Raw genomic sequence first — 56,898 nt, 5'->3', positions numbered from 1 at the left:
CGCGATGCGCTGGAACGTGCCAATATCTCAGCCATCGTGATGTCGGCCATTTCCATGGTTGGCGTGACTGATCACTACGATCGTCGCAAAGCAATGCGCCATTTGAACGCCAAGGAAGTGGTGATTTTTGCGGCCGGTACCGGTAATCCTTTCTTCACCACGGATTCGGCAGCCTGCCTGCGTGCAATCGAAATCGACGCCGATGTTGTGCTCAAGGCGACCAAGGTCGATGGCGTCTACACCGCTGACCCGTTCAAAGACCCGCATGCCGAGAAGTTCGATCATCTGACTTATGATGAAGTGCTGGATCGCAAGCTGGGCGTGATGGATCTGACGGCCATTTGCCTGTGCCGCGACCACAAGATGCCATTGCGCGTATTTAACATGAACAAGCCCGGCGCCCTGCTGAACATCGTACATGGCGGCGCTGAAGGGACCCTGATCGAGGAAGGCCAACAATGATCAACGACATCAAGAAAGACGCTCAAGAGCGCATGCAAAAATCCCTGGAATCTCTGTCCCACGCGTTTGGTCAGATTCGTACCGGCAAGGCTCACCCAAGCATCCTGGGCAGCGTAATGGTGCCTTACTATGGCGCCGACACCCCGTTGAGCGGCGTTGCCAACGTCACTGTAAAAGACTCCCGCACTCTCCAGGTCGTGGCATTCGAGCGCAATATGCTGGCTGCCGTCGACAAGGCGATCCAGAGCGCCGGTTTGAACCTCAACCCGACCAACCTGGGTGAGTTGCTGCTGATCTCCATGCCTGCTCTGACCGAAGAAACCCGCAAGGGCTTCACCAAGCAGGCTCGCAGCGCTGCCGAGGACGCCCGTGTTGCCGTGCGCAACATTCGTCGCGATGCATTGGGTGAATTGAAAAAACTGGTCAAGGACAAGGAAATCAGCGAAGACGAAGAGCGTCGTGCTGCTACCGATATCCAGAAGCTCACCGATAAGGCTGAGGCCGATATCGACGCAGCGACCAAGCAAAAAGAAGCGGACCTGATGGCCGTATAAGGGTCGCGTTTTCATGGAAAAGACCAAGCAGGCTGCGCCGTCCGCGGTGCCGCGCCATGTCGCGATCATCATGGATGGTAACAATCGCTGGGCGAAAAAACGCTTTATGCCGGGTGTCGCCGGGCATAAAGCCGGCGTAGATGCCGTTCGTGCAGTGATCGAGGTGTGTGCCGAGGCCAAGGTCGAGGTGTTGACCCTGTTTGCCTTCTCCAGCGAGAACTGGCAGCGTCCGGCGGATGAAGTCAGCGCCTTGATGGACCTGTTTTTCAAGGCGTTGCGTCGCGAGGCCAAGCGTCTCAACGACAACAACATCAGCCTGCGCATCATTGGCGACCGCTCGCGCTTCCATCCGGAACTGCAAGTCGCCATGCGCGAGGCCGAGGCCATGACGGCGGGCTCCAACCGCTTTGTCCTGCAAATCGCCGCCAACTACGGTGGTCAGTGGGACATCGCGCAGGCTGCGCAGCGTCTGGCGCGCGAAGTCCAGGCCGGGCATCTGCGTCCGGAAGACATCACCCCGGAACTGCTGCAAACCTGTCTGGCAACCGGCGATCTGCCGTTGCCGGACCTGTGCATCCGTACCGGTGGCGAACATCGCATCAGTAATTTTCTGCTGTGGCAGCTGGCTTACGCCGAGTTGTACTTCTCCGACCTGTTCTGGCCGGACTTCAAACACGACGCCATGCGCACCGCGCTGGCCGATTTCGCTTCTCGCCAGCGTCGCTTCGGTAAAACGAGCGAGCAGGTCGAGGCTGGAGCCCGGGTTTAATGCTTAAACAACGAATCATCACTGCACTGATCCTGCTGCCGATTGCCTTGTGCGGCTTTTTCCTGCTTGAGGGTACCGGGTTTGCCCTGTTTATCGGGCTGGTCGTGACGCTCGGCGCGTGGGAGTGGGCCCGCCTGGCAGGTTTTGCCGCGCAGTCGGCCCGCGTTGGATACGCTGCGCTTGTCGCGGTGATGTTGTTTTTCATGCACATCCTGCCAGGCCTTGCACCTTGGGTGCTGGGGGCTGCCGTGCTGTGGTGGGCGGTGGCTACATATCTGGTGCTGACTTATCCAGGTTCGGCTGCGCATTGGTCGAGTGCCGCCTGCAAGCTGGTGATCGGTCTGCTGGTCCTGCTGCCTGCCTGGCAAGGTCTGGTCCAGATCAAGCAGGCGCCATTGGGCAACTGGCTGATCATGGCGGTGATGGTGCTGGTCTGGGGTGCCGACATCGGCGCGTACTTCTCCGGGCGCAAATTTGGCAAACGCAAACTGGCTCCGCACGTCAGTCCCGGCAAAAGCTGGGAAGGTGTCTACGGCGGTCTCGCGCTGAGCCTGGTACTGACCGCTATCGTCGGTGTGTTTCGTGACTGGAGCTTCGGCCAGATCCTCACCGGTCTGATCGGCGCCGCGATTATCGTGTTCATCTCGGTGGTTGGCGATTTGACTGAAAGCATGTTCAAGCGTCAGTCCGGCATCAAGGACAGCAGTAATCTGCTGCCCGGTCACGGCGGCGTACTGGATCGCATTGATAGCCTGACGGCTGCGATTCCGGTCTTCGCTGTGTTGTTGTGGATGGCGGCGCCGTGAGTCGCCCTCAGCAGGTTACGGTTCTTGGCGCCACCGGTTCGATTGGTCTGAACACGCTCGATGTCATTGCCAGGCATCCCGATCGTTACCAAGTGTTTGCTGTGAGTGGCTTCACTCGCCTCAGTGAGTTGCTGGCATTGTGCGTGCGCCATGCGCCGCGCTTTGCGGTGGTGCCGGAGTTGGCTGCTGCTCGTACTCTTCAAGACGATTTGCGCGTTGCCGGCCTCCCCACCCGGGTGTTGGTTGGAGAGGCAGGTCTGTGTCAGGTGGCGTCTGATCCTGAAGTCGATACGGTAATGGCGGCCATCGTCGGTGCGGCGGGTTTGCGTCCGACATTGGCTGCGGTCGAGGCCGGAAAGAAAATCCTGCTGGCCAATAAAGAAGCACTGGTCATGTCCGGTGCCTTGTTCATGCAGGCCGTGCGCAAAAGCGGCTCGGTATTGCTGCCGATCGACAGCGAGCACAACGCAATTTTTCAATGCATGCCGCCGGACTTTTCCCGCGGTCTTGGCGCGGTGGGTGTCCGGCGGATTTTGCTGACAGCCTCGGGCGGTCCGTTCCGGCAGACGCCCTTGGCCGACCTGGAGCATGTTTCCCCCGAGCAGGCCTGCGCGCACCCGACCTGGTCGATGGGCCGCAAGATTTCGGTCGATTCGGCGAGCATGATGAACAAGGGCCTGGAACTCATCGAAGCCTGCTGGCTGTTCGATGCAAAACCGTCGCAGGTCGAGGTTGTGATTCATCCGCAGAGCGTGATTCATTCGCTGGTCGACTATATCGACGGCTCGGTTCTGGCGCAGTTGGGTAACCCCGACATGCGCACACCTATATCAAATGCGCTGGCCTGGCCGGAGCGTATTGATTCGGGGGTGGCGCCGCTGGATCTGTTTGCCATCGCCCGTCTGGATTTTCAGGCGCCGGACGAGCAGCGTTTTCCTTGCTTGCGCCTGGCGCGGCAAGCAGCCGAGGCGGGCGACAGTGCCCCGGCAATGCTCAATGCCGCCAATGAAGTGGCGGTCGCCGCGTTTCTCGACGGGCGGGTTCGCTACCTGGAAATCGCGAGTATCATCGAAGAAGTCTTGAATCTCGAGCCGGTGGTTGCGGTGGATGACCTCGAGGCAGTGTTTACGGCCGACGCGAAAGCGCGGGTTCTTGCCGGACAATGGTTGAGTCGCCACGGGCGATAGCATGCAGCACTCGACAAGAATGCGGAGAAAGTAAATGAGCGCGCTCTATATGATTGTCGGCACCCTGATAGCCTTGGGTGTGCTGGTTACCTTCCACGAGTTCGGCCATTTTTGGGTCGCGCGTCGCTGCGGGGTCAAGGTGTTGCGTTTCTCCGTAGGTTTCGGCATGCCGTTGCTGCGCTGGCACGACAAGCAAGGCACCGAGTTCGTGGTCGCCGCCATCCCGCTGGGCGGCTACGTGAAGATGCTCGACGAGCGCGAGGGTGAAGTCCCGCTCGATCAGCTCGACCAGTCTTTCAATCGCAAGTCGGTGCGCCAACGCATCGCCATTGTCGCGGCCGGCCCGATTGCCAACTTTTTACTGGCACTGATTTTTTTCTGGGTTTTGGCGATGCTCGGCAGCGAGCAGGTGCGTCCTGTCATTGGTGCCGTCGAGTCCGGCAGCATTGCCGCCAAGGCCGGTTTGAATGCCGGCCAGGAAATCGTTGCCATCGACGGCGAAGCGACCACTGGCTGGAGTGCGGTCAACCTGCAGTTGGTTCGTCGGCTTGGTGAGAGTGGTTCGCTGCAAGTGTTGGTGCGCGAACAAGGCTCCACGGCAGACACGCCTCGAGAGCTGGTGTTGAATGAATGGCTCAAAGGCGCCGACGAGCCGGATCCGATTCGCTCGCTGGGGATTCGCCCGTGGCGTCCGGCATTGCCGCCGGTGCTTGCAGAGCTCGACCCGAAAGGTCCGGCCCAGGCTGCTGGCCTGAAAACCGGTGATCGCTTGCTCGCGCTCGACGGCAAGGCCGTGGATGATTGGCAGCAAGTGGTCGACACGGTGCGGATGCATCCCGATACCAAAATCATGCTGCGAGTCGAGCGCGACAGTGCTCAAATCGACGTCCCTGTGATGTTGGCTGCTCGTGGCGAGAGCAAAGCGCCGAGCGGTTACCTGGGCGCTGGCGTAAAAGCGATCGACTGGCCGCCGGAGATGATTCGCGAGGTCAGTTACGGTCCGTTGGCTGCAATTGGCGAAGGGGCTCGACGCACTTGGACCATGAGCATCCTGACCCTCGATTCGCTCAAGAAAATGTTGTTCGGCGAGCTCTCGGTAAAAAACTTGAGTGGACCGATAACCATTGCTAAAGTGGCGGGCGCTTCTGCCCAGTCGGGTGTCGCTGATTTCCTGAATTTCCTTGCTTATCTGAGTATTAGCCTGGGTGTTCTGAATTTGCTGCCCATTCCAGTACTGGATGGGGGGCATTTGTTGTTTTATCTGATCGAATGGGCGCGTGGTCGTCCCTTGTCGGATCGGGTGCAGGGTTGGGGGATACAGATCGGTATCAGTTTGGTGGTCGGGGTGATGTTGCTTGCTCTGGTCAATGATCTGGGTCGACTGTAACGCTTCGCCGAATTGCGAATCTGCCGCATTTTGCGGCAGTTTGTTTATTGCCAGTTGGAATAAGAAAGGACTTCATGAAACGTCTGCTGCTAACTGCGGTTCTCACCGTATTGATGATCGCCGAAGTTCACGCCGAGTCCTTCACTATCTCTGATATTCGCGTCAATGGCCTCCAGCGGGTCTCCGCGGGTAGCGTCTTTGGTGCCTTGCCGTTGAACGTCGGTGAACAGGCGGATGATCGTCGCCTGGTGGAATCCACTCGTGCGTTGTTCAAAACCGGTTTCTTTCAAGATATCCAGCTGGGCCGTGATGGCAACGTCCTGGTCATCACGGTGGTCGAGCGCCCATCCGTTGCCAGTATCGAGATCGAGGGTAACAAGGCGATCTCTACTGAAGACTTGATGAAGGGTCTCAAACAATCCGGTCTTGCCGAAGGCGAGATCTTCCAGCGCGCCACGCTCGAAGGCGTGCGTAACGAACTGCAGCGTCAGTACGTCGCTCAGGGCCGTTACTCGGCGACCGTCGATACCGAAGTGGTATCGCAGCCGCGTAACCGCGTGGCGCTCAAGGTCAACATCAACGAAGGCACGGTTGCCGCTATCCAGCACATCAACGTGGTGGGCAACACGGTTTTCCCGGATGACGACCTGATCGATCTGTTCGAACTGAAAACCACCAACTGGTTGTCGTTCTTCAAGAACGATGACAAGTATGCGCGTGAAAAGCTGTCCGGTGACCTGGAGCGTCTGCGCTCCTACTACCTGGACCGTGGCTATATCAACATGGATATCGCTTCGACCCAGGTCTCAATCACCCCGGACAAGAAACACGTCTATATCACTGTCAACGTCAACGAAGGCGAGAAGTACACCGTTCGCGACGTCAAACTCAGTGGTGACCTGAAAGTCCCTGAGGACCAGGTCAAATCGTTGCTGCTGGTGCAGAAAGGCCAGGTGTTCTCGCGCAAGCTGATGACGACTACGTCCGAACTGATCACCCGTCGTCTGGGTAACGAAGGCTACACCTTTGCCAACGTCAACGGCGTGCCTCAGCCTCATGATGAAGACAACACCGTCGATATCACGTTCGCTGTCGATCCGGGCAAACGTGCTTACGTAAACCGTATCAACTTCCGTGGCAACACCAAGTCGGAAGACGAAGTGCTGCGCCGTGAAATGCGTCAGATGGAAGGGGGTTGGGCGTCGACCTACTTGATCGACCAGTCCAAGACCCGTCTTGAGCGTTTGGGCTTCTTCAAGGAAGTCAACGTCGAAACGCCAGCAGTGCCGGGTGTCGACGACCAGGTTGATGTGAACTACAGCGTAGAAGAGCAGGCGTCCGGCTCGATCACTGCGAGTGTCGGTTTTGCCCAGAGCGCCGGTCTGATTCTTGGTGGCTCGATCACTCAGAACAACTTCCTCGGTACCGGTAACAAGGTCAGCATCGGCCTGACCCGCAGTGAATACCAGACTCGGTATAACTTCGGTTATGTGGACCCGTATTGGACTGCTGATGGCGTCAGCCTCGGTTACAACGCGTTCTATCGCACCACTGACTATGACGAGCTTGAAACCGATCTCGCCAGCTATGCAGTGGACAGTCTGGGTGCCGGCGTCAACGTGGGTTATCCGATCAGCGAAACGTCGCGCCTGACCTTCGGCCTGACAGCGCAACAGGACACGATCAAGACGGGCGTTTACACCGTCGACGAGATTTTCGATTTCGTGAACAAGGAAGGCGACAAGTACCTGAACTTCAAGGCCTCGGCCGGTTGGTCCGAGTCGACATTGAACAAAGGCGTGCTGGCCACTCGCGGTCGCTCTCAGAGCCTGGTGCTGGAAACCACGACGCCGGGCAGCGACCTGTCGTTCTTCAAGCTTGATTACCGTGGCCAGTTGTTCCAGCCATTGTCCGAAAACTACACCATGCGCCTGCACACCGAGCTGGGTTACGGTGACGGATACGGTTCGACCGACGGCTTGCCGTTCTACGAGAACTACTACGCAGGTGGTTTCAACTCGGTACGTGGCTTCAAGGACAGCACGCTGGGTCCACGCAGTACGCCGAGTACCGGTCGTAACCCGGGTACATCGGTTGACCCGGACCAGGATCCACTGCCATTCGGTGGTAACGTCCTGATCCAGGGTGGTGTAGAGCTGCTGTTCCCTCTGCCGTTCGTGAAAGATCAACGTTCCCTGCGCACTTCGGTCTTCTGGGATGTGGGTAACGTGTTCGACTCGTCTTGCTCGGATACCACCAACGCCGATGGCACGAAGTCCAACACCAAGTGCAACGAAATCAGCCTGAGCAACATGGCAAGCTCCGTCGGTGTCGGTGTGACATGGGTCACCGCCCTGGGTCCATTGAGTTTCGCGTTGGCCATGCCAATCAAAAAACCGGATGAGGCTGAAACACAAGTGTTCCAATTCTCCCTCGGCCAGACGTTCTAAGCGTCTGACCCAAGATAACGACAATGGATTTTGTAGGAGTGCATCGTGCGTAAGTTGACTCAATTGGTTCTCCTGGCAACCGTACTGGTAGCAGGTCCGGCTTTTGCCGACATGAAAATCGCCGTTCTGAACTATCAAATGGCCCTGCTGGAATCTGACGCGGCGAAGAAATACGCCGTGGATGCCGAGAAAAAGTTCGGCCCTCAGCTGAGCAAGCTCAAAACACTGGAAAGCAGTGCCAAAGGCATTCAGGATCGTCTGATGGCCGGCGGTGACAAAATGCAGCAAGGCGAGCGCGAGCGTCTGGAGCTTGAATTCAAGCAAAAGGCTCGTGACTTTCAGTTTCAGTCCAAGGAACTGAACGAAGCAAAAGCCGTTGCCGACCGTGAAATGCTGAAGCAGCTGAAGCCGAAACTGGACAGCGCTGTGGAAGAAGTCATCAAGAAAGGTGCTTTTGACCTGGTCTTCGAGCGTGGCGCAGTGATTGATGTCAAACCTCAGTACGACATCACCCGCCAGGTCATCGAGCGCATGAATCAGCTGAAGTAATCCATGACAGCGACCATGAAACTCGGCCAGTTGGCCGAGTTCCTCGGCGCCACCCTACGTGGCGACGCGGAGAAAGAAATTACTGGGCTAGCCACTTTGCAAGAGGCTGGCCCAGCTCAGTTGAGCTTCCTGGCAAATCCCCAATACCGTAAATACCTGGTGGACTGCCGGGCCGCTGCCTTGTTGCTGAAGGCCGCCGATGCCGACGGGTGTAAGAGTGATGTGCTGATCGTTCCCGATCCGTACCTTGCGTACGCACGCATCTCCCATCTGTTCGATCCCAAACCCAAGGCAGCTCCCGGCATCCACCCGACTGCGGTGGTGGCGGACAACGCCGTGATTGATCCTGCGGCGAGTATCGGTGCCTTTGCGGTTATTGAATGCGGAGCGCGTATCGGCGCAGGCGTGACAATTGGCGCGCACTGCTTTATTGGTGCGCGCAGCGAGATCGGCGAGGGCGGGTGGCTGGCCCCGAGAGTCACGTTGTATCACGATGTGCGCATCGGCAAGCGGGTGGTGATCCAATCCGGTGCAGTGCTCGGTGGTGAAGGCTTCGGCTTTGCCAACGAGAAAGGCATCTGGCAGAAAATCGCCCAGATCGGCGGTGTGCTGGTCGGCGACGATGTGGAGATTGGCGTCAATACCGCCATCGACCGCGGTGCGCTGGCGGATACCGTCATCGGTAATGGCGTCAAGCTCGACAATCAGATCCAGATTGCCCATAACGTGCAGATCGGTGATCACACCGCCATGGCTGCTTGTGTGGGTATCTCTGGCAGCACCAAAATCGGCAAGCATTGCATGCTCGCCGGTGGTGTCGGGCTGGTGGGGCACATCGAGATTTGCGACAAGGTTTTCATCACCGGGATGACCATGGTTACCCACTCGATTACCGAGCCAGGTTCCTATTCTTCCGGCACGGCCATGCAGCCGGCTGCCGAATGGCGCAAAAGCGCGGCACGTCTGCGTCAGCTCGATGACATTGCTCGACGGTTACGACAGCTGGAAAAGCGAGTAGGGGAAGTGACCCCTGACGGTAATGCTTCATCAGATGGCTGATACCATTTCCATATCAAGTGTGCACAGCCGTTAGACTGCCCCCTTGATTTGCTAGAGGGGCGCGCGTCAGTCGCGCGCTCCCAATCTTTACATAGGCTTCCCCCCGAAATGATGGACATCAACGAGATTCGCGAATACCTGCCTCACCGTTACCCGTTCCTGCTGGTGGATCGGGTCGTGGATCTGGATGTGGAAGGCAAGCGCATTCGCGCGTACAAGAATGTCAGCATCAACGAGCCGTTCTTCAATGGTCACTTCCCTGCGCATCCAATCATGCCGGGCGTATTGATCATCGAAGCGATGGCTCAGGCTGCCGGGATCCTTGGTTTCAAAATGCTCGACGTGAAGCCCGCCGATGGCACGCTTTACTATTTCGTCGGCTCCGACAAGCTGCGCTTCCGCCAGCCGGTCCTCCCGGGCGATCAGTTGATCCTTGAAGCCAAGTTCCTGAGCTGCAAGCGTCAGATCTGGAAATTCGAATGCCAGGCTTCGGTCGACGGCAAGCCAGTCTGCTCGGCTGAAATCATCTGCGCGGAACGCAAACTATGAGTTTGATTGACCCTCGCGCAATCATCGATCCGACGGCCGTTCTGGCCGCCGACGTCGAGGTCGGCCCATGGTCGATCGTCGGCGCAGGTGTGGAAATCGGCGAGGGAACAGTGATCGGGCCGCATGTAATTCTCAAGGGCCCGACACGGATTGGTAAGCACAATCGCATCTACCAGTTTTCTTCGATCGGCGAAGATACGCCGGACCTCAAATACAAAGGCGAAGAAACCCGGCTGGTCATTGGTGACCACAACGTCATTCGCGAAGGCGTGACGATTCATCGTGGGACTGTTCAGGACCGTTCGGAAACGACCCTGGGGGATCACAACCTCATTATGGCGTACGCGCACATCGGGCACGACAGCGTCATCGGCGACCACTGCATCCTGGTCAACAACACTGCGTTGGCCGGGCATGTGCACGTTGCCGACTGGGCGATCCTGTCGGGTTTCACTCTGGTTCATCAGTATTGCCATATAGGCGCCCACAGCTTTTCCGGCATGGGCACAGCCATTGGCAAGGACGTCCCAGCGTACGTTACGGTATTCGGCAACCCGGCCGAAGCGCGCAGCATGAACTTCGAAGGCATGCGCCGCCGGGGTTTCAGCGAAGAAGCAATCCATGCGTTACGTCGAGCTTATAAGGTGGTTTACCGCCACGGACTGACGGTTGAACAAGCGCTCGGCGAGCTGGCCGAGTCGTCGGCGCAGTTCCCGGAAGTTGCGATATTTCGCGACTCCATCCAGTCTTCGACCCGCGGCATCACGCGTTAATCATGGCTAATCTGCGTATTGCGCTGGTGGCGGGTGAGGCTTCCGGTGACATTCTGGGCGCCGGTCTCATGCGCGCGCTCAAGACACGGCATCCGGCTGTCGACTTCATCGGGGTAGGTGGCCCATTGATGCAGGCCGAAGGCCTGACCTCGTATTTCCCGATGGAGCGTCTTTCGGTCATGGGCCTGGTCGAAGTGCTCGGTCGGCTGCGCGAGTTGCTCAAGCGCCGCAAGACGCTCATTGCAGACCTGATCGCCGAGAAACCGGACGTGTTCATCGGCATCGATGCACCGGACTTCACCCTCAACATCGAACTCAAACTGCGTCAGGCCGGTATCAAGACCGTGCATTACGTCAGCCCGTCCGTCTGGGCATGGCGGCAGAAGCGAGTGCTGAAGATCCGCGAAGGCTGCGACCTGATGCTGACGCTGTTTCCGTTTGAAGCCAAATTTTATGAAGACAAGGGCGTGCCGGTGCGGTTTGTCGGGCACTCCCTCGCGGACGCGATTCCACTGCAGGCTGATCGCGCCGCCGCGCGCGCTGAACTCGGTTTGCCTGACGGGCCGCTGGTCGCCCTGATGCCCGGCAGTCGCGGCGGTGAAGTCGGGCGTCTCGGTGCTCTGTTCCTCGATACCGCCCAACGTTTGCGCGCCATGCGTCCCGGGGTCCGGTTCGTCATGCCGTGCGCCAGTCCCGAGCGTCGTAAACAGCTTGAAGAATTGCTCGCCGGTCGCGATCTGCCACTGACCCTGCTGGATGGCAAATCGCATCTGGCGCTCGCCGCGTGCGATGCGGTGCTGATTGCTTCCGGAACAGCTACGCTTGAAGCGTTGTTGTACAAGCGGCCGATGGTAGTGGCCTATCGTCTGGCGCCGCTGACGTTCTGGATTCTCAAGCGCATGGTCAAGAGCCCATACGTGTCGCTGCCGAACCTGCTGGCCCAGCGTCTGTTGGTACCGGAATTGTTGCAGGACGATGCGACGGTCGAGGCGCTGGCACAGACGTTGTCCCCCCTGATCGAAGGCGGCGAGGAACAGACTCGCGGCTTCGATGAAATTCACCGGACCTTGCGTCTGGATGCCTCCAATCAGGCGGCGGACGCGGTGTTGAAGTTGATTGGCGAAACAAAATGATAAAAAACAGCGTTCAGATGGGGCTGGATTTCACCTTGGTCGCCGAGCTCGAAGACATGGTTGCCGGTGTCGACGAAGTCGGCCGCGGCCCGCTCTGTGGTGCAGTGGTCACGGCGGCGGTCATTCTCGATCCGAAGCGGCCTATTTTAGGCCTGAATGATTCGAAGAAGCTCACCGAAGCCCGCCGTGAAAAGCTTTATGACGAAATTTGCGAAAAAGCGCTGAGCTGGAGCATTGCTCGTGCGGAAGTCGATGAAATCGATCAACTGAATATCCTGCACGCCACCATGCTGGCCATGCAGCGCGCGATCGAAGGCCTGCATATTCAGCCGAAACTGGCGATGATCGACGGCAATCGTTGTCCGAAATTATCCATGCGCGCCGAGGCGGTGATTCAGGGCGATGGCAAGGTTCCAGCCATCGCCGCGGCGTCGATTCTGGCCAAGGTCAGTCGCGACCGCGAGATGGCTGCCTTCGAACTGATTTACCCGGGCTACGGCATCGGTGGCCACAAGGGTTACCCGACCCCCGCGCATCTCGAGGCATTGGCTCGGCTGGGCCCGACCCCGATTCACCGGCGTTCGTTTGCGCCTGTTCGCATGGCGTATGAAGCGCGGGAAATCCTGATCGAGGGTTAGTCGCAAGGCTGATGTTTTCGCCAAGGCCCGGTACAATCCGGGCCTTGTTGTTTTCATGCTCACAGACAGGATCACCATGCCGGCTTCATTCGTTCATCTACGCCTGCACTCTGAATACTCCCTGGTCGACGGTCTGGTGCGGATCAAGCCGCTGGTCAAGACCCTGGTCGGCATGAACATGCCTGCCGTGGCGGTCACTGACCAGAACAACATGTGTTCTCTGGTCAAATTTTATAAAGCGGCGATGGGCGCGGGGATCAAACCGATCTGCGGCGCCGACCTGTGGCTGTCGAACAAAGACCCGGACAATGCGCTGAGCCGGATCAGCCTGCTGGCGATGAACGCCGTGGGTTATCGCAACCTGACCGAACTGATATCCCGCGGTTTCATCGACGGCCAACGCAATGGCTCGATCATCATCGAGCGCGAGTGGGTAGCCGAGGCCAGTGAAGGCCTGATCATGTTGTCGGCGGCGAAGGAAGGCGAAGTCGGCCAGGCCCTGCTTGGCGGCAATCCTGCCGAAGCGGAAACCCTCGCCCGCGAATGGATGGCCGTGTTCCCGGACCGCTTCTATCTGGAAATCCAGCGTACCAGCCGCCCGAATGATGAAGAACAACTGCACGCTGCCGTGGCCTTGGCCGATAAAATCGGCGCGCCGCTGGTGGCGACCAACGATGTGCGCTTCATCAAACAGGAAGATTTCGAGGCGCACGAGACCCGCGTCTGCATCGGTGAAGGCCGCGCCCTCGACGATCCGCGGCGCTCGAAGAATTACAGCGATCAGCAATACCTCAAGAGCGCTGAGGAAATGGCCGAGCTGTTCAGCGACATTCCCGAGGCGCTGCAGAACACCGTCGAAATCGCCAAGCGATGCAATATCGAAGTGAAGTTGGGCAAGCACTTTCTGCCTAACTTCCCGATTCCGGATGGCATGACCATCGACGAGTATTTCCGCAAGGTGTCGTTCGACGGTCTGGAAGATCGCCTCAGCGTCCTGCTGCCCAAGGACACGACCGAAGACTACGAAGCCAAGCGACAGGTGTACGTCGATCGACTGAATTTCGAGCTGGACATCATTATCCAGATGGGCTTCCCGGGTTACTTCCTGATCGTGATGGACTTTATCCAGTGGGCCAAGAGCAATGGCGTACCAGTTGGTCCTGGCCGGGGGTCGGGTGCCGGTTCGTTGGTAGCCTATGTGCAGAAGATCACCGACCTCGATCCGCTGGAATATGACCTGCTGTTCGAACGTTTCCTCAACCCGGAACGGGTCTCCATGCCCGACTTCGACGTCGACTTTTGCATGGACGGCCGCGACCGGGTGATCGACTACGTGGCCGAGAAATACGGCCGTAACGCGGTGAGCCAGATCATCACCTTCGGTTCCATGGCGGCCAAAGCTGTGGTGCGTGACGTGGCGCGGGTGCAGGGCAAGTCTTACGGTTTGGCCGATCGTCTGTCGAAGATGATTCCGTTCGAAGTCGGCATGACCCTGGAAAAGGCTTACGAGCAGGAAGAAATCCTGCGTGACTTCATCAAGGTCGATGAAGAAGCTGCGGAAATCTGGGAAATGGCGCGCAAGCTCGAAGGCGTGGTGCGTAACGTCGGCAAGCACGCCGGTGGCGTGGTAATCGCCCCGACCAAACTGACCGACTTTTCGCCGATCTATTGCGATGAAGCCGGCGATGGCCTGGTCACCCAGTTCGACAAGGATGACGTTGAAGCCGCGGGTCTGGTGAAGTTCGACTTCCTCGGTCTGCGCACCCTGACGGTCATTGACTGGGCGCTGAAAACCATCAACCGCGACCGCGCCAAGGTCGATGAGCCGCCGCTCGACATCGCCTTTATTCCGCTCGACGACAAACCGACCTATCAGCTGCTGCAGAAAGCCGAAACCACGGCGGTGTTCCAGCTCGAGTCCCGGGGCATGAAGGAGCTGATCAAAAAGCTCAAGCCCGACTGTCTGGAAGACCTGATCGCACTGGTAGCACTGTTCCGTCCCGGCCCGCTGCAGTCGGGCATGGTTGACGACTTTATCAATCGCAAGCACGGGCGTGCCGAACTGGCGTACCCGCACTCGGACTATCAATACGAAGGCCTCAAGCCAGTATTGGCACCGACCTACGGCATCATCCTGTATCAGGAACAGGTGATGCAGATTGCCCAGGTCATGGCCGGCTACACCCTTGGCGGTGCGGACATGCTGCGTCGAGCCATGGGCAAGAAAAAACCCGAAGAAATGGCCAAGCAGCGCGGGGGGTTCATTGAAGGTTGCGCGACCAATAATATTGATGCCGACCTGGCCGGTAACATTTTCGACCTGGTGGAAAAATTCGCCGGCTACGGCTTCAACAAGTCTCACTCCGCCGCTTACGGACTGGTGTCGTACCAGACTGCATGGCTGAAGACACACTACCCGGCGCCGTTCATGGCGGCGGTGTTGTCGGCGGACATGCACAACACCGACAAGGTCGTGACCTTGATCGAAGAAATTCGCACCATGAAGCTGCGTCTCGACGCACCGGATGTGAATACCTCCGAATTCAAGTTCACGGTGAACGACGAAGGCCGGATCATCTACGGCCTCGGCGCGATCAAGGGTGTCGGTGAAGGGCCGGTCGAAGCCATTACCGAAGCGCGCCAGGACGGACCGTTCAAGGACCTGTTCGACTTCTGCGCGCGGGTCGACCTCAAACGGATCAACAAGCGCACCCTCGACGGTTTGATCCGCAGCGGCGCTCTGGATCGTCTGGGACCTTGTTTCCATGACGAACCGAAAGCCTATCAAGCGAGTATCGACCAGAATCGCGCGATCCTGCTCAATGCGATGGAAGGGGCGATCAAGGCCGCCGAGCAAACCGCGCGCACCCACGACAGTGGGCATGCCGACCTGTTTGGCGGACTGTTCGTCGAGGAAGACGCGGACGTCTACGCCAACCACCGCAAGGCGAAAGAGCTGACGCTCAAGGAACGCCTGAAAGGCGAGAAAGACACGCTGGGTCTGTACCTGACCGGGCACCCGATTGACGAATACGAAGGCGAAATTCGCCGCTTTGCCCGTCAGCGCATCATTGATCTCAAGCCCGCTCGCGATACACAGACCGTCGCCGGCATGATCATCGCGCTGCGGGTGATGAAGAATAAAAAGGGCGACAAGATGGGGTTCATCACCCTGGACGATCGCTCCGGCCGCATCGAAGCTTCGCTGTTCGCCGAGGCGTTCCATTCGGCGCAGTCGCTGCTGCAGACCGACGCGATGGTGGTGGTCGAAGGCGAGGTCAGCAACGACGATTTTTCCGGCGGTTTGCGCTTGCGGGTCAAGCGCGTCATGAGCATGGAAGATGCGCGCACCAATCTTGCCGAGAGCCTGCGTCTGAAATTGCAGACCAAAGACCTCAAGGGCGATCAGCTACGCTGGCTGGGTGAGTTGTTCAAACGCCACCGCGGCGCGTGCCCGATTACCATGGAGTACACGAGCCCCGATGCGAAAGCCTTGCTGCAGTTCGGCGAGACCTGGCGGATCGACCCGGCGGATGCGTTGATTCAAGCCCTGCGTGACCAGTTCGGGCGAGACAACGTCTTCCTCCAATACCGTTGACGGTCAGGCTTCATTCTTTGCCATGAAGAGCGGAAGCTGATCTCGACCACATTTTTTAATCTCGACCTGAACGCGCCTGTCCCTTAAGGTAGGGCGCGAATAGACAACCGGCCGGCCCAAGCTCTCTTGGACGTCGACCCTAGACGGACGCCTATGAACCCGAATTTTCTAGATTTCGAACAGCCGATCGCCGACCTGCAAGCCAAGATCGAAGAGTTGCGCTTGGTCGGTAATGACAATTCGCTGAATATCGGCGAAGAGATCTCCCGCCTGCAGGAAAAAAGCAGCACGCTGACCGAAGACATCTTCGGCAAGCTGACCAGCTGGCAGATCGCGCGTCTGGCGCGTCATCCGAAACGTCCTTATACCCTGGACTACATCGAACACATCTTCACCGAGTTCGACGAGTTGCACGGTGACCGTCACTTCTCCGACGACGCTGCGATCGTCGGTGGCGTCGCCCGTCTCGACGACCAGCCGGTGATGATCATCGGTCACCAGAAAGGCCGCGAAGTACGCGAGAAAGTTCGTCGCAACTTTGGCATGCCACGTCCTGAAGGCTACCGCAAAGCGTGCCGCCTCATGGAAATGGCCGAACGCTTCAAGATGCCGATCCTGACCTTCATTGATACCCCGGGCGCTTACCCTGGTATCGATGCCGAAGAACGCAACCAGAGCGAAGCCATCGCCTGGAACCTGCGCGTCATGGCTCGCCTGAAAACGCCAATCATCGCCACCGTGATTGGTGAGGGTGGTTCTGGCGGCGCACTGGCGATTGGCGTGTGCGATCAGCTGAACATGCTCCAGTACTCGACGTACGCGGTGATTTCGCCGGAAGGCTGTGCCTCGATTCTGTGGAAGACCGCCGAGAAAGCGCCGGATGCCGCTGAAGCCATGGGCATCACCGCCGAGCGCCTGAAAGGCCTGGGTATCGTTGACAAGGTGATCGGCGAACCACTGGGCGGCGCTCATCGCAATCCGGCCGTTGCCGCCGCTTCGATCCGCGCGGAATTGAGTTCGCAATTGGCGATGCTCAAGGAATTCGATACCGAAGCGCTGTTGACCCGTCGTTACGAGCGCCTGATGAGCTACGGTCTCTGATCTGACCTCGGCTTCAATGTGGGAGCGAGCCTGCTCGCGATGGCGGTTCAACATTCAACTGATCGGTTGAGTGTGTGACTGCAATCGCGAGCAAGCCCGCTCCCACATTTGATTTGTGCAAAGGGAAAGATATGGATCGGGCCACGATTGATTTGCCTTCCCGGCTTTTGATGAGTCTGAAGCTATGGCGCAACGTCAAAACCTGGCGCGTCGCGTTCTCCGGTGGCCTTGATTCCACCGTCCTGTTGCATCTGCTTGTACACCTCGCAAAAACCACATCCCTCCCAGAACTCAGAGCCATCCACGTTCACCATGGTCTTCAGGCGGCGGCGGATGCGTGGCCGCAACACTGTCTGTCGGTCTGTGACGCATGGGGCGTACCGTTGCAGGTAATCCGCGTGCAGGTTCGGCCTGGCGCCAGCCTCGAACGGGCAGCACGGGATGCGCGGTATGACGCCTTCGATGCAGCAACTCAGGCCGGTGACGTACTGCTCACCGGTCAACACCGGGACGATCAGGCGGAAACCTTGTTGTTCCGGTTGCTGCGCGGGGCAGGGGTGCGTGGGATGGCAGGCATGCCGGGTCAGCGCTCGTTGGGCCGCGGGCATTTGCTGCGTCCGTTGCTGGATGTCACACGCGCGGAGCTGGAAGCCTACGCCGCGGAGCACGGGTTGAGCTGGATCGAAGACCCGACAAATGAAGATCGGCGCTTCTCGCGCAATTACCTAAGGCATCAAATCTTTCCTGAACTGACCGAGCGCTGGCCGCAAGCCACCGCCAACATGGCTCGCAGTGCGGCGCATTTGCGGGAGGCACAAGGGTTGCTCGATGAATTGGCGCTGATCGACCTGAGCGCTGCACAGACCGTCAGTGATCTCCCTTGGCTCGGCGTGCCGTCCCTCGAACTGGCGCCGCTCGCACTATTGTCCGCCGCTCGACAGCGCAATGCGCTCAGTCACTGGCTCTCGCCAGTGACCAGCCTGCCCGACAGCGACCATTGGTCGGGGTGGGATGATCTGCGTGATGCCTCGGGCGACGCCCGGCCAATCTGGCGTCTGGCCGATGGCGAACTGCATCGGGCCGGGGGGCGAATCTGGTGGTTGTCCGGCGCCTGGTTGCGCGATCCGCTGGCATCGAACGAATGGCTGGAGCAAGCGAAAGCTCTGACGTTGCCGGATAATGGCGTGCTGACGATCAGCGGCAGCGTCCCAAATGGACCGCTGCAGGTGCGCTATCGTGAAGGTGGCGAAGTCATGTATCTGCCTGGGCGTGGGCATCGCGATCTCAAGCGCCTGCTCAATGAAAGTGCCGTTCCCGCGTTCGTCCGTGGCAGATTGCCGCTGCTGTATCAGGGCGAGCAATTGCTGGCGGTCGCCAATCTGCGGGGCTTGAATGGCAGTGATCCGCATGGCTGGCATTTGCATTGGCAGCCGCCAACCGAAGATCAAGGTTTGAGCTGATAGGGGCTTTCCGGTAGACTACGCTCCCTTCTTGATACAACTTCTGTGGATTCGCCTGAATTGCAGCAGTTGCCGATTACCAAGCAGTCTTTGCTGGGCGATTCCAAAAAATGTGTAGCGAGCAACGTACCGGTGTTTCATTTCCCGGTCTGTCCCAACGCGGCGGTTTTTTCGAAGGTTGCACTGTGATTAATGCAGGTGATCGGGGGCTTCGGCCTTCCTTCGCTTTCCCCGGCGGCTCGTACCGCTTTAACGCAGACTTCTAGGGTTTTTCATGACGCGCTACATATTCGTCACGGGCGGTGTTGTTTCTTCATTGGGGAAAGGCATTGCCTCGGCTTCATTGGCGGCCATCCTGGAGGCGCGGGGACTTAAGGTCACCATGCTGAAGCTGGACCCGTACATCAACGTCGATCCGGGCACCATGAGCCCGTTCCAGCACGGTGAAGTGTTCGTCACCCACGACGGCGCCGAGACCGACCTGGACCTGGGTCACTACGAGCGGTTCATCCGCACGACCATGACCCAGAACAACAACTTCACCACCGGCCGTGTCTACGAGCACGTGCTGCGCAAAGAGCGCCGTGGTGATTACCTGGGCGCGACCATTCAGGTCATTCCGCACATCACCGACGAGATCAAGCGCCGGATCATCAAGGGCGCCGGCGATGCCGACGTGGCCATGGTCGAGATCGGTGGCACGGTAGGCGACATCGAGTCGCAACCGTTCCTCGAAGCGATTCGTCAATTGCGTTTCGAAGTCGGCGCCAAGCGCGCGATGCTGATGCACCTGACCCTGGTGCCATACATCGCCACCGCCGGCGAAACCAAGACCAAGCCAACCCAGCACTCGGTCAAGGAACTGCGTTCCATCGGCCTGCAGCCTGACGTGCTGGTGTGCCGCTCTGATCACCCGATCGACATTTCCTCGCGTCGCAAAATCGCGCAATTCACCAACGTTGAAGAACGTGCGGTGATTGCGCTGGAAGACGCCGACACCATCTACAAGATCCCGGGCATCCTGCATTCGCAGGGTCTGGACGATTTTGTCGTCGAGCGTTTCGGCCTGCAATGCGGCGGCGCCGATCTCTCCGAGTGGGAAGCCGTGGTGGACGCCAAGCTCAACCCTGAGCACGAAGTCACCATCGCCATGGTCGGCAAGTACATGGAGCTGCTGGACGCTTACAAGTCGCTGATCGAAGCGATGAGTCACGCCGGCATCAGCAACCGCACCAAGGTCAACCTGCGCTACATCGATTCCGAAGACATCGAAAACCAGGGCACTGCGCTGCTGGAAGGCGTCGATGCGATTCTGGTGCCGGGCGGCTTCGGTCTGCGTGGCGTGGAAGGCAAGATTACTGCCGTGCAGTACGCTCGCGAAAACAAGGTGCCGTACCTCGGTATCTGCCTGGGCATGCAAGTGGCCGTGATCGAGTTCGCTCGTAACGTCATGGGCTGGAAAGACGCCAACTCCACCGAGTTCGATCGTGCAAGCGGTCACCCGGTCGTGGGCCTGATTACCGAGTGGGAAGATGCCACCGGCGCGGTCGAAACCCGTACCGAAACCTCCGACCTCGGCGGCACCATGCGCCTCGGCGCGCAGGATTGTCTGCTGGAGCCGGGTTCGCTGGTTCACGACTGCTACGGCAAGGACGTGATCGTCGAGCGTCACCGTCATCGCTACGAAGTGAACAACAACCTGCTGCCGCAGATCATGGAAGCCGGCCTGAAAATCTCCGGTCGGTCCGGCGATGGCGCGCTGGTTGAAGTGGTCGAAGCGCCGGATCATCCATGGTTCGTCGCGTGCCAGTTCCACCCTGAGTTCACTTCGACGCCGCGCGACGGTCACCCGTTGTTCAGCGGTTTCGTTAAAGCAGCTTTGGTCCAACACCAGAAGAAGGCGTAATTCCAATGGCGCAGAAGATCATCCGCGTAGGCGACATCGAGATTGCCAACGACAAGCCGATGGTGCTGTTCGGTGGCATGAACGTGCTGGAAAGCCGCGACATGGCGATGCAGGTCTGCGAAGAGTACGTCAAGGTGACCGCGAAGCTCGGCATCCCTTACGTGTTCAAGGCCAGCTTCGACAAGGCCAATCGTTCCTCCGTGACCTCTTACCGTGGCCCTGGCCTGGAAGAAGGCATGCGGATTTTCCAGGACATCAAGCAAGCCTTTGGCGTGCCGATCATTACTGACGTCCACGAGCCGGATCAGGCTGCGGTCGTTGCTGAAGTCTGCGACATCATCCAGCTGCCTGCTTTCCTGTCGCGCCAGACCGACCTCGTGGTCGCGATGGCCAAGACCGGCGCGGTCATCAACATCAAGAAAGCCCAGTTTCTCGCTCCTCAGGAAATGAAGCACATCCTGAGCAAATGCGTTGAAGCGGGTAACGATCAGTTGATCCTCTGCGAGCGCGGTTCAAGCTTTGGCTACAACAACCTGGTCGTCGACATGCTCGGCTTCGGCATCATGAAGCAGTTCGAATACCCGGTGTTTTTCGACGTGACCCACGCCCTGCAAATGCCCGGAGGTCGTGCCGATTCCGCTGGCGGTCGTCGCGCCCAGGTCCTCGATCTGGCCAAGGCCGGCATGAGCCAGTCGCTGGCCGGCCTGTTCCTTGAAGCGCACCCGGATCCGGACAATGCCAAATGCGATGGTCCTTGCGCGCTGCGTCTGGACAAACTGGAGCCATTCCTGGCCCAGCTCAAAGCCCTGGACGAGTTGGTGAAAAGTTTTCCTGCCGTGGAAACCGCGTAACTGCGGATTTCCACCGTAGGAGCCGGCTTGCTGGCGATAGCGATCCTGAACACGCTACCGCCAGCAAGGCGGCTCCTACAGGATTTGATCCAAAAGTATAAATCGATCGGTAAAGCGTCTTCGTCAACTTTGGAGTGTTTACAACAATGGCAAAAATAGTCGACATCAAAGGTCGTGAAGTTCTCGACTCCCGGGGCAATCCCACCGTGGAAGCGGACGTGCTTCTCGATAACGGCATCATCGGCAGTGCTTGCGCGCCGTCCGGTGCTTCCACTGGCTCGCGTGAAGCACTCGAGCTGCGTGATGGCGACAAGAGCCGTTACCTGGGCAAGGGCGTTCTGAAAGCGGTCGCCAACATCAACGGTCCGATCCGCGACCTGCTGTTGGGCACTGACCCAAGCGACCAGAAAGCGCTCGATCACGCGATGATCAAGCTGGACGGCACTGAAAACAAAGCCACCCTGGGTGCCAACGCCATCCTCGCCGTTTCCCTCGCCGCCGCCAAGGCAGCTGCTCAGGATCAGGATCTGCCGCTGTACGCGCACATCGCCAACCTGAACGGTACGCCGGGTGTCTACTCGATGCCGGTGCCGATGATGAACATCATCAACGGTGGCGAGCATGCCGATAACAACGTCGACATCCAGGAATTCATGGTGCAGCCGGTTGGCGCTAAGTCCTTCTCGGAAGGTCTGCGCATGGGCACCGAGATTTTTCATCACCTCAAAGCCGTACTGAAGGCCCGTGGACTGAGCACTGCTGTAGGTGACGAAGGTGGTTTCGCGCCAAACCTGGCTTCCAACGAAGACGCTTTGAAAGTGATCTCCGAAGCCGTGGCCAACGCCGGTTACAAGCTGGGTACTGATGTGACTCTGGCACTGGACTGCGCCGCCAGCGAATTCTACGAAGACGGCAAGTACAACCTCTCCGGCGAAGGCCAGGTGTTCACGGCTGAAGGGTTTGCCGACTACCTGAAAGGCCTGACAGAGCGTTACCCGATCATCTCGATCGAAGACGGTCTGGACGAGTCCGACTGGGCTGGCTGGAAAATCCTCACGGACAAGATCGGCGAGAAAACCCAGCTGGTGGGCGACGACCTGTTCGTAACCAACACCAAGATCCTCAAAGAAGGCATCGATAAAAAGATCGCCAACTCGATCCTGATCAAGTTCAACCAGATCGGCACCCTGACCGAAACCCTGGAAGCCATCCAGATGGCCAAGGCCGCTGGTTACACCGCCGTGATCTCGCACCGCTCCGGCGAAACCGAAGACTCGACCATTGCCGACCTGGCAGTGGGTACGGCGGCTGGCCAGATCAAGACCGGCTCTCTGTGCCGCTCGGATCGCGTGTCCAAGTACAACCAACTGCTGCGTATCGAAGAGCAGTTGAACGGCAAAGCCAAGTACAACGGCCGTAGCGAGTTCCGCGGTTAAGCGTTGACTGTTTAAAAGTCAGCGGATAGTGTCGGCAAAATCGCGACAGCGATGGATTTGCCAAATCTGATGCCTTATCAGCACAAGCCTGGGTCTTCCAGGCTTCGTGCTATCAGATGCTAAGTTTTGGCATGGCTGTCTTTTTTCCACTGGATACCTGATATTCGATGCGCAGTCCCAATTGGTTGTTCCTCGTTCTGCTCCTGTTGCTGGCAGGTCTGCAATACCGCCTCTGGGTCGGTAATGGCAGCCTTGCGCAAGTGGCGGAGTTGAGTCAGCAGATTGCCGATCAGCACGCTGAGAACGAAGGTTTGCTGGAACGCAATCGAGTGATGGGGGCCGAAGTCAGCGAGCTCAAAAAAGGCATGGAGACCGTGGAAGAGCGGGCTCGTCACGAGTTGGGTATGGTCAAGGACGGTGAAACCCTTTACCAGCTTGCACAATGAATTCCTCGATACCGGCCTTTTGGGCCGTGATCCCCGCCGCAGGCGTCGGTGCCCGGATGGCCGCAGACCGTCCCAAGCAGTACTTGCAACTGGGCGGACGCACTATTCTTGAACACAGCCTCGGCTGTTTCCTTGATCATCCTGCCCTGAAGGGTTTGGTGGTCAGTCTTGCGGTTGATGATCCTTACTGGCCGAATCTGGCGTGCGCCGGCGATTCGCGTATTCAACGCGTTGACGGCGGTGAGGAGCGTTCCGGGTCGGTGCTCAATGCCTTGCTGCATCTGCATGCGCTGGGTGCGGACGATGAAGATTGGGTATTGGTGCACGATGCTGCGCGGCCCAATCTGAGCCGTGATGATCTGGACAAGTTGCTGAGTGAGTTGGCGGACGACACGGTCGGTGGACTGCTGGCCGTTCCGGCTCGCGATACGCTTAAACGAGTCGACAAGCACGGTCGCGTACTCGAAACCGTGGATCGCAGCGTGATCTGGCAAGCTTATACGCCGCAGATGTTTCGCCTCGGCGCCTTGCATCGGGCCTTGGCCGATAGCCTGGTGGGTGACGCAGTCATCACCGATGAGGCTTCCGCTATGGAGTGGGCAGGGCTGGCGCCACGTCTGATCGAGGGGCGATCAGATAACCTCAAGGTCACTCGGCCTGAGGATCTTGAATGGCTGCGTCTGCGTTGGGCTAATCGCCGCTAAAGATCGCAGCCTCGTTGCACTCGACAGCTCCTACCTTGTCGGTTTGCACCGTAAGGCACCTGTAGGAGCTGTCGAGTGCAACGAGGCTGCGATCTTTTGATCTTCAAACCTCAAACCCTGTACTCCGGCCTGGACGCCAACCCTTCCTTCAAATAATCCACCAACTTTCTCACCTTCGGTGACAAATGCCGTTGTTGCGGATACAACGCCCATACCGCCGTGTTGGGCGGCTGATGCGCCTCCAGCAAAGAAATCAGTTCCCCGCTTTTCAGATGTCCCAGCACGTAATAATCCGGCAGCTGACACAATCCGACGCCTTGCAACGCCGCATCCAGTACCGCTTGCCCACTGTTGCACCGCCAGTTTCCCTGCACCCGTTGGGAAAATTCCTTGCCGTTCTGTTCCAGCTGCCAAACATCCGTGCTGCCGATCAGGCAATTGTGCTGGCTCAATTCCGACAGACTGTGTGGCCGACCGTACCGCTCAACGTAGGACGGTGACGCGCACAGGTACATCCGTCGTGGTGCCAGGCGTGTCGCGACCAGTCTTGAGTCCTGCAAGCGGCCTAAGCGAATCGCCAGGTCCAGGCCTTCGTGCACCAGATCCAGCTGACGATTGCTCAGTTCGATATCAATGCGAAGCTGCGGGTAAAGCCCCATGAAACGCGTCACCAACGGCACGATAAAGCGTTCGCCATACGCCACGGCACAGGTCATGCGCAGCATGCCTTTCGGTTCGCTCGTCAGGTCACCCACTGCGCGCAATGCTTCTTCACGACCATCCTGTAAACGCTGACAGTGCTGCAGAAATGTTTGCCCTGCTTCCGTGAGCGTGACCCGCCGGGTGCTCCGATAGAGCAATCGTGTCTGAAGACGCTCTTCGAGGCGTACGATCTGACGACTGATGTGCGAGGAAGAAACACCAAGTCGGTCTGCGGCTGCGGTGAACTGGCTGCATTCAGCCACGGCGACGAACTCGTCGATGCCTTCCCAGCGGTTCTCTGACATAAGTGATTATCCCTGTGCAGCAATAATGTTTTGCTTTCCTCCGGATTATTCATCGTTAAGCGCTGTATTACACTCACTGTCTTGTTTATATCCACTGGAGATACCCATGATCAAGTCGCGCGCTGCCGTTGCCTTCGAGGCTAAAAAACCGCTCGAGATCGTTGAAGTCGATGTCGCCATGCCCAAGGCCGGTGAAGTGTTGTTGCGTGTGATCGCCTCCGGTGTCTGCCATACCGATGCCTACACGCTGTCGGGCGCGGATCCGGAAGGCATCTTCCCGTCGATTCTCGGTCACGAAGGTGGCGCGGTGGTTGAGGCGATCGGTGAAGGTGTGACCTCGGTTGCCGTCGGCGATCACGTTATCCCGCTTTACACCCCGGAATGCCGCCAGTGCAAGTTCTGCCTGTCGGGCAAGACCAACCTCTGCCAGGCGATTCGTTCGACCCAGGGTAAAGGCCTGATGCCAGACGGCACTTCGCGCTTTTCCTACAAGGGGCAGCCGATCTTCCACTACATGGGTACTTCGACTTTCTCCGAATACACCGTGCTGCCGGAAATTTCCGTGGCCAGAATTCAGAAAGAGGCGCCACTGGAAAAAGTCTGCCTGCTGGGCTGCGGTGTCACTACCGGTATCGGCGCAGTGCTGAATACCGCCAAGGTGAAACCGGGTGATACCGTGGCCATTTTCGGCCTCGGCGGTATCGGTCTGTCGGCAGTCATCGGTGCAGTCAAAGCCAAGGCTGGACGGATCATCGCCGTGGACATCAATCCGGCGAAATTCGAGATTGCCAAGCAATTGGGTGCAACCGACTGTGTCAACCCGAAAGACTTCGATCGCCCGATCCAGGAAGTGATCGTCGACATGACCGATGGCGGCGTCGACTTTTCCTTTGAATGCATTGGCAACGTCCAGCTGATGCGGGCCGCACTCGAGTGCTGCCACAAAGGTTGGGGCGAATCGGTAATCATCGGCGTCGCCGGTGCCGGTCAGGAAATTGCCACCCGCCCATTCCAGTTGGTCACCGGTCGCGTCTGGCGTGGTTCGGCGTTCGGCGGGGTGCGCGGTCGTACCGAGCTGCCAAGCTACGTCGACATGGCCGAAAGTGGTGAAATCCCGCTCGATACCTTCATCACACACACCATGGGTCTGGAAGACATCAATAGGGCATTCGATCTGATGCACGAAGGCAAGAGCATCCGTTCCGTCATTCATTTCTAAGAGAAAGCTGCAAGCTGCAAGCGACAAGCTGCAAGGGGCACGGTACTTCTCTTGCAGCTTGAAGCTTGGGGCTTGTAGCTGAGGAAGCCCATGATCCTGGAAAATATCTCCTGCCAGAAAAGCTTCGGCGGCTGGCACAAACGCTACAAGCACCGTTCCGACGTGCTCGGATGCGACATGGTGTTCGCCGTGTACCTGCCGCCGCAAGCAGAGCAGGGCGGCAAATTGCCGGTGTTGTACTGGCTGTCCGGTCTGACCTGCACCGACGAAAACTTCATGCACAAGGCTGGCGCGATGCGCATGGCCGCCGAGCTCGGGTTGATTATCGTTGCGCCGGACACCAGCCCGCGCGGGCCTGATGTGCCGGATGATCCGGAGGACGCCTGGGACTTCGGCCTCGGCGCTGGTTTCTATCTGAATGCCACGCAGGAACCGTGGTCGCGGCACTATCGCATGCATGACTATGTGGTGCAGGAATTGCCGGCCTTGGTCGAAGCCCATTTCCCTGCGTCCGACAAACGTGGCATCAGCGGCCATTCCATGGGCGGCCATGGCGCGCTTGTCTGTGCATTGCGCAATCCGGGCCGTTATCAGTCGGTGTCGGCATTCTCGCCGATCAACAATCCGATGGATTGCCCTTGGGGTCAGAAGGCCTTTTCCCGTTACCTGGGTGAAGACCGCTCGAAGTGGCGTGAATGGGATGCCTGCGCGTTGATCGCCGAGGCAGAGGAGAAGTTGCCGCTGCTGGTCGATCAAGGTGATCGCGATGACTTCCTCGCTACCCAGCTCAAGCCCGAAGCCTTGCAGCAAGCCGCGAAACAGGCCGGCCATCCGCTGACGTTGCGCCTGCAACCCGGCTACGACCACAGCTATTTCTTCATCGCCAGTTTCATTGACGAACACTTGCAGCATCACGGACGCGCCCTAGGCCTCTAATGCAGGTAGAATCACGCCCTGACAAAAATCGGGGCGTTTTTTTATGCGTATTGGCCACGGCTATGATGTGCACCGTTTCGCTGAAGGCGATTTCATTACTCTGGGCGGCGTGCGTATCGCACACGGCTTCGGGCTGCTCGCTCACTCCGACGGTGACGTCCTGCTGCACGCCTTGAGCGATGCCTTGCTTGGCGCGGCCGCGCTGGGTGATATCGGCAAACACTTCCCGGACACCGACCCGACATTCAAGGGGGCAGACAGCCGCGTGCTGTTACGCCATGTTGTCGCGCTGATCCACGGCAAAGGCTGGATAATCGGCAACGTCGATAACACCATCGTTGCCCAGGCGCCAAAAATGGCCCCGCATATCGAATCGATGCGCGCTCTGATTGCCGCGGATCTTCAAGTTGAGTTGGATCAAGTGAACGTGAAAGCTACCACCACCGAAAAGCTTGGTTTTGTCGGGCGCGAAGAAGGCATTGCGGTGCACTCCGTTGCCTTGTTGCTGCGCGCATGAATGAGGCGCAACTGCTTGGCCCGCGCGCATACGGTGAGGCACTCGGCACTGCGGTATTAAAAGCGACCGCAGAGGATTTTCAGGTCGACGAAGTACTCGATATTCCCCTCAGTGGTGATGGCGAGCACCTGTGGATCTGGGTGGAAAAACGCGGGCTTAATACTGAGGAAGCGGCCCGGCGGATAGCCAAGGCGGCGGGCGTGCCGCTGCGCACGGTCAGCTACGCCGGGCTGAAGGATCGCCAGGCACTCACGCGGCAGTGGTTCAGTGTGCAACTGCCAGGCAAGGCGGATCCCGATCTGTCGGCGGCGGAAAACGAAACGCTGAAAATCCTCAAGACCGGTCGGCACAGACGCAAGCTGCAGCGCGGGGCTCATTCGGCGAACGGTTTCACCCTGCGGCTGACACAATTTTCGGGCGATACGGCCGCAATCGAAGAACGCCTGCAACTGATCGCTAAACAAGGTATTCCGAATTATTTCGGCGCTCAACGTTTTGGCTTTGACGGCGGGAACGTCGTCGATGCCCGCGGGTGGGCGGCGCGCAAGGCGTTGCCGGAGCAGCGCAATGTGCGCTCGCGGCTGCTGTCCACGGCGCGCAGTTTCCTGTTCAACCAGGTATTGGCGGCGCGGGTTGCCGATGGCACCTGGCAGCGTGCGCAAGTGGGTGACCTGCTGGCTTTCACTGACAGTCGCAGCTTTTTCCCGGCCGGCGAAGCCGAGTGCAGCGATCCGCGCCTGGCGATTCTCGACCTGCACCCGACCGGACCGCAGTGGGGCGAAGGTGACTCGCCGACCACGGGCGCTGTCCATGTACTGGAGCAGGCAATCGCCGCGCGCGAAGCAGACTTGCGCGACTGGTTGATTAACGCCGGTATGAGCCACGAACGTCGCATCCTGCGACTGCCCATTGCCGGGTTGACGTGGCATTATCCCGAGCCTGACATTCTGCAACTGGAATTCGTCCTGCCGGCCGGATGCTTTGCCACCGTACTGGTGCGCGAACTTGTCGATCTGGTGCCGGTGGGGCAGACGGACAGCCCATGCGTATTCTGATTTCGAACGACGATGGGGTAGCCGCACCCGGTCTCGCCGCGCTTCATGCTGCGCTGGCGGATTACACCGAGTGCGTGGTTATCGCCCCTGACCAGGACAAAAGTGGCGCCAGCAGCTCGCTGACGCTTGACCGTCCGTTGCACCCGCAAACTCTTGCCAACGGTTTCATCAGCCTCAATGGCACGCCAACCGATTGCGTGCACCTGGGGCTTAACGGCTTGCTGGAAGTGGTGCCGGACATGGTGGTTTCCGGGATCAACCTGGGCGCCAATCTGGGCGACGACGTGCTGTATTCCGGTACGGTGGCAGCGGCGCTCGAAGGGCGTTTTCTCGAGCGGCCCTCGTTTGCTTTTTCGCTGGTCTCACGGCAGGTCGACAACCTCTCCACGGCCGCCCATTTTGCGCGCAAACTGGTGGAGGCTCACGCCGCCCTCGATCTGCCACCGCGCACGGTGCTGAACGTGAACATTCCCAATTTGCCGCTTGACCATATCCGCGGTATTCAGCTGACCCGCCTGGGGCACCGCGCCCGTGCGGCGGCACCGATGAAGGTGGTCGACCCTCGGGGCAAATCCGGTTACTGGATCGCAGCTGCCGGTGATGCCGAAGACGGCGGCCCGGGCACCGATTTCCATGCTGTGATGCAGGGTTATGTGTCAATCACGGCATTGCAGCTGGACCGCACCTTCAATGATGCTTTCAGAAGTCTCGATGGCTGGCTGGAGGGACTTCGATAATGGCCCGTGAACAAGACCACATGCTGCATCGCGGCATCGGGATGACTTCTCAAAGAACCCGTGAACGACTGATCCAGCGGTTGTACGAGGAAGGCATTTCCAACGCCAAGGTATTGGAAGTGATCCGCCGGACGCCGCGTCATCTGTTCGTCGACGAGGCGCTTGCGCATCGCGCCTACGAAGATACGGCTTTGCCGATCGGCAATAACCAGACGATTTCCCAGCCTTACATGGTGGCCCGCATGAGCGAGCTGCTACTGGAGGCGGGACCGCTGGACAAAGTGATGGAAATTGGCACCGGTTCCGGTTATCAGACCGCAATCCTTTCGCAACTGGTGGAGCGGGTGTTTTCGGTAGAGCGCATCAAGGTCTTGCAGGACCGGGCCAAGGAACGGCTGATCGATCTGAACCTGCGCAACGTGGTGTTTCGCTGGGGAGATGGCTGGGAAGGGTGGCCGGCGCTGGCGCCTTATAACGGCATCATCGTGACCGCAGTAGCGACCGACGTGCCGCAGGCATTACTCGATCAACTGGCGCCAGGCGGGCGCCTGGTGATCCCGGTCGGGTCAGGGGAGGTCCAGCAACTGATGCTGATCATTCGTGAAGAGCACGGTTTTTCCAGGCGCGTACTTGGCTCCGTGCGATTCGTCCCTTTACTGAATGGGCCTCTGGCCTGAGCTTTTGTTGCAACGCGCTGAATTCTCATCGATCAGCTTTGTCTTACAGCGACGTCAGGCAGTTAAACGGATTGTATCGCTGGCGCAAACCTGCGCCCTGCTCGATTAAAAGTAGAGGCTGCACGGCCCGTTATACTTGCGACACTTCATGCCGAATTTCGGCAAGCCAATTTTAGCCACCACAAAGGGAGCGGCGGGTGAGTCTCACAGTCATTGCGCAGCGAATGGGTACAACGAGCTTTCAGCGCCTGGTGACTGGCCTTGTCTTGAGCGCCTTGCTGGTTGGTTGTTCCAGCAACAAATCCAGCGATGTGCGCGTTGTTGACCGCAACAAGGCCGCGGCCCAGCGCCCGGCAGTCACCACGGGGCAATACGTGGTTCGACCAAAAGACACCCTGTTCTCAATTGCTTTCCGTTACGGCTGGGACTACAAAGCCCTGGCGGCAAGAAACAATATCCCGGCGCCTTACACCATCCGTCCGGGTCAGACGATTCGCTTCGACGGGCGCACCGGTTCAACGCCGACTACAGTGACCAGTTCAACGACTTCAACGCCTTCATCTTCGAGTAAAACCACCGTATTTCGTCGCCCGGCATCGGGTGCGAGCGGAGCCACCACGGTGGTTGTACCGTCCGTCGCAAACAAATCCTCTACCGCACCGATGCCTCCCGCCGGGCCAGCCCCGACCGGCTGGGGATGGCCTTCTAATGGCATTCTTATTGGAAAATTCTCTTCAAACGGCAGTTTGAATAAAGGAATTGATATCGCCGGAGATTTGGGACAGCCTGTTTTAGCTGCGTCTGATGGGACGGTGGTATACGCCGGGAGTGGCTTAAGGGGCTACGGCGAGTTAGTCATCATCAAACACAGCGATACCTACGTCAGTGCCTACGGACATAACCGCAGGCTGTTGGTTCGGGAGGGGCAGCAGGTCAAGGTCGGGCAAACAATTGCCGAAATGGGGTCAACGGGTACAGACCGGGTGAAACTGCATTTTGAGATTCGCCGACAAGGTAAACCTGTAGATCCGCTGCAATTCCTGCCGCGTCGTTGATTGCTTTCCAGCCTGTTCCGTCGCGTAGAGGGGACAGGCTCCAGCGTTGCCAAGGATAAAGGCGTCGCTTGAGCTTGAGGTCGAACTCACCAAAGGACTATAACAATGGCTCTCAGTAAAGAAGTGCCGGAGTTTGACATCGACGATGAGGTTCTCCTGATGGAGACCGGTATCGGTACGGATTCGATGTCGAATGATGAAGGGGCTGCTCCACCTTCCGTTCGCGCCAAATCCAAAAACTCCACGTCGTTGAAACAACACAAATACATTGATTACACACGTGCGCTCGACGCTACGCAGTTGTATCTCAATGAAATCGGCTTTTCCCCGCTGCTGTCCCCCGAAGAAGAAGTTCACTTTGCGCGTTTGTCGCAAAGTGGTGATCCGGCCGGGCGCAAACGCATGATTGAAAGCAACCTGCGGCTGGTGGTGAAAATCGCCAGGCGCTATGTCAATCGCGGACTGTCGCTGCTGGATCTGATCGAGGAAGGGAACCTCGGACTGATTCGGGCGGTGGAAAAATTCGATCCTGAACGTGGGTTCCGTTTCTCGACTTACGCGACATGGTGGATTCGTCAGACCATCGAGCGCGCGATCATGAATCAGACCCGGACGATCCGGTTGCCGATCCATGTGGTCAAGGAGCTCAACGTGTACCTGCGCGCCGCGCGCGAGCTCACACAGAAGCTGGATCACGAACCTTCACCGGAAGAAATCGCCAACCTGCTGGAAAAACCGGTAGCCGAGGTCAAGCGCATGCTCGGCCTGAATGAGCGGGTTTCTTCAGTCGACGTCTCGCTGGGGCCGGATTCGGATAAAACCCTGCTGGACACCCTCACTGATGATCGTCCGACCGATCCATGTGAGCTGCTGCAGGACGACGACCTGTCGCAGAGCATCGATCAATGGCTTTCGGAGCTGACCGACAAGCAACGCGAGGTGGTGGTGCGCCGCTTCGGCCTGCGCGGGCACGAGAGCAGCACGCTTGAGGATGTGGGCCTGGAAATCGGCCTGACCCGTGAGCGGGTCAGACAGATCCAGGTTGAGGGGCTTAAACGTCTTCGGGAAATTCTCGAGAAGAATGGCCTGTCGAGCGAGTCATTGTTCCAGTAAGAACACGCGCCAAACAACAAAAAGCCCCGACTGGTTCGGGGCTTTTTGTTGCCGGAAATAGCACCGAGTGAACTTTGTCATTTGGAGTCTGAAGATGTAAGCCTCAGCCTACTCTTGTGTAAGTGTTCGCTATTTCTCCACATCGGAGCACTGCTATTTACCCTCGGCGAATTAGTTCAACCTTCTGATTACACTCTATATTTTCGTGCGGACCCGATTTCATGGACTGCCTGCTGCAGTCTTCGTGATCGATTGCTCTTGCCTGAAAACCCACTAGTATCCGGGGTGTGTCGACGGACAGACACAACCTTCAGGGATGAGGGATAAGGACATGGCAGGAAGCGATTCATCAGGAGGATGAAAAGGAACACAGGGATAGGGAAAAATGTGGGCGGGTCAAACCGCCCCTTTTTTTGTCTGCAGAAAAGTAAAAAGGCCCGCAAGGGGCCTTTTTGGAACGCGGGGAAGATCAGCGTTCGAGGTGCTCGAGCTTGCCGGGTTTACCGTCCCAGGCGGCGGACTCAGGCAACGGGTCTTTACGTTCAGTAATGTTCGGCCAGATTTCAGCCAGCTCGACGTTCAACTGAATGAAATTCTCCATACCGGCAGGCACTTCATCTTCCGAGAAGATAGCCACGGCAGGGCATTCCGGTTCGCACAGTGCGCAGTCGATGCACTCATCCGGGTGAATCACCAGGAAGTTCGGGCCTTCGTAAAAGCAGTCCACCGGACAGACTTCTACGCAGTCGGTGTACTTGCACTTGATGCAGTTGTCGGTGACGACGAAGGTCATTTCTAATTCTCTCCTCAGGCGGCTGCAGCGGAGCCCCTTCACGTTGGGGTCGCCGGGTTTGGGAGCGATAGTCTGCAAGCCAGGCTGTAGCTTGCAGCATCCCAAACCGCGCGAGATTCTAACAGCTTGCAGGCAAGTGCGTTAGATCCGTGTCTTCAGTGTATAGAGCATTTCCAGCGCGCGGCGCGGCGTCATGTCATCCAGGTCGAGTCTGGCCAGGTCATCCAGCACCGGATGGGGCAGGCTGGCAAACATGTCGCTCTGCTGCGGCGCGGCCGGTTTGCCTTTGACTGGCTTTGGCACGTCATGTGGCAGCGCCGTAGCTTCCAGCCGACCGAGGTGCTCTCGGGCACGCACGATCACTTCGCTGGGTACGCCGGCCAGTTGCGCAACCGCCAAGCCATAACTCTGGCTGGCCGGTCCCGGCAATACGTGGTGAAGGAAGACAATGCGCTCGTTGTGCTCCGTAGCGTTGAGGTGCACGTTGGCCACCAACGGCTGGGCTTCCGGCAATACCGTCAGCTCGAAATAATGGGTGGCGAACAACGTATAGGCGCGTAGATGCGCCAGCCGCTCCGCCGCTGCCCATGCCAGGGACAGACCGTCGAATGTGCTGGTACCGCGCCCGACCTCGTCCATCAACACCAGACTGCGCTCGGTAGCATTGTGCAGGATGTTCGCGGTTTCGCTCATCTCGACCATGAACGTCGAGCGCCCGCCCGCCAGATCGTCACTGGAGCCGATCCGGGTGAAAATCCGGTCGACCAGCGACAGTTCGCAACTCGCCGCCGGCACGAAGCTGCCGATGTGCGCGAGCAGCACGATCAACGCGGTCTGCCGCATATAGGTGGATTTACCGCCCATGTTAGGTCCGGTAATGATCAGCATTCGGGTGTTGTCGTCGAGGCTCAGATCATTAGCCACGAACGGTGTGGTCAGCACTTGCTCGACCACCGGGTGGCGACCCTGGCTGATGCGCATGCACGGTTCATCGACAAAGCGTGGGCAGTTCAGGTCGAGGTTCAGTGCGCGCTCGGCGAGGTTACTCAAAACATCCAGTTCGGCAAGTGCAGCCGCGGTGTCCTGTAGCGGAGGCAACTGGGCGATCAGGTCTTCGAGGAGCGCCTCATAGAGCATTTTTTCGCGGGCCAGTGCCCGGCTTTTCGCCGACAGGGCCTTGTCTTCGAACGCTTTCAGCTCCGGCGTAATGAAACGCTCGGCACCTTTAAGCGTTTGCCGACGGATGTAATCGGCCGGCGCCGATTCGGCCTGTTTGCTCGGTAGCTCGATGAAGTAACCGTGAATGCGGTTGTAACCGACTTTCAAATGCGACAGGCCGGTGCGTGCCTTCTCGCGCGCTTCCAGGTCGATGAGGAATTGCCCGGCGTTTTCGCTCAACGATTGCAGATCATCGAGTTCGCTGTCGTAACCGGTTTTCAACACGCCGCCATCGCGGATCACCGCTGGCGGGTTGTCGATGATGGCTTTTGCCAGCAGTGCTGCCAGTTCCGGATAGGTGCTGGTGGTCGCTGCCAGTTGAATGATGTGCGGCGCTTCCAGCTCGGTCATTGCCTGTTGCAACTCGGGCAGTGCGCCCAGGGCATCGCGTAGCCTTGCCAGGTCACGGGGGCGGGCATTGCGCAGACCAATCCGCGCCAGAATCCGCTCGATGTCGCCGATTTCCTTGAGCTGCGGTTGCAGTTTTTCGAACCGATAGCGGTCGAGCAGGCAGGTGATCGACGTCTGTCGTGCCAGCAGCACCGTCAGATCCCGCAGTGGCCGGTTCAGCCAGCGCGTCAACAAGCGGCTGCCCATGGCGGTCTGGCAGCGATCGACCACCGATTGCAAGGTGTTGTCGCGGCCACCGGCGAGGTTGGTGTCCAGCTCCAGGTTGCGACGACTCGCACCGTCCAGAACTACGGTGTCGTCCAGGCGCTCATGGCGCAGACTGCGCAAATGCGGCAGGGCGGTGCGCTGGGTTTCCTTGGCGTAACTGAGCAGGCAACCGGCTGCACCGATGGCCAGCGTCAGATTCTCGCAGCCGAAACCTTTGAGGTCCTGAGTCGAGAATTGCTGGCAGAGACTTTTCAATGCCGAGTCGCGCTCGAAATCCCACGGCGCACGACGCCGAACCCCACGGCGTTTCTCCGCGGGAAGATCTTTTGGCCAGTCATCCGGGATCATGAGCTCCACCGGATTGACCCGCTCCAGTTCCGCCAGCAGGTTTTCCCAGCCCTTGATCTCCAGCACCGTGAAGTTGCCACTGGTGATGTCCAGCACCGCAAGACCGAACAGGCGCTCATCACCCAGGACCGCCGCAATCAGGTTGTCGCGGCGTTCGTCGAGCAATGCCTCGTCACTGACCGTACCCGGGGTGATGATCCGTACCACCTGACGATCGACCGGCCCCTTACTGGTCGCCGGATCGCCGACCTGTTCGCAGATCACCACCGACTCGCCGAGCTTGACCAGTTTCGCCAGATAACCTTCCGCTGCGTGGTAAGGAATCCCACACATCGGAATCGCCTGACCGGCAGATTGCCCACGGGCGGTCAGGGTGATGTCGAGCAACTTGGCGGCTTTCTTCGCATCTTCGTAGAAGATCTCGTAGAAGTCGCCCATGCGATAGAACATGAGCTGGTCGGGGTGCTGGTTCTTCAGGCGCCAATATTGCTGCATCATTGGCGTGTGAGAGGACAGGTCGGAGGAGAGTGCTTTATTCATCGGGTATCAGGCAATTCGTTGAAAGGTGTAGGGCAAAGGAGGGACGTTGGCCCGGCTTTTCCGCGATGGGCGCAAGGTTACCATGGGCAGTCGAAGTGACGCAGGCATCAAAGCCTGCCAAGCGCAAAGGCTTGGCTGAAGTAAGACGTGATGATGCGGCTGGTCGGTCAGAATTCCCGGTTTCTGCGCTTCGTGCACTCTGCGTTTTCCCGCTAACATTTTGATCGACCCTGTGCCTTGCAAGCGCGATTTGCTCGTGTACGGTAGATCGCATTCCGCACGCTCTGGAGATGACCGTGAAAGAAATCACTCAGCTCGCCGCTGAACTTGGCAGACGCCTGCAGGTTCTCAATGCTCATGTCACCGCAGCGGAGTCCTGTACCGGGGGCGGAATCTCGGAGGCGATTACCCGCATCCCGGGGAGCTCGGCGTGGTTTGAGGCTGGCTATGTCACCTATTCCAATCGGCAGAAAACCGAGCAATTGCAGGTCCCGCCCGAATTGTTTGCGACGGTGGGAGCGGTCAGTTGCGAGGTGGTAGAGGCCATGGTTCGAGGCGCCCAGGAGAAAAGCCGTGCACATTTCGCCGTTGCCGTCAGCGGTGTCGCCGGCCCGGATGGAGGCTCGCCGAACAAACCGGTGGGCACCGTATGGCTGGCCTGGGGCGTGGGCGAGCGGGTATTCAGCGAGGTTCAGCATTTCCCCGGTAACCGTGACGAAGTTCGCCGACAAACGGTGAAGGCCGCGCTAGAGGGGCTGCTGCGGCACGCGGCGGGAGAAATCTCAAATCAGGGGTAGGCGATCTTGAAGTGCTGTGGAATAATACTGTCTACTTATACAGGTGTTGGCCGTCAGGCCTTATTGATTACGTGAGGACTTTAATGGACGACAACAAGAAGAAAGCCTTGGCTGCGGCCCTGGGTCAGATCGAACGTCAATTCGGCAAGGGTGCCGTAATGCGTATGGGCGATCAGGACCGTCAGGCGATCCCATCCATTTCTACTGGCTCTCTGGGTCTGGACATTGCGCTGGGCATTGGCGGCCTCCCAAAAGGCCGTATCGTTGAAATCTACGGTCCAGAATCCTCCGGTAAAACCACACTGACATTGTCCGTGATTGCCCAGGCTCAAAAAGCCGGCGCGACCTGCGCATTCGTCGATGCTGAACACGCCCTCGACCCGGAATACGCTCTCAAGCTTGGCGTCAACGTTGATGACTTGCTGGTTTCTCAGCCCGACACTGGCGAGCAAGCCTTGGAAATCACCGACATGCTGGTGCGTTCCAACGCGGTTGACGTGATCATTGTCGACTCCGTAGCAGCGCTGGTGCCAAAGGCTGAAATCGAAGGCGAAATGGGTGACATGCACGTGGGCCTGCAGGCTCGTCTGATGTCTCAGGCGCTGCGTAAAATCACCGGTAACATCAAGAACGCCAACTGCCTGGTTATTTTCATCAACCAGATCCGTATGAAAATCGGCGTGATGTTTGGCAGCCCTGAAACCACCACCGGTGGTAACGCGCTGAAGTTCTATGCATCGGTTCGTCTGGATATTCGCCGTACTGGCGCGGTGAAAGAAGGTGACGAAGTTGTCGGTAGCGAAACCCGCGTCAAGGTTGTAAAGAACAAGGTCGCTTCGCCGTTCCGTCAGGCAGAATTCCAGATTCTTTATGGCAAGGGCATCTACCTCAATGGCGAGATGATCGACCTTGGGGTTCTGCATGGTTTCGTCGAGAAGTCCGGTGCCTGGTATGCCTATGAAGGCACCAAGATCGGTCAGGGCAAGGCCAATTCGGCCAAGTTCCTGGCAGACAATCCGGAAATCGCCACCAAGCTTGAGAAGCAGTTGCGCGACAAGCTTCTGACACCTGCGCCGGACGTTAAAGCCTCGGCAGACCGAGTCAAAGCAGATGATCTGGTTGATGTGGATGTCTGATTGATCCGATGACCGCCGTACTCGATACACCCGTCGCAGTGCGGCGGACCGCAATGGACCTGCTCGCGCGACGCGAGCACGGTCGAGTCGAACTGACGCGTAAACTGCGTCAGCGCGGTGCACTCCCCGAGATGATCGACGCAGCACTCGACCGGTTGACGGAAGAGGGTTTGCTGTCCGAATCCCGTTACCTCGAAAGCTTTGTTTCCTATCGGGCGCGCTCCGGCCACGGCCCTTTGCGTATTCGCGAAGAGTTAAGTCAGCGCGGTCTGCAGCGTGCAGATATCGAACTCGCTATTCGCGAGAGCAGTATCAACTGGCAGGAGCAACTGGAGGATACCTGGCGACGCAAGTTCTCCGGGCATCTACCCATAGACGCACGGGAACGCGCCAAGCAAGGCCGCTTTCTGAGTTATCGGGGTTATTCCATGGAAATGATCAGCCGCTTGTTCAGTGGTCGAGGGATGGATGATTAATCAAAAACGGCCCGCTATTTGAATAGCGGGCCGTTTTTTTCTGCTTCACGAAACGTGTATCGGATCCCGCGAAAGCTGGTGGGCAATGGGTTGGGCCGTCGCCCAGTTCTCGGGCAGATTGATAAAGTCCACCAATTCGCGCAGGCGTCCATGATTACGGGCGTTAAAGGTGAAGGCCAAACGCGCCAAATGACTGAACTGCTGCTCGTCGTGTTCTTCACCGTCGTAGGCATGCTGATGAAAGTGATCGCTCAGGCACAGGTCGGCAAAACTCTCCTGCATCTGCTCAAGCGCATCGTCGCTTAGCTTATGGTTCATCCGGATCACGAATTGATGCTTGAGCCAGCGGCTCGAGTGAAAGTTGCTGTAGAACTGATTGATCTGCTCAACCGCCTCTTCGGCGCTGTAAACCAGGCTGACAAGCTTCATGTCGGTCGGCAGGATGTAGCGGTTTTCTTCCAGTTGATTGCGAATGAAATCCAGCGCGCTTTGCCAGAAATTACCGCCAGGTGAATCCAGCAGCACCACCGGTACCAGCGGACTTTTCCCTGTTTGAATCAGTGTCAGAACTTCCAGCGCTTCATCCAGCGTGCCAAAGCCGCCGGGGCACAGAACCAATGCGTCGGCTTCCTTCACGAAGAACAGCTTACGGGTGAAGAAGAAGTGGAAGGGCAGCAGGTTGCTGGTGCCATTGACGGTCGGATTGGCGTGTTGCTCGAACGGTAGAGTGATATTGAACCCTAGGCTGTGTTCGCGGCCGGCACCTTCGTGGGCCGCAGCCATGATGCCGCCTCCGGCCCCGGTGATGACCATCAGGTCGGAGCGCGCCAGTGCAGCGCCGAGTTCTCGGGCCATTGCATACAGAGGATGCTCGATCGGTGTTCGGGCCGAACCAAAAACCGTGACCTTGCGTCGTCCGCGAAACTTTTCGAGCACGCGGAATGCTTGCTCGAGTTCGCGCAAGGCCTGCAGGGTGATTTTGGCGTTCCAGCGGTTGTGATCTTCCTGGGCCATGCGCAGCACGGTGAGGATCATGTCGCGGTAGATCGGGATGTTCTGGCTGTTGGGTGAAACAAGCTTGAGTTGATCTTCAACCTTGCTGATGAGGTCGTGGCCGCTTTCTTCGAAATGACGGCTGAGGAGGTCATTCGGTTGGTAAGGCATTCAACTTCTCCTTCTGCACAAAGCCCTTGGCTACGACGAGGCAGTCGTCGGCGCCGCAATACCTCGTGTGTCACTGACAGCCCAGGCTGGCGCCTGGACGGTCCAACTGAGTCGTAATCCGGACCCTCATGTGTTGATCGTCGCTGCGATGATCATTGCGCCGCAAAGTCTTTCCTGGCAACTGCTTATTGACGATTTAAGGCGGGTTTCACCGCTCGTCTGAAGGCATACCGCAAGCCCCACACTCTGATTTACTGAATCACAGGCGTTACACCACATATTTGAGTCCCGCGGGACGCACGGACAAGCAGGTAAAGGATTTTTTTTCGCTCAAGCGAGGGCGACGAGCAGGGAGCCGAAGCAATGGCCAGAGTCATTCTGGAGATCGATACGCAACTGTATCGATTGCTCAAATCATCCGCCGAGACCAATAACCTGAGTCTTGAAGAAGAGTGCTGCCGACGTCTCGAGGGTGCCGATCGGCGCTCCAGATATTTGCAGGCTTTGTTGGCAGAGCTGCGCGCCGAGGATGAACAGCGACGCGCGAATGCTCAGTCGCGTTGATTACTTCTTTTTTGCGGGCGTTGCCTTGGGGCAATCCGATTCCTGATAGCTGGCAGAACCGACCGAGCGGTTGGTTTTCACTTCAGTGAAGTCATAACGCATGACTGCTCCCTTGGCCATCAGCTTGCGGAAGGAAGGATTGTTGCAAACAGAGGCGCCAAGCTGGAAATACACGGCTTTGGGATCGGCGCGCATTTTGTCGGCATGACTGCTCTGCACGCTCAGGTGATTGATCAGCACGTTGCCTTCGGCTGTATAGCCTTGATCAAGAATGTCTTCGTTGATGGCCCGTGGAGTGCCAGCGCTGCTTTGTGCGGCGACGTTTCGCAGTTCCCGATTCAGATTCTGCTCACTCAAGGAAGCAGCCTGAGCGCTGAAAGACGATGCGAGCAAAATGGCCGCGGTGGGAACGATAAGGCGCAGCATGAAACTCTCCTGATTCAGTGACGGGTGCTCAGTGACAGGTGGTTCGACCCCTCACATGACTGTGCGTTCAGTGGCGGCAAATTATAGGGGACGGGGCCTGTACGGTACAGGCTTGCGCCGGCTGCTCTGATAAACTGCCGATACTTTCTACCCTACCGAGTGTTGTTCGTGTCGATTTTCCTTCCCCGCAGGATGTGCCTGCGATGAGCCAGTCCTTTGCATCGAACGCCGTCGCCCGCCTGCGCGATCAGCGCGAAGAAGAGGGTATCAAGCCCATTCAGGCCCGTGGCTGGCGTGCACCGCGATGCCGCGCTTGTCGTGTGATCGAGAGCCACTGCCTGTGCGCCTGGCGTCCACAGGTTGAGGCTCGCGCCGGCGTGTGTCTGATCATGACCAACAAGGAAGTGTTCAAACCCAGCAACACCGGTTGGTTGATTGCCGATGTGGTGCGCGATAATCACGCGTTCATCTGGTCGCGCACTGAAACAGATCCGCAACTGTTGGCGTTGCTCGCGGACCCGCAGTGGCAACCTTACCTGGTATTTCCCGGCGAATACGTTGAGCCAGAGCGTGTAACCCACAGCGTTGACACCGCCAGCACCAAGCGGCCGCTGTTTATCCTGCTGGACGCCACCTGGACCGAGGCACGCAAGATTTTTCGCAAGAGTCCTTATCTGGACAAATTGCCGATTCTCAGCCTGCTGCCGGAAAAACTGTCCCGCTATCGATTACGCCGGTCGACCCGCAGCGAGCATCTGTGCACTGCAGAAGTGGCCGCGTTATGCCTCGATCTTGCCGGCGATAGCGCGGCGGCGTCGGCACTGGACGCGTATTTCGATGTGTTCAGCCAGCACTACCTGGACGCCAAACATCAGCTCGATATGAACGTGTCCACTGCGGCGCATGCCGAGCTTGAGCCTTTCCTGCAAAACACGGCTGTCGTCATCTGCTGATTGTCGCCCATACTGCAAAAGTGTCTACCGAGCACGTCGCTTGACCACCCTGACTTCGCTGGGCATGCTTGGCGCCGATTAGGGCGCGGCCGCAGTTTGAAACGCCGTTTTTTGACGTGATTGGCGTTGATCGTGCTCTGTTGGCGCAGTTGCGTGGCTGCACCTCCAGTTGTTTGAAAAACAGGATCAATAGAACAATGGCCACATACGAAATCCTGATTGCCGATGACCATCCGCTGTTTCGTTCCGCTTTGCATCAGGCGCTAACCCTGGGCCTCGGCCCTGACGTTCGTTTGGTGGAAGTGGCGAGCATTGCCGAGCTGGAGACCCGTCTGGATGAGAAGGCCGACTGGGATCTGGTCTTGCTCGATTTGAACATGCCCGGCGCCTACGGCTTTTCCGGGCTGGTGCTGCTACGCGGGCAGTATCCGCAGATTCCGGTGGTGATGATTTCCGCTCAGGAAGAAGCGACGATCATGGTGAAGTCCCGCGAGTTCGGGGCCAGCGGATTCATTCCCAAGTCGAGCGACCTGACTGTCATTCAAAAAGCCGTGCGGGCCGTGCTCGATGGCGATGTGTTCTGGCCGCCTCAGGCGTTCGAAGCCGTCATTGTTTCCGCCGAAGCGAAAGCCGCCAGTGAAGGCCTTGCCAGCCTGACGCCGCAACAGTTTCGAGTACTGACCATGGTCTGTGAGGGCTTGCTGAACAAGCAGATCGCATACGAGCTGAGCGTTTCCGAAGCGACCATCAAAGCTCATGTCACGGCGATATTCCGCAAGCTGAATGTGCGCACCCGTACCCAGGCTGCTTTACTGCTGCAACAGCTTGAGTCAATTTCCAGCCACTAGGGTTTGGCGTCTTCACGCTTTTTTGACTTTGATTGATCTAGCTTTCCCACTTTCTTTTGGTCAGTTGCCCACTCTATGTCTCCTTTCAAAGGCCAGACCGGCCTGAAACGCATCCTCAATGCCTCCGGTTATTCGCTGGATGGTCTGCGCGCCGCCTTCACCGGTGAAGCCGCTTTTCGGCAGTTGGTGTTGCTCAACGTCGTTTTGATTCCGCTGTCGTTTTTTCTGGATGTCAGCCGCGTCGAGCAGGCGCTGCTGATCGCCGTGTGTCTTCTGGCGCTGATTGTGGAGTTGCTCAACTCTGCGGTCGAAGCGGCGATTGACCGTATCTCGCTCGAGTTGCACCCTCTGTCGAAAAACGCCAAGGACATGGGCAGCGCTGCTCAGTTTGTGGCGCTGACCATGATCGGTCTGGTGTGGGCAGTGATTCTGCTTTAAGCAATATTAGGCAATACGATCTCGTCGCTGCGCTGAACCCCAGCGGTAAAAGCGCGGCACAGGTCGAGGAATTCGCGCATCGCCGAGGTCTGATATTTCTGTTTGTGCCAGATGAAGTAGAACTGCCGGGCGAGATCCAGGTCCGGTGTTTCCACCGGCACCAGGCTGCCACGGCGAAACGCGTCGCGTAGCGCCAGGCGCGATATGCAGCCAATCCCCAAACCTGATTCCACCGCGCGTTTGATCGCTTCGGTGTGCTCCAGCTCAAGACGAATGTTCAATCCGCTGCGATGATGACGCATGGCCTGATCAAAGGTCAGCCGAGTACCTGAGCCCTGTTCACGCAAGATCCAGGCTTCCTGACTGAGTTCGTCCATCGTTGCCGCACCGCGGCTGGCCAGCGGATGTTGCGGTGCGCAGAACACTACCAGCTCATCTTCCACCCAGCTCTGCACCTCGATGTCCGGGTGGCTGCAATCGCCTTCAATCAGACCCAGATCAATTTCATAGTGAGCGACTTGTTGCACGATGTTGGCGGTATTTTGCACGTGCAGCTTCACCTGGCTTTCCGGGTGACGTTGCATGAAGCTGCCGATCAGCAAGGTCGCCAGATAATTGCCGATGGTCAAGGTGGCGCCGACCGCCAGCGAGCCGAAACCTGACTTGCCGTTTAGCAAGTCTTCGATCTCCTTGGCCTGATCGAGCAGTGCCACCGCTTGCGGCAGTAACTGTTTACCGAGGGCGTTGAGGCTCAGCCGTTTGCCGGCGCGATCAAACAGCTGGCAGCTGGATTGGCGCTCGAGTTCGGTGATCGAGGTGCTCGCCGCCGATTGTGAGAGGTTGAGCGTCAGCGCGGCACGGGATACGCTTTCCTGCTGGGCGACGGCGACGAATACTTGAAGTTGACGGAGAGTAAATCGCATATCTATATAACCGATAACCCTTATCTTAATAATCCATTTAACAGATATTGTTACTGCTATTAGAATGCGATGCAATTGCGCACAACTGTTTTTTTCAAGCAGCAGGCGCCAAGCACGCGCAGACCAAATTCCCAGGAGTCCCACGTACATGAGCAACATGAACCACGAGCGTGTCCTCAGTGTTCATCACTGGAATGACACTCTGTTCAGCTTCAAGTGCACCCGCGATCCGGGCCTGCGCTTCGAGAACGGTCAGTTCGTGATGATCGGCCTGCAACAACCCAACGGCCGGCCGCTCATGCGGGCTTACTCGATTGCCAGCCCGAACTGGGAAGAGCATCTCGAGTTTTTCAGCATCAAGGTGCCTGACGGTCCGCTGACTTCCCAGTTGCAGCATCTGAAGGAAGGCGACGAGATCATCATCAGCAAGAAGCCTACCGGCACGCTGGTTCTGGATGACTTGAAGCCTGGCAAACATTTGTACCTGCTCAGTACAGGTACCGGTCTGGCGCCGTTCATGAGCGTCATCCAGGACCCGGAAACCTACGAGCGTTTCGAGAAAGTGATCCTTTGCCACGGCGTGCGTTACGTCAACGAAGTCGCTTACCGCGAGTTCATCACCGAGCACCTGCCGCAGAACGAATTTTTCGGCGAGTCCCTGCGTGACAAGTTGATCTACTACCCGACCGTGACCCGCGAACCGTTCGAGAACGAAGGCCGTTTGACCGACCTGATGCGCAGCGGCAAGCTATTCAGCGACATCGGTCTGCCACCGATCAACCCGCAGGACGACCGCGCCATGCTGTGCGGTAGCCCGAGCATGCTCGACGAAACCAGCGAAGTCTTGAACAGCTTCGGCCTGAAGGTTTCGCCGCGTATGCGCGAGCCGGGTGATTACCTGATCGAGCGAGCATTTGTCGAGAAGTAAGAAACCACTGCACTGCTCTACTTGTGGGAGCGAACCTGCTCGCGATAGCGGACTGTCCGTCAACGTCATCGTTGAATGTTACGCCGCCATCGCGAGCAGACTCGCTCCCACATGGGTTTGATGGTGACCATCGAAAAGCCCGCGTTGCCTTCAGAGGTAGCGCGGGCTTTTGCGTTTTTGGCGTTCAACCCTTAACGGTAATAACTTCCAGGACCCGGATCAGACCCACCTCGGGGTAATGCCAACGCACATCCACATCCCACAATTGCGCGCCGTATTCACGCTCCGGGACCGTGGTTTGATACGCCGGGCGCGGATCCTGCGCCAGACATTGCTCAATCAGGGCAACCAAGGGCTCGTCAAGGCGCTGAGCATGCTCGTGAGCCTGGATCAGCGCCGTATCCGTCCACTGCACAGCAATCAGCTGCGGCGCTGCGCTGGCGATGGTGTTGGAGGCCGAGTCGATGATGTCGGCGTACGGCACGTAGGGCTTGATGTCGAGAATGGGTGTGCCATCCAGCAGATCAATGCCGGATATCCACAGGCGATCGGCCTCCACCTTATCCAGCTTGACCACGGATTGACCGATGCCATTCGGCCGGTGCGTGGCTCGGGTGGCAAAAACGCCCATGGATTTGTTGCCACCCAGGCGAGGAGGGCGGACTTTCAAGCGCGGCTTGTCCTCCAGCGCCTGATGAAACAGAAACAGTAGCCAGACGTGGCTGACCTGCTCCAGACCTTGCACGGCTTCGCCCTGATTGAAGGGTGCGACCAGTTCCAGTACACCGCGAGCGGCCGGGGCCAGTTGTGGCTGGCGCGGGATGGCGAACTTCTCCTTGAAGCAGGAGCGCACGAAGCCGATCGGGGAAACGCTGTAGGTCATGGTCTGGGGTCGAGGCGGGAATCTGGGCGGGCATGATAACCCGATCAAACTGAATTCAGGGGTGCTTGTGCCGGCCACTTCGCGAGCAGGCTCGCTCCCACAGGTGATCTATGGTGCACAGGAGATCCAGTGTGGGAGCGAGCCTGCTCGCGATGGCCGCAACGCGGATTACAGACTGAACCCACCATCCAGAGGAATAATATTCCCGGTCATATACGCTCCCGCCGTACTCGCCAGACTGATCGCCAGCGCCGCCATTTCTTCCTCACGCCCCCAACGTTTCATCGGAATCAACGCCGTATCCTCCGCCAGCGCCTGCTCATCGTTCCCGATATGCTGGGTCATCTTGCTCGGAAACCGTCCTGGTGCAATCACGTTGACGTTGATGTGCTGACCCACCAGTTCTCGCGCCAGAATCCGCGACAATTGATGCAGCGCTGCCTTGCTCGGCCCATAGGCGTAAGCCTGTTCGCCGAAGGACGAAAATACCCGCCACTGAGCCGATGTTGATGATGCGCGCCGGATTTGCGGCCGAGCCGGCTTTGCGCAGCAGGGGCAGAAACTGCTGGATGCAGTTGAACACTGAGGTCACGTTGAGCTGCATGACTTTTTCCCAGCCCTTCACCGGATAGCTTTCCAGCGGGGCACCCCATGTGGTGCCCGCGTTGTTGACCAGGATGTCCAGATGCGTGATCTGTTGTCCCAACCGCGTCGCCAGTTGCTGTACGCCCGCTTCAGTGGCGAGGTTTGCTGCGACCCCGTGGCATCGGCCAAGCGCACTGAGTTCGTCAGCCGTTTGCTGGCAGGCTTCGGCATCGCGGGAGCAGACGTAGACGGTGGCGCCGGCCTCGACATAAGCCTTGGCAATCATTTTGCCAATACCACGGGTGCCGCCGGTCACCAGAGCGGTGCGGCCTTGCAGGGAAAAGTATGGGTGCATGGCAAATCCTGAGAGCTGAGGGTGATTACACCCTAGTCGTCAGCCGCATGAAGCGGAGCCACTATTTTTGCGAGGAATGGGGGGCCATTCGGCCCAGATACAAGCTGCAAGCTGCAAGCTGCAAGAGGATCGGGTTCCGCTTCAAGCTTGCAGCTTGCAGCTTGCAGCTTTTTTACGCTCTCACTCGCAGAGTGAGCCCCTTGAGGAAGTTGCGCAGCAACTGGTCGCCGCACGGGCGATAGTTGGTGTGGCCGAACTTGCGGAACAGTGCGCTCAGTTCCGGCTTGGAGACCGGGAACTCGGAAGCTTTGAGAATGGCGTGCATGTCGTCTTCCTTCAGTTCGAAGGCCACACGCAGTTTCTTCAGGATGATGTTGTTGGTCACTGGCGTTTCGATCGGCTGCGGCGGACGGCTTTCGTCCTTGCCGCGTTTGAAGGTCACCAGGCCATCAAGGAAATGCGCCATGACCTCGTCCGGGCAACGTACGAAGCCTTCTTCGTCCTCCTCTTTCTTGTCGAGGTACGTCTGCAAATCCTCGAGGCTCACGTCCATGCCGCCGAGCTTGATGATCTCGATGACTTTCTTGTCGCTGATGTCGAGCATGTAGCGCACGCTGCGCAGTACGTCGTTATGAATCATGGTGTGCAATCCTGATATTCAGCAGTGGGCGCCGCTTACACAGCGACGCCGAAAAAGTGGGGCGGCGTGACAAGTCTTAAAACTTTTCTTTGCCGGACAGGTAGCGCCATTGGCCCAGCGGTACTTTGCCGATGGACACGCCGCCTATGCGGATGCGCCGAATCGCAACGACCTTGAGGCCTACGGCCTGGCAGAACAGGGCGATGACCCCCGGTTGCGGGTTCTTCATCGCAAAGCGCAGACGGTTTTCGTTCTGCCAGCTGGCTTTCACCGCCGGCAGTTCCTTGCCCTTGTACGTCAGGCCGTGATTCAGACGGTTGAGGCCGTGAGCCACCATCTCGCCTTCAACCTCGACCACATACTCCTGCTCGATTTTTGCGGCATCGGCGGTCAGCTTGCGCAGGATCTTCCAGTCCTGAGTGAACACCAACAGACCGCTGGCGTTGGCCTGCAGATCAGTGCTGGCGGTCAGGCGCAGGAAGTGGCCCTTGAGCGGGCGTTTGCTGAAGCGATGTTCTTCGCTCAGGGTTTCGGCGCTGATGGTAGCCATGGCCGTTTCCGCGTCCATGTCAGCAGGAACGTTGAACAGAATAGTCACCGGCTCTGGCGCAGTAGCCTGGGCTTGCGGATCGAGCTCGACCTTCTGCGTGTCGACCTTGAATTGCGGCTCGTCGATGACCTCACCGTCCACGGTGACCCAGCCGCCCTCAATGAACAGCTCAGCCTCCCGACGGGAACAGCCGACGAGTTCGATGAGGCGTTTGGAGAGACGAATCGGGTCAGTCATGACAGGGCCGTAACAAAAAAGGGGTAGGCATTGTACCTGCCTGGCGCCGGTTAATCGCGGGTCCATTTCAGTACGGCTGAATTTCCTGTGGGAGCTGGCCTGCCAGCGATTGCATCACCTCGGTGTATCTGACAAACCGTAGCGTCTGCATCGCTGGCAGGCCAGCTCCCACAGGGGTTCTATGGCGTCAGGCATGTTGTGAACGCTGCTGGTTTTGGCGCAACCGCATGTGCAGCAACGGATAAGGCTGATCCATCCCGTCCACCTCCGAGCGGCCGACCACCTCGAAACCCTGCTTGAGGTAAAACGCCAGCGCCTGGGTATTCTGCTCGTTGACGTCCAGCTGATCGGCGTTGAACTGCTCCATGGCGTAACGCAGCAACTGCTTGCCCAAACCCTGACCCCGATGGGCCGGATCGATGAACAGCATTTCAATCTTGCCCACCGCGACCCCGGCAAAACCGGTGATGCGTTGCCGCGAATCTTTGGTGCAGACCAGCATCACCGCATCCAGGTAGCGGGTCAGTACCAGATTTTTCAGCAGTTCAATGTAGCTGTCGGGCAGAAAATCATGGGTGGCGCGCACCGAGGCTTCCCATACCCGCGTGAGTTCCACGTAGTCGCGCTGTCTCGGCGTGTGAATGACCGAATGTTGGCCCATGGCCGGGGCTCCTTGAGTCGTTGGTGTCATGCGTCCTTTTCACCCTCAAACGATAGACCTAAAAAAGCCCCGCATCTCGCCAGGAGAGCAGGGCTTTCGTATTTTTTGCTTTTAGATCTGTTCAGCCCACAGGTCGTATTCGTCGGCATCGGTCACTTTGCACCAGACTTTATCGCCCGGTTTCAGGTTGCTGCCGTTGTCGATGAACACGTTGCCGTCGATTTCCGGGGCATCGAAGAAGCAGCGGCCGACCGCGCCTTGCTCGTCGACTTCATCGACCAGCACTTCGATTTCACGGCCAACGCGCATTTGCAGACGTGCCGAGCTGATCGCTTGCTGATGCGCCATGAAGCGGTCCCAGCGATCCTGCTTGACGTCGTCCGGCACGATCTCCAGGTCCAGCAGGTTGGCCGGCGCGCCTTCAACCGGCGAGTACTGGAAGCAGCCGACGCGGTCGAGTTGGGCCTCGGTCAGCCAGTTAAGCAAATACTGGAAGTCTTCTTCGGTCTCGCCAGGGAAGCCGACGATGAAGGTCGACCGGATGATCAGGTCCGGGCAGATCTCGCGCCAGTTCTTGATGCGCGCCAGGGTCTTGTCTTCAAACGCCGGGCGTTTCATTGACTTGAGGACTTTCGGGCTGGCGTGCTGGAACGGGATGTCCAGGTACGGCAGGATTTTCCCGGCAGCCATCAGCGGAATCAGCTCGTCGACGTGCGGATACGGGTAAACATAGTGCAAGCGCACCCATACGCCGAGGCTGCTCAGGGCTTCGCAGAGTTCGGTCATGCGGGTTTTCACCGGCGCGCCGTTCCAGAAACCGGTGCGGTATTTCACGTCGACGCCGTAGGCGCTGGTGTCTTGCGAAATCACCAGCAACTCTTTGACGCCGGCCTTGACCAGGCGCTGGGCCTCGTCGAGCACGTCGCCGACCGGACGGCTGACCAGTTTGCCGCGCATCGAGGGGATGATGCAGAAGCTGCAGCTGTGGTTGCAGCCTTCGGAAATCTTCAGGTACGCGTAGTGACGCGGCGTCAGCTTGATCCCTTGCGGTGGCACCAGATCGATCAGCGGGTTGTGATCCTGGCGCGGCGGCACGGCGTCATGCACGGCATTGACCACTTGCTCGTACTGCTGCGGACCGGTCACGGACAGCACGCTTGGGTGAATCTTGCGAATGTTGCCTTCTTCCACGCCCATGCAGCCGGTAACGATGACCTTGCCGTTTTCCTTGATCGCTTCGCCGATCACTTCCAAAGATTCAGCCTTGGCCGAATCGATGAAGCCGCAGGTGTTCACCACCACGACGTCTGCGTCCTGATACGTGGACACCACGTCATAGCCTTCCATGCGCAGCTGGGTAAGGATGCGCTCGGAGTCGACCAGTGCTTTGGGGCAACCCAGGGATACGAAACCAACCTTTGGATTGGCCGGCGCAGGAGCTGTGGACATGTCTAACCTCGGTATTTGTGACGCCTGATGCCGAGGGCGGCAAGGCGGCTGACGGGCACTTGGTATGCCTCTGATCAAAAAGTGCGCAATTCTAGCGATGGGACGCGCACTTGACCAGCTTTATGCGGGGAAATACGACGAGTGCTGCGCTATGCTTCGCGGTTTTGAGCTTTATCGATTTTTCGCAGTCAACAAAACGTCTGTAACAGTTAGTAAAACAGCGCATGCTGCGCAGCTAAGCATAGTGCTTTTTCCGAAGAAGTCCGGTCTGGGTATCAGGAGTGTGGGATGGGTCAGGCAAGTAGTCAGACGGCGGGCGCGGAACATTCGGCGGCGAAGCCGATCGGCATGTTGGTCGCAGCGGTCGGGGTAGTTTATGGCGACATCGGCACAAGCCCTCTGTACACCCTCAAGGAAGTGTTCTCAGGAGGTTACGGCGTGCCCGTCAATCATGACGGCGTGCTGGGGATTCTGGCACTGATCTTCTGGTCGCTGATTTGGGTGGTCTCGATCAAATACATGATGTTCGTGCTGCGGGCCGACAACCAGGGCGAGGGCGGCATCATGGCCTTGACCGCGCTGGCTCGGCGCGCGGCGGCAGGGCATGCGAAGTTGCGTAGCCTGCTGGTGGTTTGCGGTCTGATCGGCGCGGCGCTTTTTTACGGTGACAGCATGATCACCCCGGCGATTTCCGTACTGTCGGCGGTAGAGGGCCTGGGCCTTGCGTTCGATGGCATCGACCATTGGGTGGTGCCATTGTCTTTGATCGTGCTGGTCGCGCTCTTTTTGATTCAACGTCACGGCACTGCGCGAATCGGCATTTTGTTCGGCCCGATCATGGTCACCTGGTTTTTGGTGCTGGGCGCGTTGGGCGTCTACGGCATCCTGCAACACCCCGAAGTGTTGCAAGCGATGAACCCGGCCTGGGCCGTGCGCTTTTTTGTCGTGCATCCGGGCATGGGCGTAGCGATCCTTGGCGCCGTGGTGCTGGCCTTGACCGGCGCCGAGGCACTGTACGCCGACATGGGCCACTTCGGCCGCAAGCCGATTGCCCGCGCTTGGTTCATCCTCGTGTTGCCGGCGCTGATGCTGAATTACTTCGGGCAGGGCGCACTGCTGCTCGGCGACCCGGAAGCAGCACGCAACCCGTTCTATCTGCTGGCGCCAAGCTGGGCGCTGATTCCGCTGGTTGGTTTGTCGACCATGGCCACGGTGATTGCCTCGCAAGCGGTGATCTCCGGTGCGTTTTCCCTGACCCGTCAGGCGATCCAGCTCGGCTATATTCCGCGCATGCACATCCAGCACACCTCCAGCGCCGAACAGGGTCAGATCTACATTGGCGCGGTTAACTGGTCGCTGATGGTCGGCGTGATCCTGCTGGTGCTGGGTTTCGAGTCTTCCGGCGCGCTGGCTTCGGCTTACGGCGTGGCCGTGACCGGCACCATGCTGATGACCACCATCCTGGTGTCGGCGGTGATCCTGCTGCTGTGGAAGTGGCCGCCTATTCTGGCGGTTCCGCTGTTGCTCGGTTTCCTGCTGGTGGACGGTCTGTACTTCGCCGCCAATGTGCCGAAAATCATTCAGGGCGGCGCGTTCCCGGTGATCGCCGGTATCGCACTGTTCGTCCTGATGACCACCTGGAAGCGCGGCAAGCAGCTGCTGGTCGAGCGCATGGACGAGGGCGGGCTGCCGCTGCCGATTTTCATCAGCAGTATTGCCGTGCAACCGCCGCATCGGGTTCAGGGTACCGCCGTGTTCCTCACCGCGCGCCCGGACGCTGTGCCCCACGCGTTGCTGCACAACCTGTTGCATAACCAGGTGTTGCACGAACAAGTGGTGCTGCTGACGGTGGTATACGAAGACATCCCGCGCGTACCTCCGACCCGTCGCTTCGAGGTCGAGTCCCACGGTGAAGGCTTCTTCCGGGTGATCCTGCACTTCGGCTTCGTCGACGAGCCGGATGTGCCGCAAGCGCTGACATTGTGTCACCTGAGCGACCTCGATTTCAGCCCGATGCGTACCACCTACTTCCTCAGCCGCGAGACGGTCATTGCCTCCAAACTGGAAGGCATGGCCCGCTGGCGCGAGGCGTTGTTCGCGTTCATGTTGAAGAACGCCAATGGCAATTTGCGTTTCTTCAATCTGCCGCTGAATCGGGTGATTGAGTTGGGGACGCAGGTGGAGATGTAAGGCTGCGGCATCAAAAAGCCCCCGTTGCCGTGAAGGTGGCGGGGGCTTTCTTGTACGCGGGCGAGGACAGTTGGTCGCTCTTGCTCGATTGGCGGTTGATAGATGTCTAATTCAACGCAATACTTTGCGTAGAACTGTGTGTTCAATTTGCATGTTGGTGTAGAGAGGTGAGTATGACGGCATTACTAGAGCGTGCTGACCAAGCGATATCTGTAACAGCGATGGTCAGGGGCTTCAGCGCGAGGCTTAAGGAGATTTCCAGTCGCGCCACTGAGCGATTGGTCATTTTCAAAGACAATCAACCAGCAGCGGTGATCATCAATGTCGATGCCTATCAGGAAATGCTCGACGAGCTGGATGACCTTCGGATTGAAGTCGCCGCTCGGGAACGCTTGACCGGTTTTGATGAGGCTCAGGCAGTCAGCCATGACGATATGCGGGCACGGTACGCCAGAAAAGACTAAAGGAGCTGGGGATGGTGTGGGGCGTTATCTATCACCCGGATGTCCAAAAGGATCTGGACCTACTGGGAGCTGTTGCGGCAAATCGCATTCTGGATGTGATCGAAGAGCGGATTATCAACGGTGAGCCAGACAAGAGCGGTAAACCACTGAGAGCGAGCCTCGCAGGTTGTAGACGAATTCGAACTGGCGACACGCGGATTGTTTATCGAGTTAACGGGAAGGCGATCCAGGTATTGATTGTTGCGGTCGGTGCTCGACGTGACGCAGAGGTTTATGACGCCGCAGAGCGTCGATTGTAAGCAAAAGCCCTCGTTGCCTTCACGGTAGCGGGGGCTTTTTGTTTGCGGCTCAGATTACTCTTGAGCGACTTTGCCCTGCCGCTTCTCGATCACGTCCACCAGCCGCTTGGCCAGCGCCGGGTAGTTCTCGTCGAAGTGATGACCGCCCGGCAGCTTGATCGCTTCACCAACAGCCGTCTTGTCGGTGCAGCCGCTTTCATCGGCTTCTTCTTCACCGTAGATGCACGCGACCTTAGCGGCGGGCAATCTGGCCATTTCCGGGCCGGTGGCGGCTTCTTTGCCGGCGTTGCCCAGCCAGCCCTCGACTTCGATTTCGAAGCTGCCGGTGCGGGCGAAGGCGAGCAGGATGATGGCGTCGATGCGTTGCTGTTCGGACGGTTCCAGACGGTTGTAGATTGCCGGCAGGACATCGGCTCCGAAGGAGTAGCCGGTGAGGATGAAGCGTTTGGTGCCCCATTTCTGCCGGTAGTGCTGCATCAACTCGGTCAGGTCGAGCGCACTTTGCTCGGGACTTTTGTGCTGCCAGTAGTAGCGCAGGGTGTCGATGCCGACCACCGGATAGCCGATCTTGGCCATTTCTCCAGCGACGTCTTTATCTAGATCCCGCCAGCCACCGTCGCCGGAGAGGAACAGGGTGACGGTGTCCTTGGCCTGACCCGCCGGCACTTCCACGACCGGGATCTGCAAGCCGCCAGCGGCCTTGTCACCACCGACGAGAATTTTGCGCAGTTCGTTGTTCAGCACCTGCGGCAGATTGATGTCGTAGTCGCTGATGCTGGTCTCGGCGTTTGGTTGATCGCGTACGAAACCGGCGCTGGTGTCGTCCGGGTTGTCATTCCAGGCAACCAGCCAATGGCCGTGGGTTGCGCTTTTTGGCAGCAAGTGGGTGCAGCCGGGTTTTTCCAGGGCCAGGTCGACCGAGACAGCCTGAGCCTTGTTGTCCTTTTGCTCCGACAACCAGCGCCAGGCCAGCACGGCGCCCGGACCAATACCGCTGACCAGCGTCGCCGGGCCGTTCAGCGCTCTCAATCCGGTTTGCAGGGCGCGAGTTTGCAGCAGGCAATCCGTCGGCAGGATCACCTGGACGATCTGCGCCGAGCCTGAGCGGCTCAACGTCATCAACTGTTTATCGCTAAGTTTCTGCTCGGCATTCACTGCCACCAGCACTTGCGCGCGCGGTGCGTTACCTGGAATGACGCGGGTCATGGCAGGGCCGTCGGCCGCCGTCAGCGTTTCGAGTGTCGGTTCGGGCGCAGGGCGGTTCATATACCAATAAGCGCCACCGACAATCACGGCCAGCACTAGTAGCGTGGCCAATACATAGCGCAAGGAGCGTCGAATCATCAGCGTTTCACCAGTCCAGTCAGGCCGCCGGCAATCAGGGCGGCGGTGTCGGCCAGCGCAACCAGCGGATCGAGTCCGGCGGGCACGGCCATATAACGGGGTTCCCAGTCTGGCTGGAACTTGTCTTTGAAGCGGCGCAAGCCTTGGAAGTTGTACAGCTGCTCACCACGGCGGAACACCATCGAACCCAGGCGCTGAGTCAACGGTGCGCCACGCCGGGGCTGCAAGCCCGACAGCGGCACCATGCCCAGGCTGAAGCGCGCGTAGCCATGACTCTTATAATGTTGAAGAAGGCCGACCATCATGAATTCCATGGTCAGCTTGGGGGCTTGCGGGTGCGCGCGCATCAGGTCAAGGCTGGCCAGATCGTGACTGTAAGTCTCGAGCAGGTTGGCGAACGCCACCGGTCGCCCTTCGAAACGAATCACCGCGATGCGGAAGTGTTTAAGGTAGTCGTCGCTGAAACGGCCGAGCGAGAAGCCTTTCTCGCGCACATTCTTGCCCGTCAGCCAGGCATCGGAAATCACCTTGAGCTCATCCATCGGCGCCTGCCCGGGTTCATGGATCTCCAGCGACAGGCCATCGCGAGTGCCACGATTCCAGGTGTATCGCAGGTCTTTCATCTCTTTGCCTTTGGCTTCGAGATCAAAACGCAGCAAATCGACCCGTGCCTCTTCGCCGAGCTTGATCGCCGTGAGACCGATGTCCATGTAGTAAGGCAGGTTCTCGGCGCGCACTTGATAGAACACGGGGCGGGCGTGATGCAGATCGCAGAGGTCACGGAACTGCCAGATCATTTCCGCGCGTTGCAGGCCGGGACCGATCGGGTCGTACAGGGCCACCAGGCTACGGCCCCGCCGCGCGTACATCAGAAAGGCTTCGTCATTGGGATGAAACAGCAACGCCTTGTCGCCGGTCAGGGCCAGGCCGCCGTCCGGTTGCGCAGAAGCCATGAGGATTTTTGCCGCGCGATCCAGTTCATCCGGTGTCGGCAGGTGGATGACCGGGCGTGCAGTGCGCAGCAGCCAGGTCAGCGAGACCACCAGCAACAGCACGGCCGCGCCCAGTAGCGAGCGCAAACCGCGCGGCGCATCGGCGTCCAGGGTGAACTGCCACCACAGCTGATGGCTATAAGGAACATCTTGATAAGCGAACAGCAACAGCCAGATCGATGCCCCCAGTACGCACAGGCTCGACACCAGATACAGCGGCGAAAAAGGCAGTTCAGTCAGGCGGCTGGGGCGATAGAACGAACGCCGAAAAACCCCGAGCAAACTCGCGGTCAGCGTCATCAGGCAGGCTTCTTCCCAGTCGAACCCTTTGAGCAGCGAGAGCAGGGCGCCGACCAGCAGTAAAATGGTGGTCAGCATCCACGCGGCTGACAAACGCCGACGCAAGCCCTGAGCCAGCAACAAGCACAGCACACCGACCAGGCTGGCGCCGAAGTGCGAAGCGTCGACCAGGCGATGCGGGATCAGAAAACCGATGTGTTCCAGGCGGGTGTCAATCTCCGGGGTCACGCCGGAAAACAGCAGCACCACGCCGGACAGAAATACCAGCAACGCAAGAATCGGCGCCGCCATACCCGACGCCGCACGCAGGCTTTGACGTGTCTGAAACAGGCGCTGGCCTTCGTTGATCAGCAGCAGCAAGCAAGCGACCAGCAATGGCAGCACGACATAAATCAGCCGATAGAGCAGAAGCGCAGCAGCCAGCGGAGCGGCGCCCAGTTTATCGGCGAAAGCGGCCAGCAGAATGGCTTCGAAGACGCCCACTCCGCCGGGCACATGGCTGAGTACGCCCGCGGCCAGGGCCAGCAGATACACGAGCAGGAACGCACCGAACGGTGGCGCTTCTGGCAGCAACAGATAAAGCACGGTGGCTGCGGCGGCAACGTCGAGGGCGGTAATGATCAGTTGCAGAAAAGTCAGGCGGCGACCCGGAAGACGCAAGGTGCGGCGCCCGGCCTTGACCAGCAGGTTGTCCGGGTAAGGCTGCTCCGGCAGGCGGCGACGGTAGATGCCGATGGCCAACGCGGCGAACAACACCAATACAGCGGCAGCGACTGTCCCCAGCAATGTTTCCGAAAAACCCAGCGCAGCGGAAGCCGCGGGCAGGTTGCTCAATGTTGCGAGCGCCGCCAGCGGGGGCAGGGCGCAACCGAGCGAGAGGCTGGCAAACAGGGTCATGTGAGCGACTTCCGACGCTCCCAGGCCGTGACGCGCATATAGCCGGTAACGAACCGAGCCGCCCGACAGCATCGAGAGACCGATGGCATTGCCGATCGCGTAGGCCGTGAAGCCGCCCAGTGCGAGAGTACGCGGTGCTAGGCTCACGCGGGCATAGCGGCTGGCGGACCATTCGTATCCGAGCAGGATGATGAAGCCGACAATGGTCGCCGCCACCGCACCGAGCAATGCCGGCTTTGGCACATTGAGAATCGAGTCGTGCAGCGCGTACAGGTCGAGTTCGCTGAGCAGATGACGACAGGCAATAAGCGCGATGGCGAACAATAGAAGCGTCACCGTCAGGCCGATGGGCTGACGGTATTTGCTCACACGATCGAGCAAGCGCAAACGCTCGGCTTTGATCGGTTGTGTCGCGGTGACGGAGTCTTGTGAATCAGACGAGTTGGCGCGCATCAATCACCTCTTGGATTGTGCGCGACAGGATGGGGGTATCCAGCCGAGTTACCAATCCCTGCAAGAAAAAATAATTCCAAATATTACGCCGCATGCTGTTTATCGGCGATGGCGATGCAGTCTCGAGCGGTCCAGAGTTCAGGTCTGAGCGTGGTTCTGTCTCGAAAATTGCTGGCCGAGACCATGTGTCAAAGCGAGGCATGTCATTGTTGCGAAGAGGTTTTTTAGCGGACACAAAAAAGGCCACTCTTTCGAGTAGCCTTTCTTGATGTTTGGTTGCGGGAGCCGGATTTGA

At 58.5% G+C, this 56,898-nt stretch carries 54 protein-coding genes and 1 pseudogene (1 of these 55 only partly in view); 40 read left to right on the top strand and 15 right to left on the bottom strand.

What is annotated here, in order from left to right:
- From pyrH to ispD, 21 genes are all read left to right on the top strand, one after another.
- A protein-coding gene (gene pyrH / locus F8N12_RS08720) for a UMP kinase (RefSeq protein ID WP_003172271.1) crosses the window boundary here: on the top strand, window positions 1-462 show its 3' portion. It extends 282 nt beyond the left edge of the window; 462 of the gene's 744 nt are visible here — the last part of the coding sequence; its start codon lies off the left edge, out of view; it ends in the stop codon at window positions 460-462.
- Complete coding sequence (frr, locus tag F8N12_RS08715) at window positions 459-1,016, top strand: ribosome recycling factor (protein WP_150580097.1); 558 nt, start codon at window positions 459-461, stop codon at window positions 1,014-1,016. The genes pyrH and frr overlap by 4 nt, the downstream gene beginning before the upstream one ends.
- A gap of 13 nt (window positions 1,017-1,029) precedes the next feature.
- Window positions 1,030-1,785, top strand: a complete 756-nt coding sequence (uppS, locus tag F8N12_RS08710; RefSeq protein ID WP_150580096.1) for a polyprenyl diphosphate synthase — start codon at window positions 1,030-1,032, stop codon at window positions 1,783-1,785.
- A complete protein-coding gene (locus F8N12_RS08705) occupies window positions 1,785-2,591 on the top strand; it encodes a phosphatidate cytidylyltransferase (protein WP_150580095.1) in 807 nt (268 codons plus the stop codon). The genes uppS and F8N12_RS08705 overlap by 1 nt, the downstream gene beginning before the upstream one ends.
- Window positions 2,588-3,778: a 1-deoxy-D-xylulose-5-phosphate reductoisomerase gene (ispC, locus tag F8N12_RS08700; RefSeq protein WP_150580094.1), complete on the top strand. Its 1,191-nt coding sequence runs from the start codon at window positions 2,588-2,590 to the stop codon at window positions 3,776-3,778. Before F8N12_RS08705 ends, ispC begins: the two co-directional genes overlap by 4 nt.
- A gap of 34 nt (window positions 3,779-3,812) precedes the next feature.
- Window positions 3,813-5,165: a sigma E protease regulator RseP gene (gene rseP / locus F8N12_RS08695; RefSeq protein ID WP_150580093.1), complete on the top strand. Its 1,353-nt coding sequence runs from the start codon at window positions 3,813-3,815 to the stop codon at window positions 5,163-5,165.
- Between the two features lie 74 nt (window positions 5,166-5,239).
- Entirely contained in the window at window positions 5,240-7,615 is a 2,376-nt protein-coding gene (gene bamA / locus F8N12_RS08690; RefSeq protein ID WP_150580092.1) for an outer membrane protein assembly factor BamA, read from the top strand.
- A 45-nt stretch (window positions 7,616-7,660) separates the two neighbouring features.
- Entirely contained in the window at window positions 7,661-8,164 is a 504-nt protein-coding gene (locus F8N12_RS08685; RefSeq protein WP_010462812.1) for an OmpH family outer membrane protein, read from the top strand.
- A 3-nt stretch (window positions 8,165-8,167) separates the two neighbouring features.
- The gene (lpxD, locus tag F8N12_RS08680) at window positions 8,168-9,223 is read left to right on the top strand and encodes a UDP-3-O-(3-hydroxymyristoyl)glucosamine N-acyltransferase (protein WP_150580091.1); all 1,056 of its coding nucleotides are present in this window, start codon (window positions 8,168-8,170) and stop codon (window positions 9,221-9,223) included.
- A 108-nt stretch (window positions 9,224-9,331) separates the two neighbouring features.
- Window positions 9,332-9,772 (top strand): 3-hydroxyacyl-ACP dehydratase FabZ, encoded by a 441-nt coding sequence (gene fabZ / locus F8N12_RS08675; RefSeq protein ID WP_007907157.1) that lies wholly within the window; start codon window positions 9,332-9,334, stop codon window positions 9,770-9,772.
- The gene (lpxA, locus tag F8N12_RS08670) at window positions 9,769-10,545 is read left to right on the top strand and encodes an acyl-ACP--UDP-N-acetylglucosamine O-acyltransferase (protein ID WP_150580090.1); all 777 of its coding nucleotides are present in this window, start codon (window positions 9,769-9,771) and stop codon (window positions 10,543-10,545) included. The genes fabZ and lpxA overlap by 4 nt, the downstream gene beginning before the upstream one ends.
- Window positions 10,546-10,547: 2 nt before the next feature.
- On the top strand, window positions 10,548-11,678 hold the full coding sequence (gene lpxB / locus F8N12_RS08665; protein ID WP_150580089.1) for a lipid-A-disaccharide synthase: 1,131 nt from the start codon (window positions 10,548-10,550) through the stop codon (window positions 11,676-11,678).
- Entirely contained in the window at window positions 11,675-12,316 is a 642-nt protein-coding gene (gene rnhB / locus F8N12_RS08660) for a ribonuclease HII (RefSeq protein ID WP_150580088.1), read from the top strand. The genes lpxB and rnhB overlap by 4 nt, the downstream gene beginning before the upstream one ends.
- 76 nt (window positions 12,317-12,392) lie before the next feature.
- Entirely contained in the window at window positions 12,393-15,914 is a 3,522-nt protein-coding gene (gene dnaE, locus F8N12_RS08655; RefSeq protein WP_150580087.1) for a DNA polymerase III subunit alpha, read from the top strand.
- A 153-nt stretch (window positions 15,915-16,067) separates the two neighbouring features.
- Window positions 16,068-17,015, top strand: coding sequence for an acetyl-CoA carboxylase carboxyltransferase subunit alpha (locus F8N12_RS08650; RefSeq protein WP_150580086.1), 948 nt, complete (start codon window positions 16,068-16,070; stop codon window positions 17,013-17,015).
- Window positions 17,016-17,146: 131 nt separating this feature from the next.
- Window positions 17,147-18,475, top strand: a complete 1,329-nt coding sequence (gene tilS / locus F8N12_RS08645) for a tRNA lysidine(34) synthetase TilS (RefSeq protein ID WP_150580085.1) — start codon at window positions 17,147-17,149, stop codon at window positions 18,473-18,475.
- Window positions 18,476-18,749: 274 nt separating this feature from the next.
- Window positions 18,750-20,381 carry a CTP synthase gene (locus tag F8N12_RS08640; RefSeq protein WP_150580084.1) on the top strand — a complete coding sequence of 544 codons (1,632 nt, stop codon included), beginning with the start codon at window positions 18,750-18,752 and terminating at the stop codon, window positions 20,379-20,381.
- A 5-nt stretch (window positions 20,382-20,386) separates the two neighbouring features.
- Window positions 20,387-21,232 (top strand): 3-deoxy-8-phosphooctulonate synthase, encoded by an 846-nt coding sequence (kdsA, locus tag F8N12_RS08635; RefSeq protein ID WP_150580083.1) that lies wholly within the window; start codon window positions 20,387-20,389, stop codon window positions 21,230-21,232.
- A 146-nt stretch (window positions 21,233-21,378) separates the two neighbouring features.
- The gene (gene eno, locus F8N12_RS08630) at window positions 21,379-22,668 is read left to right on the top strand and encodes a phosphopyruvate hydratase (protein ID WP_008072676.1); all 1,290 of its coding nucleotides are present in this window, start codon (window positions 21,379-21,381) and stop codon (window positions 22,666-22,668) included.
- A 167-nt stretch (window positions 22,669-22,835) separates the two neighbouring features.
- Window positions 22,836-23,114 (top strand): cell division protein FtsB, encoded by a 279-nt coding sequence (ftsB, locus tag F8N12_RS08625; RefSeq protein ID WP_150580082.1) that lies wholly within the window; start codon window positions 22,836-22,838, stop codon window positions 23,112-23,114.
- On the top strand, window positions 23,111-23,818 hold the full coding sequence (gene ispD / locus F8N12_RS08620; RefSeq protein ID WP_150580081.1) for a 2-C-methyl-D-erythritol 4-phosphate cytidylyltransferase: 708 nt from the start codon (window positions 23,111-23,113) through the stop codon (window positions 23,816-23,818). Before ftsB ends, ispD begins: the two co-directional genes overlap by 4 nt.
- A gap of 110 nt (window positions 23,819-23,928) precedes the next feature.
- Here ispD and F8N12_RS08615 read toward each other — a convergent pair whose 3' ends face one another.
- Window positions 23,929-24,825, bottom strand: coding sequence for a LysR substrate-binding domain-containing protein (locus tag F8N12_RS08615; protein ID WP_150580080.1), 897 nt, complete (start codon window positions 24,823-24,825; stop codon window positions 23,929-23,931).
- A gap of 106 nt (window positions 24,826-24,931) precedes the next feature.
- Here F8N12_RS08615 and F8N12_RS08610 point away from each other — a divergent pair, with 106 nt between their 5' ends.
- The 8 genes from F8N12_RS08610 to rpoS all read left to right on the top strand — a co-directional run bounded on the left by F8N12_RS08610 (window position 24,932) and on the right by rpoS (window position 32,134).
- Entirely contained in the window at window positions 24,932-26,044 is a 1,113-nt protein-coding gene (locus F8N12_RS08610; protein ID WP_150580079.1) for an S-(hydroxymethyl)glutathione dehydrogenase/class III alcohol dehydrogenase, read from the top strand.
- Window positions 26,045-26,134: 90 nt separating this feature from the next.
- On the top strand, window positions 26,135-26,980 hold the full coding sequence (gene fghA, locus F8N12_RS08605) for an S-formylglutathione hydrolase (protein ID WP_150580078.1): 846 nt from the start codon (window positions 26,135-26,137) through the stop codon (window positions 26,978-26,980).
- Window positions 26,981-27,023: 43 nt separating this feature from the next.
- Window positions 27,024-27,497 carry a 2-C-methyl-D-erythritol 2,4-cyclodiphosphate synthase gene (ispF, locus tag F8N12_RS08600; RefSeq protein ID WP_150580077.1) on the top strand — a complete coding sequence of 158 codons (474 nt, stop codon included), beginning with the start codon at window positions 27,024-27,026 and terminating at the stop codon, window positions 27,495-27,497.
- On the top strand, window positions 27,494-28,552 hold the full coding sequence (gene truD / locus F8N12_RS08595; RefSeq protein ID WP_150580076.1) for a tRNA pseudouridine(13) synthase TruD: 1,059 nt from the start codon (window positions 27,494-27,496) through the stop codon (window positions 28,550-28,552). The genes ispF and truD overlap by 4 nt, the downstream gene beginning before the upstream one ends.
- Window positions 28,540-29,289: a 5'/3'-nucleotidase SurE gene (gene surE / locus F8N12_RS08590; RefSeq protein WP_150580075.1), complete on the top strand. Its 750-nt coding sequence runs from the start codon at window positions 28,540-28,542 to the stop codon at window positions 29,287-29,289. The genes truD and surE overlap by 13 nt, the downstream gene beginning before the upstream one ends.
- Before the next feature lie 41 nt (window positions 29,290-29,330).
- Window positions 29,331-29,966: a protein-L-isoaspartate(D-aspartate) O-methyltransferase gene (locus tag F8N12_RS08585; RefSeq protein ID WP_177326966.1), complete on the top strand. Its 636-nt coding sequence runs from the start codon at window positions 29,331-29,333 to the stop codon at window positions 29,964-29,966.
- Window positions 29,967-30,163: 197 nt separating this feature from the next.
- Complete coding sequence (locus F8N12_RS08580; RefSeq protein ID WP_150580074.1) at window positions 30,164-31,021, top strand: peptidoglycan DD-metalloendopeptidase family protein; 858 nt, start codon at window positions 30,164-30,166, stop codon at window positions 31,019-31,021.
- Window positions 31,022-31,126: 105 nt separating this feature from the next.
- Window positions 31,127-32,134, top strand: coding sequence for an RNA polymerase sigma factor RpoS (gene rpoS / locus F8N12_RS08575; protein ID WP_150580073.1), 1,008 nt, complete (start codon window positions 31,127-31,129; stop codon window positions 32,132-32,134).
- 469 nt (window positions 32,135-32,603) lie between these two features.
- Here rpoS and fdxA read toward each other — a convergent pair whose 3' ends face one another.
- Together fdxA and mutS are read right to left on the bottom strand one after the other, a co-directional pair.
- Window positions 32,604-32,927 (bottom strand): ferredoxin FdxA, encoded by a 324-nt coding sequence (fdxA, locus tag F8N12_RS08570; protein WP_150580072.1) that lies wholly within the window; start codon window positions 32,925-32,927, stop codon window positions 32,604-32,606.
- A gap of 141 nt (window positions 32,928-33,068) precedes the next feature.
- Complete coding sequence (mutS, locus tag F8N12_RS08565; RefSeq protein WP_150580071.1) at window positions 33,069-35,651, bottom strand: DNA mismatch repair protein MutS; 2,583 nt, start codon at window positions 35,649-35,651, stop codon at window positions 33,069-33,071.
- A gap of 296 nt (window positions 35,652-35,947) precedes the next feature.
- Here mutS and F8N12_RS08560 point away from each other — a divergent pair, with 296 nt between their 5' ends.
- The 3 genes from F8N12_RS08560 (at window position 35,948) to recX (ending at window position 38,060) form a co-directional block, all read left to right on the top strand.
- Entirely contained in the window at window positions 35,948-36,448 is a 501-nt protein-coding gene (locus tag F8N12_RS08560; RefSeq protein ID WP_150580070.1) for a CinA family protein, read from the top strand.
- 83 nt (window positions 36,449-36,531) lie between these two features.
- Window positions 36,532-37,584 carry a recombinase RecA gene (gene recA, locus F8N12_RS08555; protein WP_150580069.1) on the top strand — a complete coding sequence of 351 codons (1,053 nt, stop codon included), beginning with the start codon at window positions 36,532-36,534 and terminating at the stop codon, window positions 37,582-37,584.
- Between the two features lie 8 nt (window positions 37,585-37,592).
- On the top strand, window positions 37,593-38,060 hold the full coding sequence (recX, locus tag F8N12_RS08550; RefSeq protein ID WP_150580068.1) for a recombination regulator RecX: 468 nt from the start codon (window positions 37,593-37,595) through the stop codon (window positions 38,058-38,060).
- A gap of 45 nt (window positions 38,061-38,105) precedes the next feature.
- Here recX and F8N12_RS08545 read toward each other — a convergent pair whose 3' ends face one another.
- Window positions 38,106-39,224 (bottom strand): LOG family protein, encoded by a 1,119-nt coding sequence (locus tag F8N12_RS08545; RefSeq protein ID WP_150580067.1) that lies wholly within the window; start codon window positions 39,222-39,224, stop codon window positions 38,106-38,108.
- 363 nt (window positions 39,225-39,587) lie between these two features.
- Between F8N12_RS08545 and F8N12_RS08540 the strand changes: the two genes are divergently transcribed.
- Window positions 39,588-39,788, top strand: coding sequence for a hypothetical protein (locus F8N12_RS08540; RefSeq protein ID WP_150580066.1), 201 nt, complete (start codon window positions 39,588-39,590; stop codon window positions 39,786-39,788).
- Here the strand turns inward: F8N12_RS08540 and F8N12_RS08535 are convergent, their stop codons facing one another.
- Complete coding sequence (locus tag F8N12_RS08535; RefSeq protein WP_028622520.1) at window positions 39,789-40,214, bottom strand: PA3611 family quorum-sensing-regulated virulence factor; 426 nt, start codon at window positions 40,212-40,214, stop codon at window positions 39,789-39,791.
- A gap of 203 nt (window positions 40,215-40,417) precedes the next feature.
- Here F8N12_RS08535 and F8N12_RS08530 point away from each other — a divergent pair, with 203 nt between their 5' ends.
- The 3 genes from F8N12_RS08530 (at window position 40,418) to F8N12_RS08520 (ending at window position 42,453) form a co-directional block, all read left to right on the top strand.
- Window positions 40,418-41,167, top strand: coding sequence for a tRNA-uridine aminocarboxypropyltransferase (locus tag F8N12_RS08530; RefSeq protein ID WP_150580065.1), 750 nt, complete (start codon window positions 40,418-40,420; stop codon window positions 41,165-41,167).
- Window positions 41,168-41,364: 197 nt separating this feature from the next.
- Window positions 41,365-42,015: a response regulator transcription factor ErdR gene (gene erdR / locus F8N12_RS08525; RefSeq protein ID WP_150580064.1), complete on the top strand. Its 651-nt coding sequence runs from the start codon at window positions 41,365-41,367 to the stop codon at window positions 42,013-42,015.
- A gap of 75 nt (window positions 42,016-42,090) precedes the next feature.
- On the top strand, window positions 42,091-42,453 hold the full coding sequence (locus F8N12_RS08520) for a diacylglycerol kinase (RefSeq protein ID WP_150580063.1): 363 nt from the start codon (window positions 42,091-42,093) through the stop codon (window positions 42,451-42,453).
- On the opposite strand, the gene F8N12_RS08515 is transcribed toward F8N12_RS08520, so the two are convergent.
- On the bottom strand, window positions 42,450-43,376 hold the full coding sequence (locus tag F8N12_RS08515; protein WP_150580062.1) for a LysR family transcriptional regulator: 927 nt from the start codon (window positions 43,374-43,376) through the stop codon (window positions 42,450-42,452). The genes F8N12_RS08520 and F8N12_RS08515 overlap by 4 nt on opposite strands.
- Window positions 43,377-43,524: 148 nt before the next feature.
- Between F8N12_RS08515 and fpr the strand changes: the two genes are divergently transcribed.
- Window positions 43,525-44,304 (top strand): ferredoxin-NADP reductase, encoded by a 780-nt coding sequence (fpr, locus tag F8N12_RS08510; RefSeq protein ID WP_007947184.1) that lies wholly within the window; start codon window positions 43,525-43,527, stop codon window positions 44,302-44,304.
- 184 nt (window positions 44,305-44,488) lie between these two features.
- Here fpr and tsaA read toward each other — a convergent pair whose 3' ends face one another.
- The 6 genes and pseudogenes from tsaA to rimO form a co-directional block, all read right to left on the bottom strand.
- On the bottom strand, window positions 44,489-45,187 hold the full coding sequence (gene tsaA, locus F8N12_RS08505; RefSeq protein ID WP_150580061.1) for a tRNA (N6-threonylcarbamoyladenosine(37)-N6)-methyltransferase TrmO: 699 nt from the start codon (window positions 45,185-45,187) through the stop codon (window positions 44,489-44,491).
- Between the two features lie 168 nt (window positions 45,188-45,355).
- Window positions 45,356-46,127: pseudogene (locus F8N12_RS08500) on the bottom strand (SDR family oxidoreductase).
- Between the two features lie 172 nt (window positions 46,128-46,299).
- Window positions 46,300-46,767, bottom strand: coding sequence for a DUF1456 family protein (locus F8N12_RS08495; protein WP_150580060.1), 468 nt, complete (start codon window positions 46,765-46,767; stop codon window positions 46,300-46,302).
- A gap of 76 nt (window positions 46,768-46,843) precedes the next feature.
- Window positions 46,844-47,554, bottom strand: a complete 711-nt coding sequence (locus tag F8N12_RS08490; protein WP_150580059.1) for an rRNA pseudouridine synthase — start codon at window positions 47,552-47,554, stop codon at window positions 46,844-46,846.
- Between the two features lie 187 nt (window positions 47,555-47,741).
- A complete protein-coding gene (locus tag F8N12_RS08485; RefSeq protein WP_150580058.1) occupies window positions 47,742-48,215 on the bottom strand; it encodes a GNAT family N-acetyltransferase in 474 nt (157 codons plus the stop codon).
- Between the two features lie 111 nt (window positions 48,216-48,326).
- Complete coding sequence (gene rimO / locus F8N12_RS08480; protein ID WP_150580057.1) at window positions 48,327-49,664, bottom strand: 30S ribosomal protein S12 methylthiotransferase RimO; 1,338 nt, start codon at window positions 49,662-49,664, stop codon at window positions 48,327-48,329.
- Window positions 49,665-49,952: 288 nt separating this feature from the next.
- On the opposite strand from rimO, the gene F8N12_RS08475 reads away from it, so the two are divergent.
- From F8N12_RS08475 to F8N12_RS08465, 3 genes are all read left to right on the top strand, one after another.
- The gene (locus tag F8N12_RS08475; RefSeq protein ID WP_150580056.1) at window positions 49,953-51,854 is read left to right on the top strand and encodes a potassium transporter Kup; all 1,902 of its coding nucleotides are present in this window, start codon (window positions 49,953-49,955) and stop codon (window positions 51,852-51,854) included.
- A gap of 173 nt (window positions 51,855-52,027) precedes the next feature.
- Window positions 52,028-52,318 carry a type II toxin-antitoxin system Phd/YefM family antitoxin gene (locus F8N12_RS08470; RefSeq protein WP_150580055.1) on the top strand — a complete coding sequence of 97 codons (291 nt, stop codon included), beginning with the start codon at window positions 52,028-52,030 and terminating at the stop codon, window positions 52,316-52,318.
- Between the two features lie 11 nt (window positions 52,319-52,329).
- On the top strand, window positions 52,330-52,617 hold the full coding sequence (locus tag F8N12_RS08465; protein ID WP_150580054.1) for a type II toxin-antitoxin system RelE family toxin: 288 nt from the start codon (window positions 52,330-52,332) through the stop codon (window positions 52,615-52,617).
- A 54-nt stretch (window positions 52,618-52,671) separates the two neighbouring features.
- Here the strand turns inward: F8N12_RS08465 and F8N12_RS08460 are convergent, their stop codons facing one another.
- The 3 genes from F8N12_RS08460 to F8N12_RS27795 form a co-directional block, all read right to left on the bottom strand.
- Window positions 52,672-53,961 (bottom strand): virulence factor family protein, encoded by a 1,290-nt coding sequence (locus F8N12_RS08460; protein ID WP_150580053.1) that lies wholly within the window; start codon window positions 53,959-53,961, stop codon window positions 52,672-52,674.
- Window positions 53,961-56,603, bottom strand: a complete 2,643-nt coding sequence (gene mprF / locus F8N12_RS08455) for a bifunctional lysylphosphatidylglycerol flippase/synthetase MprF (protein ID WP_150580052.1) — start codon at window positions 56,601-56,603, stop codon at window positions 53,961-53,963. Before mprF ends, F8N12_RS08460 begins: the two co-directional genes overlap by 1 nt.
- The coding region (locus F8N12_RS27795) for a hypothetical protein (RefSeq protein ID WP_224787682.1) at window positions 56,584-56,898 on the bottom strand (315 nt) is incomplete at its 5' end. The genes mprF and F8N12_RS27795, both read right to left, overlap by 20 nt.

Source organism: Pseudomonas fluorescens, from assembly GCF_902497625.1.
Classification (GTDB): Bacteria; Pseudomonadota; Gammaproteobacteria; order Pseudomonadales; family Pseudomonadaceae; genus Aquipseudomonas; species Aquipseudomonas fluorescens_BQ.
Note: the sequence above shows the minus strand (reverse complement) of the source record. Positions and strands in the feature narration are given on the sequence as shown.

Coding starts and splice junctions, on each gene's coding strand:
- recA (WP_150580069.1), top strand. CDS start 36,532: ATGGACGACAACAAGAAGAAAGCCTTGGCTGCGGCCCTGGGTCAGATC.
- F8N12_RS08535 (WP_028622520.1), bottom strand. CDS start 40,214: ATGCTGCGCCTTATCGTTCCCACCGCGGCCATTTTGCTCGCATCGTCT.
- lpxA (WP_150580090.1), top strand. CDS start 9,769: ATGAGTTTGATTGACCCTCGCGCAATCATCGATCCGACGGCCGTTCTG.
- F8N12_RS08490 (WP_150580059.1), bottom strand. CDS start 47,554: ATGACTGACCCGATTCGTCTCTCCAAACGCCTCATCGAACTCGTCGGC.
- kdsA (WP_150580083.1), top strand. CDS start 20,387: ATGGCGCAGAAGATCATCCGCGTAGGCGACATCGAGATTGCCAACGAC.
- erdR (WP_150580064.1), top strand. CDS start 41,365: ATGGCCACATACGAAATCCTGATTGCCGATGACCATCCGCTGTTTCGT.
- bamA (WP_150580092.1), top strand. CDS start 5,240: ATGAAACGTCTGCTGCTAACTGCGGTTCTCACCGTATTGATGATCGCC.
- F8N12_RS08585 (WP_177326966.1), top strand. CDS start 29,331: ATGACTTCTCAAAGAACCCGTGAACGACTGATCCAGCGGTTGTACGAG.
- fabZ (WP_007907157.1), top strand. CDS start 9,332: ATGATGGACATCAACGAGATTCGCGAATACCTGCCTCACCGTTACCCG.
- F8N12_RS08705 (WP_150580095.1), top strand. CDS start 1,785: ATGCTTAAACAACGAATCATCACTGCACTGATCCTGCTGCCGATTGCC.
- tsaA (WP_150580061.1), bottom strand. CDS start 45,187: ATGACCTACAGCGTTTCCCCGATCGGCTTCGTGCGCTCCTGCTTCAAG.
- F8N12_RS08615 (WP_150580080.1), bottom strand. CDS start 24,825: ATGTCAGAGAACCGCTGGGAAGGCATCGACGAGTTCGTCGCCGTGGCT.
- surE (WP_150580075.1), top strand. CDS start 28,540: ATGCGTATTCTGATTTCGAACGACGATGGGGTAGCCGCACCCGGTCTC.
- rimO (WP_150580057.1), bottom strand. CDS start 49,664: ATGTCCACAGCTCCTGCGCCGGCCAATCCAAAGGTTGGTTTCGTATCC.
- fghA (WP_150580078.1), top strand. CDS start 26,135: ATGATCCTGGAAAATATCTCCTGCCAGAAAAGCTTCGGCGGCTGGCAC.
- lpxD (WP_150580091.1), top strand. CDS start 8,168: ATGACAGCGACCATGAAACTCGGCCAGTTGGCCGAGTTCCTCGGCGCC.
- eno (WP_008072676.1), top strand. CDS start 21,379: ATGGCAAAAATAGTCGACATCAAAGGTCGTGAAGTTCTCGACTCCCGG.
- truD (WP_150580076.1), top strand. CDS start 27,494: ATGAATGAGGCGCAACTGCTTGGCCCGCGCGCATACGGTGAGGCACTC.
- ispD (WP_150580081.1), top strand. CDS start 23,111: ATGAATTCCTCGATACCGGCCTTTTGGGCCGTGATCCCCGCCGCAGGC.
- F8N12_RS08460 (WP_150580053.1), bottom strand. CDS start 53,961: ATGATTCGACGCTCCTTGCGCTATGTATTGGCCACGCTACTAGTGCTG.
- rseP (WP_150580093.1), top strand. CDS start 3,813: ATGAGCGCGCTCTATATGATTGTCGGCACCCTGATAGCCTTGGGTGTG.
- fdxA (WP_150580072.1), bottom strand. CDS start 32,927: ATGACCTTCGTCGTCACCGACAACTGCATCAAGTGCAAGTACACCGAC.
- frr (WP_150580097.1), top strand. CDS start 459: ATGATCAACGACATCAAGAAAGACGCTCAAGAGCGCATGCAAAAATCC.
- dnaE (WP_150580087.1), top strand. CDS start 12,393: ATGCCGGCTTCATTCGTTCATCTACGCCTGCACTCTGAATACTCCCTG.
- rnhB (WP_150580088.1), top strand. CDS start 11,675: ATGATAAAAAACAGCGTTCAGATGGGGCTGGATTTCACCTTGGTCGCC.
- recX (WP_150580068.1), top strand. CDS start 37,593: ATGACCGCCGTACTCGATACACCCGTCGCAGTGCGGCGGACCGCAATG.
- F8N12_RS08495 (WP_150580060.1), bottom strand. CDS start 46,767: ATGATTCATAACGACGTACTGCGCAGCGTGCGCTACATGCTCGACATC.
- F8N12_RS08515 (WP_150580062.1), bottom strand. CDS start 43,376: ATGCGATTTACTCTCCGTCAACTTCAAGTATTCGTCGCCGTCGCCCAG.
- F8N12_RS08610 (WP_150580079.1), top strand. CDS start 24,932: ATGATCAAGTCGCGCGCTGCCGTTGCCTTCGAGGCTAAAAAACCGCTC.
- F8N12_RS08475 (WP_150580056.1), top strand. CDS start 49,953: ATGGGTCAGGCAAGTAGTCAGACGGCGGGCGCGGAACATTCGGCGGCG.
- ispF (WP_150580077.1), top strand. CDS start 27,024: ATGCGTATTGGCCACGGCTATGATGTGCACCGTTTCGCTGAAGGCGAT.
- mprF (WP_150580052.1), bottom strand. CDS start 56,603: ATGCGCGCCAACTCGTCTGATTCACAAGACTCCGTCACCGCGACACAA.
- F8N12_RS08545 (WP_150580067.1), bottom strand. CDS start 39,224: ATGCCTTACCAACCGAATGACCTCCTCAGCCGTCATTTCGAAGAAAGC.
- rpoS (WP_150580073.1), top strand. CDS start 31,127: ATGGCTCTCAGTAAAGAAGTGCCGGAGTTTGACATCGACGATGAGGTT.
- F8N12_RS08530 (WP_150580065.1), top strand. CDS start 40,418: ATGAGCCAGTCCTTTGCATCGAACGCCGTCGCCCGCCTGCGCGATCAG.
- ftsB (WP_150580082.1), top strand. CDS start 22,836: ATGCGCAGTCCCAATTGGTTGTTCCTCGTTCTGCTCCTGTTGCTGGCA.
- mutS (WP_150580071.1), bottom strand. CDS start 35,651: ATGAATAAAGCACTCTCCTCCGACCTGTCCTCTCACACGCCAATGATG.
- lpxB (WP_150580089.1), top strand. CDS start 10,548: ATGGCTAATCTGCGTATTGCGCTGGTGGCGGGTGAGGCTTCCGGTGAC.
- F8N12_RS08520 (WP_150580063.1), top strand. CDS start 42,091: ATGTCTCCTTTCAAAGGCCAGACCGGCCTGAAACGCATCCTCAATGCC.
- F8N12_RS08465 (WP_150580054.1), top strand. CDS start 52,330: ATGGTGTGGGGCGTTATCTATCACCCGGATGTCCAAAAGGATCTGGAC.
- tilS (WP_150580085.1), top strand. CDS start 17,147: ATGGATCGGGCCACGATTGATTTGCCTTCCCGGCTTTTGATGAGTCTG.
- F8N12_RS08470 (WP_150580055.1), top strand. CDS start 52,028: ATGACGGCATTACTAGAGCGTGCTGACCAAGCGATATCTGTAACAGCG.
- uppS (WP_150580096.1), top strand. CDS start 1,030: ATGGAAAAGACCAAGCAGGCTGCGCCGTCCGCGGTGCCGCGCCATGTC.
- F8N12_RS08640 (WP_150580084.1), top strand. CDS start 18,750: ATGACGCGCTACATATTCGTCACGGGCGGTGTTGTTTCTTCATTGGGG.
- fpr (WP_007947184.1), top strand. CDS start 43,525: ATGAGCAACATGAACCACGAGCGTGTCCTCAGTGTTCATCACTGGAAT.
- F8N12_RS08485 (WP_150580058.1), bottom strand. CDS start 48,215: ATGGGCCAACATTCGGTCATTCACACGCCGAGACAGCGCGACTACGTG.
- F8N12_RS08540 (WP_150580066.1), top strand. CDS start 39,588: ATGGCCAGAGTCATTCTGGAGATCGATACGCAACTGTATCGATTGCTC.
- F8N12_RS08650 (WP_150580086.1), top strand. CDS start 16,068: ATGAACCCGAATTTTCTAGATTTCGAACAGCCGATCGCCGACCTGCAA.